Here is a 57,671-nt window from a genome sequence, read left to right as displayed (position 1 = left end):
GAGCACGAGGGCGTCCTCTACCTGGTCATGGAGCTCCTGGAGGGCCGCAACCTCAGCCAGCTCCTGGAGGACAACGAACAGCACCCGCTGCCGGTGGCCGACATCGTCGACATCGCGGAACAGGTGGCCGACGCCCTCGGCTACACCCACCGGCAGGGCATCGTGCACCGCGACCTCAAGCCCGCCAACATCATGCGGCTGACCGACGGCACGGTGAAGATCTGCGACTTCGGCATCGCCAGACTGGGCCACGACATGGGCTCCTCCCGCCTCACCGGCACGGGCATCGCGATGGGCACCCCGCACTACATGTCGCCCGAACAGATCAGCGGCGGCCACATCGACCACCGCAGCGACCTCTACTCGCTGGGCTGCGTCCTGTACGAGATCGCCACCGGGGCACCCCCGTTCGACCTGGAGGACTCCTGGTCGATCCTGGTCGGGCACCGCGACACCCAGCCCCGGCCGCCGCGCACCCACCGGGCCGAACTCCCGGACTTCTTCGACCGCGTCGTCCTGGAACTGCTGGCCAAGACCCCCGAGGAACGGCCCGTCGACGCGGGCGACCTGAAACAGCGGATCGTCATCGGCCGCACCGGCGCCCAGCCGAGACCGGAGCTGTCGGGGCGGGTGTGGCTCGCGCCGCCCGTCCCGGTGGTGCGCCCGGGGCAGCGGCTGCCGGCCTGGACCCGCGGCATGACCACCGGGCACAAGGCGGCCGGCCCCCGCCTGCCCGTGGCCCTGCCCGACCACTCCGCGGGCCTCACCGGCGAGTGGACCACCGGCACCGACCTGCGCGACCTCACCGGAGAACCGCCGCTCGCCGCGGTCGGGCGCCCGACCCCGTCGCCGGAGCTGCTCTCCGTCCTCGCCAGCCGGCACAGCGCGGGCCTCAACCTGGGGCGGCTGGGCCACTGGGAGGAGGCCGGCGAGGTGCACCGCGCGGTCGCCGCCGAACGGGAACACGCCCTGGGCCCCGATCACCCCGACACCCTCGCCAGCCGGTACGAGGTCGGCTTCACCCTCAGCCGCACCGGGCGCGTCCCGGACGCCCTGCGGGAGTTCGACCGGGTCGCCCGGGGCCGCGCACGCGTGCTGGGCCCCGACCACCCCGACACCCTCGCCGCCCGCCAGGAGACGGCGTACGTGCTGGGCCGGCTCGGCCGGCACTTCGAGGCCCACCAGGTGTACGCGGAGGTCCTCGCCTCACGGGAACGGTCGATGGGCCCCGACCACCCCGACACCCTGCGCTGCCGCCACAACCTGGCCTTCAACCTCGGCCGGCTCGGCCGCCTGGAGGACTCCTACCGCATGGCCAAGGAGGTGGCGTCGGCCCGCGCCCGGCTCCTCGGCGCCGAGCACCCCGACACCCTGGTCACGCTGTACGAGGTGGCGTACACGCTCGGCCGGCTGGGCCGCTGGCCGCAGGCCCTGCAGACCTACCGGGAAGTGGCCCGGGGCCGCGCGAGAACGCTCGGGCCCGACCACCCCGACACCCTCGCCGCCCGCTACGAGGTCGGCATCGGCCTCGGCCGCATGGGCCGCAGCGAGGAGGCGCTGGAGGTGTACCGCGCCCTGGTCGACGACCGGACCCGGGTGGGCGGCCCCACCGACCCCGAGACGCTCCGCGCCCGCCACGGCCTGGGCGTCAACCTGGGGCGGCTGGGCCGCTGGGAGGAGGCGCTCGCCGAGGCCCGGGACGTGTGCGCGATCCGCGAACGGGTGCTGGGCCCCGACCACCCCGACACCCTCGTCAGCCGCCGGGAGGTCGCCGTCGGCCTCGGCTGGCTGGGCCGCTGGGCCGACGCCCTGACCGCCTACCGCCAGGTCGCCGGGGCCCGCGCCCGGCTGCTCGGCGCCGGCCACCCCGACACCCTCGCCGCCCGCAACGACGAGGCGCACTGCCTGGAGCAGCTCGGCAGGGGAACGGAGGCCGTCGAACTGTACCGGCAGGTCGCGGCGCTGCGCCGCGGACAGCAGGTCCCCGGCACCGCGACCCCTGGCTAGGGCGTATTCGGAAAGTCCCGCCCGGCCGGGAACGCCCGGCACACACGCTCGCCGCGTTGTCGGCCGTCGGCGCAGTCCGCTGCGCTCTTCTCCCTCCGCCCTGCGATCGCAGGCACCGGACGCCCCCGGCCCCGCCCTCCGGGCGGACGACGTTCCTTCCGAAACACGCCCCGGACGTGATCGTGCCGTGCTACGAAGGGGCATGCCCGCACCCGACAGCTATGACGCAGTGATCGTGGGCGGCGGCCACAACGGACTGGTCGCCGCCGCCTACCTCGCCCGTGCCGGACAGTCGGTCCTCGTCCTGGAACGCCTGGCCACCACCGGGGGAGCAGCCGTCTCCACCCGTCCCTTCGCCGGGGTCGACGCCCGCCTGTCGCGCTACTCGTACCTCGTGTCCCTGCTGCCGCCGAAGATCGTCCGCGACCTCGGACTGGACTTCGCCGTACGCAAGCGGAACGTGTCCTCCTACACCCCCACCGTGCGCGAGGGCCGCGCCACCGGGCTCCTCGTCGGCGGGGAGAGCACCCGGGACTCCTTCGCCGCGCTCACCGGCTCGGACCGGGAGTACCGGGCGTGGCAGCGCTTCCACGGCATGACGCGGCAGGTCGCCGAACGGGTCTTCCCGACGCTCACCGAACCCCTGCCGGACCGTGCCGGGCTGCGCGGGCGGATCGGTGACGAGGAGGCCTGGCGGACGCTCTTCGAGGAACCCATCGGCATTGCCGTCGAGAAGAACTTCACCGACGACCTGGTGCGCGGAGTCGTCCTCACCGACGCCCTGATCGGCACCTTCGCCGACGCGCACGACCCGTCGCTGATCCAGAACCGCTGCTTCCTCTACCACGTCGTCGGCGGCGGCACGGGCGACTGGGACGTCCCCGTCGGCGGCATGGGCGCGCTCACCGACGCCCTGGCCCGGGCCGCCCGCGGGGCCGGGGCGGAGATCCGCGTCAGCCATGAGGCGACCCGGATCGAGACCGACGGGACCCGGGCCGAGGTCACCGTCCGCTCACCGGAGGCGGAACACGTCGTCGCCGCCCGCCGGGTGCTGGTCAACGCCTCCCCGCAGACCCTCGCCGCCCTTCTCGGCGAGGAGCCGCCCGCCCCGGCCGAAGGTGCGCAGCTGAAGGTGAACATGCTGCTCACCCGGCTGCCCCGGCTGTGTGACCGTTCCGTCGACCCGCGCCGGGCGTTCGCCGGGACGTTCCACATCGCCGAGGGGTACGGGCAGCTCGCCGCCGCCCACCGGGAGGCGGCCGCGGGGCGGCTGCCCACCACCCCGCCGTCCGAGATCTACTGCCACTCGCTGACCGACCCGTCGATCCTCGGCCCCGAGCTCGCCGCCAGTGGCCACCAGACCCTGACCCTCTTCGGCCTGCACACCCCGGCCCGGCTCTTCGCCGCCGACAACGAGGCGGCCCGCGCCGAACTGCTCACGGCCACCCTCGCCGCCCTCGACGCGCACCTGGACGAGCCGATCACCGACTGCCTGGCGTTCGACGGGAACGGCGAGCCGTGCATCGAGGCGAAGACCCCGCTCGACCTCGAACGGGAACTGCGGCTGCCGGGCGGCCACATCTTCCACCGGGACCTCTCCTTCCCGTACGCCACCGAGGAGACCGGGCGGTGGGGCGTGGAGACCGCACACGCCAACGTGCTGCTGTGCGGGGCGGGCGCCGTGCGCGGCGGCGGGGTCAGCGGGGTGCCCGGCCACAACGCCGCGATGGCGGCCCTGGGCCGGTGACGGACCGGGGGCCGGCCCGTCACCGGCCGGCCCCGGCCCCGCCCTCCGGCTACCGGCCGAACACGCCCCGCAGCGCGCCGAGTTTGCGCGGCAGGTCGTACTCCGCGCCGCCCTCGTGCCCGTTGTACGTGAACACCTCGATCTCGGCCGGTCCCGCGTAGCGGTGGTACGCGGCGAACACCGTGGACGACGGGCAGATCCGGTCCATCAGGCCGACGGAGAACCACGCCGGGGCACTCGCCCGCGCCGCGAAGTTGACCCCGTCGAAGTAGGAGAGGGTCTCCATCGCCTCGTCGATCCGGAAGCGGTGCCCGGACAGCCAGCGGGCGATCTCCGCGTACGGCCCGGCGTCGGTGATCTGCGAGGCCCGCCGGTAGTGGCAGAGGAACGGCACGTCGGCGACGGTCGCCGCGACGTCGTCCCGCAGCCCGGCGACGGCCAGCGCGAGCCCGCCGCCCTGGCTGCCCCCGAGCACCGCCACCCGGGCGGCGTCCACCGCCTCGTGGGCCTTCGCCGCGTCCACCGCCCGCACCGCGTCCGTGATCAGCCGCCGGTAGTAGTGACGGGAGGGGTCCTCGATGCCGCGGGTCAGGAAGCCGGGGGAGGAGGAGCCGTGCCCGTCGGGGCCGATGTCCGGGGTGTCCGCGGTGTTCTTGCCGCCGCCGCCCTGGCCCCGGTTGTCCATGACCAGATGGGCGTACCCCAGCGCGCTCCAGGTCAGCCAGGAGTACGGGATGCCCCGGCCGCCGTTGTAGCCGATGTACTGCACCACGGCGGGCAGCGGGCCCGAACGCGTCCGCGGCAGCATCAGCCACGCCTTCACCGGCTGTCCGCCCCAGCCCCGGAACGTCACGTCGAGCACGTCGACGGTCGCGAACCCGGCGTCGTACGGGACGAATTGCGCGTCCAGGTCGTGGCGGGCCGTCTCGGCGAGGGTCTTCTCCCAGAAGGCGTCGAAGTCGGCCGGTTCCTCCGGCTCCGGCCGGTACGCGCGCAACCGGTCGAGATCCATGTCGAACAGCAAGGGTCTAGCTCCTCTTCAGGGTGAGGTTGAGGGTCGCGCCGTGGCGTCCGGCGGTGTCGGCGGTGATCCGGACGCCGCTGCCGGTCCTGGTGACGCTCACGCCCGGGTCGGCGGAGGCGACGTCCAGGCCGCGCCGCGCCAGGTCCAGCACGACCGAGGAGCGCGACTGCGTCGGGTCGGACAGCGCCACCTTCACCGTCCTCCCCTCCGGCCGCACGAGGACCGAGGCCGGGCCGTCCGCGGACAGCTCCTGCGCGGTGCCCGCGGTCCAGAAGTTCGCCGCGACCAGCCCGTCCGCGCAGCGCCGCACCGCGTGCACGGCGGTGGTGCGGGCGACGGGCTTCACCGGGGGAGCGGCCGCCCACTGCCGGGTGCGTTCCGCGGAGGCGGCCGGGGCCTGGAGCCAGTAGTAGTCCGCCCCGTCCGGCGCCGCCCCGTGGTCCTGCCACAGCGTCAGGTACGGGCGGGTGACCGGGGTGTCCGTGCCGTACTTGAGGTTGATCTCGCGCCAGGTCGCGGTGCGCTCCTCGCGCAGACCGTTCAGCGTGGCGGGCTCGGGGAAGACGTAGCCTCCGGTTCCGGCCACGTGCAGCCACCGGACCTTGTCGAGACGGGCCGACCAGCCGGCGTCCGGGGGCACCGCCGTGCCGTTGACGAGCAGGGCCGCCCCCGGGTCGCGGAGCTTGCGGTTCTCCACGACCGTCTCGACGGTGCCCGCGTCGGCGGTGATGCCCGAACCGACGCAGGCGATCACGTCGTCCAGGCAGAACCAGCTCTTCAGGCCGCGCAGCGAACTCCCGTACGCGCGCAGCTCCATGCCGTACGCCCCGAGCGTCGTGCCCGGCAGCGAGGTCCCGCCGGCCCAGTCGGCGGCGCTGGTGGTGCGCTGTCCCGCCCCGTCCGCCTGCCGGCCCGCGACGACGGTGGTGCCGGGAAGGCGCGTCGGGTCGACGGTCGGCCAGTAGTCCTCGCTGTAGTGCCCGAGGTCGTCGGTGTACAGCAGGACCATGCCGTCGGAGAGGTGCCAGGCGTGCAGGTTCTCGTTCTGGATCGACTCGTAGTTGTAGATCCGGGACGAGTACGCGGAGATGCCCAGGGCGAAGGACGGCCGGTGGTGGGCCGCCTTGTCCATCCGGGGGTGCTGCTTGTGCGCGACCAGCGGCCCCCGCGCCGGGACGGGGGAGGCCAGCACCCGCTGGGCGGCGACCAGCGAGGCGAGGTCGGTCAAGGCCAGGAAGTCGCGGTAGGTGTCCTCGGTGATCCACTGCTTGACCAGGGCGGTGAACCGGTCGGCGGCCTCGCCGGGGAAGGTCGGTATCAGCCGGATCACCGCCTCGATGACGGTCTGCGCCGAGACGTGTCCCTGCTTGCTGGGGCGGGCGATCTCGCGCCCGCACACCGACGCCATCACGTCGCCGCGCACCAGCAGCGGGTCGAAGCCGTCGTCGACCCAGCGGCGGACGTTGTCGAGGTCCGGGTCGGTGACCCGCCACGCCGTGCCGGCCAGGAGGTTCAGCAGCCGGGACAGGTTGTTCAGCAGCTCCTTGCCGTACCCGCCGTTGTAGGGGTGCTTGTAGTGCTGGAGGAACGAACCGTCGGAGTAGAAGCCCTCGCCGGTGCCCGCCGCGGCGGCGCTCGCGTCGTTGAAGGCGAGGACGCTGTTGGCGCCCGAGCCCTCGACGTCCGAGAGCGCGTCACGGACCCGGCCCAGGTCGTCCCCGCTGTCGCGGAGCACGGCGTTGACGGCGACGACGGTGGAGATCCACACCCGGTTGGCCCCGGTCGCGATCTGCCGGTCGGCCCGCCAGAGGTTCGGGTCGGGAGTGTAGTGCCGCACGGCCGTGGTGATCCGGGCCAGCCGCTCCGCCCCGAGCACGTCGTACAGCAGCACGGTCGCGTCGTTGAGGGCGAGCGCGGAGCCGATCTCCCAGTCCCAGTCGTTGTCGAACCGGGTGTGCTCGGGGCCGTAACGGTTGGTCAGCATCCAGTCGAGGCCGGCCAGCAGCAGATCGCGCAGCGCGGTGTCGCCGTGCTGCGGGGTGCCGGGGACGGCCCAGGCGGTGGCGACCGTGGCGAGCCGCTTGAACGAGGTGGTGACGTGGTTGGAGAGCGCGGTGCTGGTCAGGTCGGGGAACAGCCCGTCGGTACGGGTCGGGTCGAGGCCCTTGGCCGCGGTGGTCGCGGCCCGGCCGACCCGGGCCACGGCCGCGGCGATCCGCGGGTCGGCCGGGTCGAGGCCGGGGCCGCCGGTGAGCAGGGTGTGCCAGCGGGTGCGCAGGGCGGCGGCGGTGTCCTCGGCCGCGTGTGCGGTGCCCGACGCGGCGGGCGTCAGCGGCAGGGCGACGGCCGCGCCGAGCGCCGCCGCCCCCGCGAGAACGGTGCGCCGGGTGGTGCCCCGGGTGCTGCCTGGGTTCATGATGCGGCCCTCACAGAAGGTGTCGGCGGTCGACGGCCGCGGCGAGCGCGGCGTGACCGGCGGGGTTGGGGTGGAGTCCGTCGCCGCTGTCGTACGCGGCCGCCATGCGCGACGGGCGGTGCGGGTCGCGCAGGGCCGCGTCGAAGTCGGCCACGGCGTCGAAGACGTGCCCGGTCCGTACGGCGGCGTTGATCCGCTGCCGGACCTCTTCCAGCTCCGGCGTCCAGCGGATCCAGCCCTCGAACGGGGTGATGGTCGCGCCGACCGCCCGCAGTCCGGCGTTGCGGGCGCGCAGCACCAGTTGCCGGTACCCGGCCAGGACGCGCGCCGGATCGGTCTGGCTCGGCGGCTGCTGGAGGTCGTTGACGCCGAGGTGGACCAGTACGGTCCGCAGCCCCGGCAGCGACAGCACGTCGCGGTCGAAGCGGGCCTGGCCGCCGGGACCGAACCGGGCGTCGTCCAGCAGCATCCGGTTGCCGCTGACGCCGAGGTTGGCGACGGCGGAGCCGGGCAGGCGCCGGGCCAGCTGGTCGGGCCAGCGCAGATCGGCGTCGTCCGGCGTGCCCACGCCCTCCGTGATGGAGTCGCCCAGCACCGCGACCACCGGCCCGTGCGCCCCCGTCACCTCGACGCCCGTCAGCAGGAAAACCGAGGCGGTGCGCTCGCCGTCGACGAAGTGCGAGGCGTGGGTGTTGCGGTGGAAGGACAGCGGCCCGGTGGGTCCGGGGAGCCGGGTCTCCACCGTCAGCCGCGCCGCCTCGGCGGCCCGCAGGCCGTCGACCGGGTCGCTGGTCAGCGAGGCGCCGGCCGCGAGCCACGCCTGGCGCCGCCCGCCGAACGTCACCGGCCGGCCGCCCGCCGTCACCGGGCCGACGAGGACCGGGACGGTGCCGAAGGCGTGCCCGTAGCGCAGCCGCACGTTCCCGCCCGCGGACAGCCGTACGTGCGCGGTGAAGGTGGCGTCGGTCAGGCCGGTGCTCGCCACCGTGTCGGTGGCGGTCGGCGCGGTCTGCGCGGTCGCCCAGGACGTCGTCCAGCGCGACCGGTTCCCGCCGCCCGGCCGCTCGGCCGCCCGGGCCCCCGGCGCCGCGGCGGCGACCGCCGCCAGGGAGGCCGCCGCCGTCAGTACCCCGCGTCTCGCGGGTCCCCGCCCGGTCACCGGGGGCACGCACCCGTCGGGTCGTACTCGCCGCCGTAGGTGCCGACCGCGTCGCCGCCGGTGTTGCCGCTCATGGTGTTGGTGCACACCGGGCCCTGCGGGGTGCGCATGAACTTGATGCCGCCGCCCGCGTTGTCGGTGATGGTGTTGCCGTAAACACTGGTGTCGATGCCGTCGGTGGCGGTGTCACCGCCGAGCCGGATGCCCGCGCCCACGTTGTCGTGAACGGTGTTGTAGCGGAAGATGTTGCCGCTGCCGCGCGCGTCCAGTCCGCCGGAGCTGGGGTCCTTCTGGCCGCTGCAGTCGTTGTACTCGACGTAGTTGTTGGTCGAGTTCTCCTTCACGTCCACGCACTCGTTGCCCTGGGTGGCGATGGTGTTGTGATGGATGCGGTTGTTCCTGCTGATGTCGGGGGCCGCGTCCGGGGCGCCGTTCGCGCCCTGTTGCTCGGGGGCCGTGCCGAGGTAGATGCCCTCGCCGTTCTTGCCGCCCCCGCCGAACTTGAAGTCGGCGACCCCGCAGTTGGTGATGGTGTTCCCGGAGATGTCCGCCCCGGTCACCAGATAGCGCACCCGCAGGCACTCGTCGGCGGCGTTCTTCAGCGTCATCCCGGTGATCCGCAGCGCACCCACCCCGTTACCGGGGGTCGTGCTCATGACATAGATGAGTTTGAGGCGGTACCCCGACACGTCGGAGGACGAGCCGTGCAGCCCGTCCACGGTGAAACCGCTGAGCGTCGTCGAGTCGTGCCGCACCTGGATGATGCGGGCGTCACCGGCCCCCTTCACCACGGCGTTCGACGGGCCGGTGAGGGTGACCCCGGAACGCTTGGTCACCACGTCCTGCCGGTACGTCCCCGCGGCGAGGTGCACCGTGGCGCCGGTCGGCGCCAGATCGACCGCCTTCTGGATCGTGGCCAGCGGGGAGCCCGCCGACGTACCGGAGTTGGCGTCGCTGCCGGACGGCGACACGTAGTACGCGGTGGCGGCCTCGGCGGCCACCGACGGCGGGGGGAAGGCGAGCGGCGCGCCGGCGGCGAGCGCGGCGACGAGGGTGGTGCGCAGGACACGGCTCATGGGGTGTGCCTCCTGGGGTCTGCGAAGGACAGGGCGAGCAGTACGGGGATGCTGGGGCCGAGGAGCAGGGGGCCCAGCGGTACGACGAGGGAGAGCAGCGCGGCGGAGACCACCGCGCCGAGCAGGGCGGTGCCCCGGGCCGGTGACCCGAAACCGAGGGCCAGCGCCCCGCGCGACCAGGTGCGGACCGTGCCGTCCGGCGAACGGCCCGCCTCCGCCGCGAGCGCCACATGATGGATGGTGAATGCGGCGGCGATGCCCACCTGCGCGGCGAGCAGCACGAACGTCCACGGCTCCGAACGGCCCAGCAGATGGACGATGTTGGCGATCAGGACGAACACGGCGGCCGTGGACACCAGCGAGTGCCGCCACAGGGCGCGCCAGTACCGGGGGAACGCGGTGAACGTGTGGACGAAGCAACGGCTGTCGCCCTCCGCCCGCCACCGCTGCAGGGCGTACCCCATCGCGGCGAGCGCGGGCAGCCAGGTCACGACACCGAGCGCCAGCACGGTGAACGCGGCCCCGGCGGCGGCCGGGTAGGCGATGAACTCCAGCCGCCGCAGCAGCGTCGGCCAGCCGGACGAGAGGGTTGCCTGCATGATCAGCCGACCTTTCCGGTGTACGGCTCCGGGACGTCGAGCAGCACCCGGCCGTCCAGCTCCAGCCTGGTGGCCGCCACCACGTACGGGGCGCGCCCGGCACCGTCGAGCAGCACCGCCGCCGCGTCGGCCGACACCGCTCCGGTACGGATGCGGCGGGCCACGGGCGAGAGGAGCACCGTCTCCTCGTCGAGGACCACGCCCTCGCCCTCCGCACATGCGGCCCGCCGCGCGTCGACCGGCCCGGCGCCCGGCACGATCACGGTGAGGAAGAGACCGCTCGACGCCCGCGCGGTCGTGGAACGCAGGGTGTGCAAGGTGCGGGTGAGGCGCAGCTCCGGCGTGCTGGACGTCGGATTGGCCTCGACCTCGGTGACCTCGGAGACGACCCGGGCGTCGAGCGGGGCGAACTGCCGCAGCAGCGCCGAGGCCGCACCGGACCGGATCAGCCGGCCGCCGTTCGGCAGCGGCTCGGTCGGCCGGTCGGTCTGGAGCAGGAACGTCCATTCCCGCTCCGTGTCCGCCTCGGCGAGGTCCAGCAGCACGAGCCGCCCCGACGGGGTGAACACCAGCGTCCGGTCCAGCCGCCGCACCCCGAGCGCCGGGTCGTACATCGCGGCGATCTCCGCCGTGGCGTGCGCCCAGCCGCAGTCCTCGGCGACCAGCACGTCGCGCTGCCGGGCCTGCCGCTCGTGGGGAATGTCCCGGTACACGTGGTACCGGTCCTCGTCCGCGTACCCCTGCCCGTCCACCAGCAGCAGATTGTGGTGCGCGGCCCGCTTGCGGTTGCTGTAGCCCTCGTCGACCGCGAGGAACCCGCCCTGCGAGACCAGCACGAACGAACCCGAATCGGGGTGGTGGTGACCCTGGTTGAGGGTGTCCCAGCCCTTCTCCGCCCGGTGCTTCGCCGAGGTCTCCCACGCCTTGTGGCCGCCGCCGGGGCTCGCCTTGAACGAGACGAGCGTGGCGTCGTCGTCCCATCCGGTACGGGCGCAGAGCAGCCCGAGGTCCGGGAAGAACGCCCGCGTCCCGGTGGGCGGCGCGGCGGCCACGGACGGGTCGTACCAGAGGTGTTCGAGGTACGCCTCCGGCAGGATGCCCGGCCGCACCCCGCTCTCCGACGCCTCCTGCCACAGCAGTTCGCCCGAGGCGAGATCGCCCATCCACTGCGCCTCGGGGATGCCGTACCGGGCCGCGAGACGGTAGTACAGGGCGGCACTGTGCCCGCTGCGCCGGTCGTGGCAGTCGCCGTGGTCGACGTTGAACGCGAAGCCGGGCGCCGTCTGGTGCAGCCGGTAGCGGAAGGTGTTGCGGAGGAACCCGCCCCGCTCCCACCAGTCGATGCCCTCCGCCTCCTGGAGGAGGTCCAGGTGGATGGCGAGGAACGGCACCCCGTAGCGCCAGTACACGACCCCCTCGGCGTGCGAACCGTCGTCCGGCATCAGGTCGAGGACCGTGCCGAGGTTCTCCTTGGCGCGCTCGGTCCACTCCTCCTTGCCCAGCACGTAACCGGCGGTCGCCAGGCCCGCGTAACAGATCCAGTTGTGGTTCTGCCAGTACGAGGACGACCACCAGCCGCCCTCGCTCGCCACCGCGAACTCGTACATCCGCCGCCCCTGGAGCAGCAGCTTGTACCGCAGCAGCGCCGCCACGTCCTCCGGCAGTTCGTCGCCGATCCACCGGTGGGCGAGCGAGAGGTGGTGCAGCAGCCAGCCGGCGTCCAGGTCGTGGTCCGGCATGTGCGCCCGGCCCCAGTGCGGCAGCCGCACCGCCGCCTCGATCCAGCGCCGGCTCTCCGCCAGATGGGCCGGATCGCCGCCGACCCGGTACGCGAGCGCCGGGTTGGAGGCGGCGGGCCCCAGCCAGGTGATGCTGGCGAGGGGATGGGTACGGGGCGGGGTCAGCCCGCGGTGGCGGACGGCCTCCTCGTACAGCCGCGCCTCCTGGGCGGGGCGGGGGCCGGGCGGCGGGGTCGCCGAGAGCAGCAAGAGTCAGTCCTCCGTCCGGAACCGCGCGGAACTTCCGTCGGTCAGTGCCACGGTCAGCACCCCGTCGCCGTCCAGCCGCACCTCGCTCACGGCGGGGCCGGCCGACGCCGCCTGGTACACCGAGGCGAACGTGACCCGGTCCGACCGCGTGGTGAAGTCGACCCGGGTGCGCACTCGTTGCGGATCGTCCGCGGGGCCCGTGCCCGGCCGGGCGACCGGGCGCACGGTCCGGCCCGGGGTGTGGGTGTGCCAGCCGTGCAGGGTCTCGTCGCCGTACCAGGTGGTGCGCACCTCGCCCGAGGGCTGGAGCTGGACGTCCAGCGCGACACCGGGGCGCAGCTGCGCGGCCAGGCTCCGCTCGGTCCCGGCGTCCACGGTCAACAGGTCGACCAGATAACTGTCGCCGAGCACGACCCGGCGCACCGCCCGCACCCCCTCGTACGCCGCCGTCACCTCGGCGGTGACGGACGAACCGTCCGAGCCCAGCAGCCGGCCGGCGCACTCGGCCTGCTCCGCACCGCCCACCCGGAACGCGGGATGGGCCCCGGTCGAGGCGTACAGGTCGCGGAACTCCAGGTGCGCGTACGGCACCTGACCCGGGTCGGGCTGCCAGGGGGTGGTGTCCCCGTACAGATACAGCGACAGCTTGTCGCGGTGCCCGTGCGAGCCCCCGTGCGGACCGAAGTCCAGCAGCGCGTGGATGCCCGCGTGGCGCAGCACCGCGTACCCGGCCGTCGGGAACACCGTGAGCGGGCCGGGTGCCGGGCGCTCGGCCAGCGGCGGCCCGGCGAACCAGCCGCCCAGCTCGCCGTCGAGCCCGTCGTCGCTCCCGCCGAGCTCGGCCCGGGCCCGCCCGGCCACCGCGTCCAGCACGGGGGAAGGCACCAACTGCTGGGCCAGGGCCACGAGTTCGAGCCACTCCAGGGCGAGCGGACCGCGCAGGTACGGGCCGTCGTGCAGCGCCGGGAGGATGCCGCCCGGCGTGGCGATCGCCACCAGCACGTCCGTCATCCCGGCCAGCACGTCCACCACGTCGGACGGCAGGGCGGCGGGGTCGGTGCCGCGCAGCGCCAGCAGCGCGGCCCGCAGCACGAACCCGTGGTAGTACGTGCTGCCCTCCCACTCCCAGCCGTCGTCGGCGACCGCGACCCGCAGATGCGCGTACAGCCCGTGCTCGCCCTCCAGCCACCGCTTCCCGCCGTCCCACTCCAGGCCGCGCGCCGCGGCCGCGGCCCGGCTCGCCGCCGCACCGGCCGCGTTGAGCCACGCGGTGTAGTTGGAGGCCAGATGGCCCTGGCCGGTGAGCAGGTCCCGGGCGCCGAGAGCGGCCTCCTCCAGCGAGTCCAGCAGCGGCAGCACCCCGGCCAGGTCGTCGGTGGAGTGCTCGGCGAGCGTGCTCACGGCGTGCCCGATGTTCACCGCCCAGATGGCGTCGGTCAGCGCCTGGTGGAACAGCCGGCCGCGCAGCATCCAGCTCTGCGCCTCGCCGTGCCGTTCGGTGGCCAGCTCCGCGTACAGCCCGGCGTACTCCACCAGCCGCGCCACCGCCTCGGCGCGCTCCCCGCGGTGCGCGAGCACCCGCAGGTGCCGCGCCCACGCCTGGTGCGACAGCACCAGCCAGGCGCCGCGCACCGCCTCGTCGTCCACCCGGCAGCCGTACGCGCAGCGCGCACCGCCCTCGGGGAACACCCCGGCCAGCAGATCACCGTGGTCGAGCTCCACGCCGTGCGCCGGGCAGACGTACGCGTGCCACCAGCCGCCCCGCTCCCGGGCGATCCGCCTCAACGCGGCCACGCCCCACCGTCGATGTCCACCGTGGTGGCGGTCAGGAAGCCGGACGAGGGCGAGGCCAGGTGCACGACCGCGGCGGCGACGTCCTCCGGTGTGCCGGCCCGGCCGACCGGGATGCCCGCTTCCATCGCCTGCTGTGCCTCGGGGGCGGTGAACGTGTCGTGGAAGGCGGTGCCCTTGATGAAGCCGGGGGCCACGGTGTTGACCGTGATGCCGGTGCCGCCGAGCTCCTTGGCCAGGCCCTTGGTGAACCCGCGGACCCCGGCCTTGGCCGCCGCGTAGGCCACCGAACCGGGGCCGCCGCCGTTGTGCGCGGCCAGCGAGGACATGGTGACGATGCGCCCGGCCGAGGATTTCCTGAGATGCGGCAGGGCGGCGCGCACGGTGCGGAAGGTGGACGTCAGATTGGTGGAGAGGACCTTGTCGAAGTGGTCGTCGGACATCTCGGCGACGGTGGCCCGGCCGATCAGGTGGCCCGCGTTGCAGACGAGGACGTCCAGGCCGCCGAGGAAGCCGGCCGCCTCCTCGACGAGCCGGTCCACCTCGGCGGTCACCGTGACATCGGCCCGGAACGCCTTCGCCCGGCGGCCCAGTGCCTCGATCGCGGAGACGGTGTTCGCGGCCTCGTCGGCGGAGGAGTGGTAGTGGACGGCGACATCGGCACCGGCCTCGGCGAGCGCGACGGCGATGGCACGGCCGATTCCGTGGCCCGCCCCCGTCACCAGTGCGCGGGAGCCGTTGAGATCAGCAGACATGGGGTGAGTACCTTTCGAGGACCGGCCGCTCGGACCGGAACCGGTCACTTGAGACCGGCGGTTGCGAAGCCCTGCACGAAGTAGCGCTGGCCGATGAGGAAGAGAATGACCATGGGCAGGGTGGCCAGCGTGGTGCCGGCCATCAGGAAGTGCCACTGGGTGCCGTTCTCCGTCTTGAAGACGGAGAGCCCCACCTGGATCACCCGCAGGCTGTCCGTACGGGTCACCAGCAGCGGCCACAGGAAGTTGTTCCACGACGACTCGAAGGTCAGCAGTGCCACGGTGGTGAGCGCGGGCTTGACCTGCGGGGTCATGATGCGGGCGTAGATCCGGAACTCGCCCAGACCGTCGAGCCTGGCCGCCTCCTCCAGCTCCACCGGCAGGTCCAGGTAGAACTGGCGGAAGAGGAAGACCGCGAACGGGGTGACGGCGCCGGGAATGATCAGCGCCCACCAGGAGTCCAGCCAGCCGCTGCCGCCCTGGCCGAAGATGTCGTTGCCGCCGGCCAGCGGCATGAAGCGGACGATGAGGAACTCGGGCAGGACCTTGGTGTAGGTCGGGATCATCAGGGCGGCGATGAACAGGTAGAAGATGACCTCGCTGCCCCGGAACCTGATCCGGGCCAGCGCGTACCCGGCCATCGACGCGAGCAGCACATTGATCACGGTGTGGCTGAACGCGATGATGAAGCTGTTGCGCGCGTACGTCGCGAACGGCGCCGCCTTCAGCGCATCGACGTAGTTCCCGAACTCCCAGTGCTCCGGCAGCAGTCCGGCGTCCTGCGAGGCGATCTCCACCGGCGTCTTGAGCGAGGTGAGCACCATCCAGACGAACGGCACCACCATGAGCAGGGAGACGACGGTGAGGGTCGCGTAGAGCGCGATCCGGCCGACGGTGAGCGGTTTGCCGTTCTTCACCGGCCGGGACTTGCCCGTGGCCCCCGGCGCGGGCAGCTCAGTTGTGGCCACGGGTGCCTCCCATGATCCGCCGGTTGACCAGGGTGAAGCCCATCAGCAGCACGAACAGCACCAGTGACTGCGCGCAGGCGTAGCCGACGCGGAACTCCCGGAAGGCGGACTTGTAGATCTCGTACGTCATCATGGTGGTGCTGTTGGCGGGACCGCCGTCGGTCAGGATGTAGATCTGGTCGAAGGACTGGAACGCGCTGATCATCGACGTGATGAGCACGAAGAACGTCGCGGGCTTCAGCAGCGGCAGTGTGATCGAGAAGAACTGCCGCACCTTCGAGGCGCCGTCCACCGAGGCCGCCTCGTACAGCTCCTTGGGCAGGGACTGCAACGCGGCCAGGTAGATGAGCATCTTCATGCCGATGCCCTGCCAGATGCCGACCAGGATCACCGACGGCATCGCCCACGAGGTCGAGGACAGCCAGGCCGGTCCGTCGATCCCGAGGAACGACAGGAGCGTGTTCAGCAGCCCGTTGCCCGGGTTGTAGATCCACAGCCAGACCAGCGCGATCGCGACGGTCGCCGTCACCTGCGGCAGGAAGACCGCGGTGCGGAAGACGCCCCGCGCCTTCAGCCCGGTGTGCAGCGCCAGGGCCATGAGCAGCCCCAGCATCATGCCGAACGGCACGGTGAAGAAGGTGTAGACGACGGTGTTGACGATGGACTTGCGGAAGACCGCGTCGCCCATCATGTCCCGGAAGTTGTCCAGCCCCACGAACTGCGGCGGCGTCAGCACGTCGTACTTGGTGAAGGCCAGGACCACTGAGGCGACGACCGGCAGGCCGATCCAGAGCGAGGCGTGCAGCAGCGCGGGCGCCACCATGAGCATGCCGGCGCGTTGCCTGCGGCGCCCCGGTCCCACCGGCGCGCGGCCGGGACGCTTCTTCGCGACCGGGCGCCCGGCGGGGGAGGGCGGCCGGGCGGGCCGGGCCTTGAGTACGGATGTTGCTCCCACGGTACGGGTCCTTACATCCGGCCGATGGCGGCCTCGGCGAGCCGGCCGAGTTCCGCGATGGCGTCCTTCGCGGACTGGTTGCCCACGATCGCGGGCTCCAGAGTGGGCTTGATCTTCTCGCGGATCTCCATCCAGGCGGGGGTGCCGCCCTCGGAGCACGCGGCACCCATGCTCCGCAGGGAGAGGTCGACGAACTTGTTCTCCTTCACGTACGAGGTGTCGCTGAGGTCCTTCAGGCCGGGCACCGAACCACGCTGTTCGGCGGCGCCGATGATCGACTCGGGCGTGGCCAGGTACTCGACGAGCGCGCGGGCCGCCGCCGGGTGCTTGGAACTGGCGGACTGGGTGACGAGGGTGCCGCCCTGGAGCATGGCGGGCTTGCGGTTGGCGAGGATGAACGCCCCGAGCTTGTCGTCCTTGAGCAGGTCCGGCGTCTGCTCCTCGGCCTGCTTCCACAGCGCGCTGGTCGTCATCATCATCGACGCCTTGCCGGTCTGCACGTTGGACGGGGCGCCGGCGTCCGTCTTCCTGGCGTAGTCGGCGGAGCCGTCCGCGATGAGGTCCTTGAAGAACTGCAGGGCCTCGACGCCCCGGGCATCGGTGAACAACACCTTCTTGCCGTCGGCACTGAACAGCTGACCGCCGTTGGCGAAGAGGAAGGTCTCCCAACACTGGCGCAGATCGATCGAGAACGGGTCGAAACCGATCCTGCCGTTCTTGGTCAGCTGCTTGGCCACGGCGCGCAGCTCGGCCCAGTTCGCCGGGGTCTTCTTGATGCCGGCCTCGGCGAAGTGGTCCTTGCGGTAGACGACGATGCGGGTGTCGAGGACGACCGGCAGCGCGTACAGCTTGCCGTCGTACCGGGACGGCTCCAGCACCCGCTCCTCGTAGTCGTGCGCGGTGGCGAGCTTCTCCGGTAGTTCGGCGATCGCCTTCTTCGCGGCGAACGGCGGGATCCAGCCCACGCCCATCATCAGCACGTCGGGCAGCAGCCCGCCCGCGAGACCGGTGGTGATCTTCTCGTTGAGCTGCGCGTACGTGGTGTAGTCCACGTTCACCTTGACGTCCGGGTACTTCTTCCGGAAGCCGCCGAGGATCTCCTTCTCCAGCAGCGTCTTGCCGTCGGCGCCCTCGTAGATCGGGGTGAGCAGCGTGATCTCGCCTTCGGCGGGGCCGTCGGCCGAGCCGGACGTCGACGTACCCGTTCCGCACGCGCCGAGGGCTGCGGCAGCGGTGCCCGCGCCGATGGCGGCAAGCAACGACCGTCTTCTGAGTTCCATGGGACACCCCTTTTGAGGCGGAGGCTGTGGATCGATCCAGCGATGACATCCCGACAGTGGCTGGGAAGTGCTGGTAAATCGATGCAGTGATGCTAGGAACGCCCTCGGAGGGACGTCAACAGCTGGTGCACATGAATTTTCGGGGGCGTTAACTGGTGAACCGGTGAACCTTGTTAAGTAAATCGATACACTGCTACGGTCAGACGGATTCCGAACCGGAGGTGGCATGAGCGGGGTAACGATCCATCAGGTCGCGGAGGCCGCCGGGGTCTCCGCGAGCACGGTCTCCAACGTCCTGAACGGGCGGACGAACCGCATGCAGGCGGCGACGCTGGCCCGCGTGGAGCAGGTGATCGAGCAGCTCGGCTACCGGCCCAACCGCGCGGCACGAATGCTGCGCACCGGACGCATCAAGGTCATCGGCCTCATCGTGCCGTCCGTCGCCAACCCCTTCTGGGGGGCGCTCGCCCGGGAGCTGGAGGCCATCGCGCTCGCCGAGGGGTACCACGTGCTGCTCTGCAACAGCGAGCGCGACCCGGCCCGCGAGCTCAAGTACGGCGAGGAACTGCTCGCGGACGGGGTCAGCGGAGTGGTGCTCTGCTCCTCGCTGCCCTCGCTCGAACACGTGACGCCGCTGCTCAGCCGCGGTCTGAAGATGGTCGCCTTCGACCGCGCCGCACAGGCGGGCGACCCGCCGTCCCTGGCCTCGATCAGCGTCGACAACGCGATGGGCGCCGAGCTCGCCACCCGCCATCTGATCGAACTCGGCCACCGGAGACTGGCGTTCGTCTCCGGTTCGGTCCACAGCGTCAACCGCCGCGAGCGACTGCGCGGCTTCCGGACGGCCCTGGAGTCGGCCGGCCTCGACCCGGCCGACGCGATCGTCTGGCCCGGCGCCGACACCGCCGAGTTCGGCGACAAGGACGCGGCCGAACTGGGCCGGAACGCGGCCCGGGAACTCCTCTGCGGCCCCCGCCCGCCCACCGCGTTCGTCGCCATCAACGACATGTGCGCGATCGGCATCTGCCGGGGGGCCAAGGACGCCGGGCGCAGCGCGGGCCAGGACGTGTCCGTGGTCGGCTTCGACGACATCCTCCTCGCCGACCTCTTCGAACCCCCGCTCACCACGGTCCGCCAGCCGCTGCCGGAGATGGCCGCGGAGACGTTCCAGCAACTGCGGGCCCGGATCGACGCGGCCCCCGCGGCGGGCCGCTCCCTGCTCATCCGGCCGAGGCTGGTCGTGCGGGAGTCGACGGCGCCGGCGCCGGTACGGAGCGGCATGCCGGCCACGGTGCCCGCGGCGAAGCGGTCGACGGAGGGGCAGCCGGCCTGAGCCGCGCCCCGGACGCGGCGTCCGGGGCGCGGCTCAGGCCACCGGCGAGCGGGACCGGCCGGCCTCCGGGTGCATCGGCCTCCCGACCCGTGGGTGGGGCGCCATGGCGGTCACTGCATCGAAGGATTTACTCCCGGCTCGCCCCCGCGCAGGACGTGAAGGGGGAGCGGCGGGCGGCACAGTGGAGCGCGATCCAGGTTCCCCTGACGGCACTGCCTCGGAAGGCACTTCCATGCACTTCTCCGCCGACCGGCCCCGCCCCGCGCTGCGGGCCGTGACGACCGGTATCTGCTGCGCCGCGGTGACGGCGTCCGTGATGGCCCCGGTCGACGCGGGCGCCGTCCCGCGCTCCGCGGCCCAAACCCCCGCACCCCGGATCGAAGCACCGCTCGGCACGGTGTTCCTGCCCAACCTCGACGACGACTCGCGCCGCTGCACACTGCGCCCCGGCGACCTCGACCGGCTGGACGTGGCCCTGGACGAACGCCTCGCGGCCTGCCACGACGCCGCGGACGAAATGGTGAACGGTCCCGAGGACGCCAAGGACCTCACCCCGCTCCTGGTGCCGCCCACGGCGGTCGGTGAGGACGCCGTCGGCAGGCTCGCGGTGCCCGCCGCGCAACGGCCGTACGTCCGGATCTTCGTACGGGAGGGCGACCGGTACACCCCGCTCGGCGCCGACGGGGCACTGAGCGCGCGCGACCTGCGCCGCGGCGTGCGGCTCGCCGTCGAGGGGCGGGACATCGTCCGCGACCGGACCCGGTGGGACGGCCGGGTCCTCGTGACCCTCACCGTCACCGACCGCGGACGCACTGGCAGCACACGGCTCGGGATGAGCGTCGCCCCCGTCCTCCTCCAGCACGACCTCCAGCGCGCCCGCCACGTCTTCGCCGCGGCCCCCGGAAAAGGGCCGGGACAGCCCGTGGAGGTTCCGACCGCCACCCGGGTGCCCGGCGGGTGGAAGGAGTTCGCCGGGTCACTGCGCGCCGCGACCCGCGCCGTGGGGCTCCCCGACCGCGAACTGAACTTCCAGCCGGGCGGCCCCCAGTGGTGGAAGGACATCTGGCGGCAGGACATCGCCGAACCGGCCTATGCGACCAGGCCGGGCCCCGGCGGGCCGCAGACGATGCGGATCCTGCTGCGCTCCCCGAACTACTGGAAGTCCCCCGACGGCACGGGCGCGAGCCTGCGGCGGGCCGGGCGGCTCCTCTTCAAGGACCTGCGCGGACCGGGCGTGGGCGTCGTCCAGCAGTACACCACCGACCGCCCGGACAACGTCGACGAACTCCTCAACTTCACCGGCAACATCGAGTCGCTGCCCCCGTACCGGGGCTACCCGAAGGGCCGCGTGGTGTACGGGAGTTCGGCGGACCGCCGCCCCGATCCGTCGTTCGTGCGGATGCTGCGCGACCAGCGGGAGCAGCCGCCCGTGGTGATCGACACCTCGTGGCTGCTGGTCGGCCACGCCGACGAGACCGTGCACGTCGTGCGCGCCGACAACGCGCGCGGCTGGACCCTCGCCGTCTCCGACCCCCGGCTCGCGATCGGGCTGCTGAAGAAGGTCCAAGAGGCGGGGGAGGGCGGGCAGCGGCTGTTCGCCGACACCGACGCGGAGGACAAGCCCACCGTCGACGAGTTCCTGCGTTACGACGCGGCCAGGGGCGACAACGAGGACGCCGCGCGCCGCATCGACGAACAGGTGCGGGTGCTGCTGCGGGCGACCGGACTGAAGCCCACCGAGCTGGTGCGGCTGCCGGTGCTCTACTTCCGGGTGACCGACACCCCGGGGGCGGAGGGCCGCCACATCGCCTTCTCTCCGGCCCTGGCCAACGGCCTGTCGCTGACGGCCGAGGACTTCGCGGCCCCCGCGCCGCACGGCCCCCGGCTCGCCGGGCGCGACCTGTTCCGGGCGGAGGCCGAGCGGCGGCTGACGGCGAACGGCGTACGGGTGCACTGGGTGGAGAACTTCTCCTGGTCCCACCTCGGCGGCGGCGAGGTGCACTGCGCGACGAACGCGCTGCGCGACATCGGCCGGTAGCACGACCGGGTGCGGGTGCGGGTGCGGGTGCCGTATGCCGGGCATGCCGCCCCGCCCCGGCACCCGGTGCGCTCGGGCTGCGGCACGATCCGCGACGTGCGCCCGAGAGGCGGCCCACCGGCGGGGCGGCCGGACGACGAACGGTTCGGCTTCACCGTGTCGGAGGCCGAGGTCACGTACCGGGGACTGTGCCCGGAGTGCAGCCGGACCCAGGCGTCCTTGGGAAGCCCCGCCCGGTCGGGGGGTCAGACGCGGTTGACGCGGTACACGTCCCGCACGCAGAGGTTGAGGAGAGTGGCCACCACGATGGCACCGGCACAGACCAGGAGCACGGTCCGGTCGGCCCAGGCGTGCGCGGCGAGGGCGGTGACGAGGTAGCCGAGGGGGATGGCGATCCGCTCCCCGACCCCGTTGAACGAGCTCATCCGGCCCAGCTCCTCCTGCGGCACGTGCTGTTGGAGCGCGGTGGTCCAGGCCACCACGGCGACGTCCACCCCGATGCCCGCGAGCACGGCGGCGAGCAGCACCCAGGGCAGGGACAGGCCGAGGCCCAGTGCCGCCGGTGGCAGGCAGAGTGCGGCGCCGGTGACGACGGCCGCGGCCAGCAGCCGGTACGGCTTCCACCGCAGACACACCGCCGTTCCCGCCAGCAGCCCGAACGCGAACGCGCCCTGCACGAGCCCCCAGGACCGGGCCCCCGCATAGTGCTCGGCCGCGACCACGGGACCGAGCAGCTGGAAACCGGCCAGCCACGCGGCGACCACCACCGTTCCGGCCGCGGTGTACGTCCACAGCCAGGTGCGGCGCCGGAAGCCGGACCAGCCGACGCGCAGATCGGCCAGGACCCCGCTCGTCGTGACCGGTGCGCTCAGCCGCAGGCCGAGCAGCAGCAGCGCCGCGACCAGGAAACTGAGCGCGTCCCACGACAGCGCCCACGCCGGCCCGCCGACCGCCACGACCACTCCGCCGACGACGGGCCCGAGCACCTTGACGGCGTTGCTCGGCAGCCGGAGCAGCGCGTTGGCCCGCTGCAGGTGTTCCGCCGCGACGAGCTGCGCCACGACGCCCGTCGCGGCCGGGGCGGTGAAGGCCGTGGCGATTCCGGAGGCGAAGCCGCACACGGCGATCGAAGCGGTCGTCGCGTGCCCGGTGGCCACGAGCGCCGCGAGCACCCCCTGCGCGACCGCGGCCAGGAGATTGCCCAGGAACAGGATCCGGCTGCGCGACAGCCGGTCGGCGAGGACGCCGCCCGCGACGGTGAGGACGATCGTCGGCACCGCGTTCGTCGCCAGCACGACACCGAGCGAGCCGGTCCCGCCGCCCTGTCCGATCACCGCGTAGGCGAGCGCGACCGGTGCCATCGCGGAGCCGGTCGCCGAGACGAGATTGGCGAGTACGAACCGGCGGAAGGCCGGAACCCGCAAGGGTGTCGGAGGGGGCGCGGGCGCTTCGGCGATGGCCTTCATGGTCCTTCCGTGACCGGTGTGTTCCTTCCGCGACGGGCGTGCCCGTCAGGTCGTCCGGGACCCTACCCCCGGTCCGGGCGGTGCGGATCCCTCACAGGCGCCGTTCGGCCAGATCCAGCCAGTGCTCCACCTCGTCCGGGGCGAAGTGCCGGACGGCCCAGTCGGCCATGCGCAGGCTCATATGGGCCCAGCAGGGGCGCAGGACGTCCTCGGGCAGGGCGTCCAGAACGGCGTCGAGGCGTCGGACGACTCCGGGCTGCTGTTTCCTCGCGTGCAGTCCGAAGCGCAGGGTGATCAGGTCGAAGCGGCGATCGCCCCGGCCGGCGCCGTCCCAGTCGATGACTCCGGTGACGGCACCGTCCACGGCGAGCAGATTGCCGTGGTGGAAGTCCTGGTGCACCACGTCGTCCCCCGCCAGGAGGGGAGGGTGCGCCGCGCCCACCGACCTGATCCGCCGTTCCAGGGCGGCGCCGCGACGGCCGTGCCGGCGCAGCGGTTCGTGCAGGCAGTAGCCGGGGCCGTCGTCGAGCAGGTACAGGTTCACCGGCGGGACGTTCCGGTGCCCGGCGAGCAGCCCCGACTGCGCCTCGTTGAGGGCCAGGGCCCGGTCCAGGCCGCGGTGGTCCAGCAGGTCAGGCGGCGTGCCCGGCAGGAGCTGCTGGACCAGTACCACCGCGTCGTCCACCTGGAGCGCCAGTTCCGTCGCCGGGCAGGGGTACCCCCGGTCGCGCAGCACCTCGCACACCGTCAGGGGGCCCGCCCGCAGCGCGTCGAGCCGGGTGCCCGGCCGCCACTTCAGCACGGACCGGTGGCCGTCGGGCCAGCGGACGTACGCGGCGCCCACCTGGCCTCCCGGACAGGGGCCCTCGACCACCAGCCGTACTCCCGTCCGGGCGTGCACGGCGGCCACCAGCCGGTCGGGATCGAGGCGTTCGGCACGCGTCCAGTTCTGCGGTGATGAGGTCATCGGAGCATTCTCCGATGCCGATGCCGATGCCGATGCCGGCCGCCCTGTCCGCCGGGCCGGGGGAGGAGGCGGCCCTTCCCCCGCCCGGCAGGTCCGGCGCGGGTGCGGGAGGGGCGCCGGGCCGGACGGCACCGGTGGCCCTCCCGCACCGGGTCAGTCGGCCGACGCCGTCCAGCCCCGCGCCTCCACCCGGGCCGCGTCGCCCGGGCGGCTGTCGTCGAAGACCGTCCGGACGCCGTCCTCGACGCGGACGGCGTCCACGTACGCCCCGCGGCCGACGTACAGCTGATCCGTCGCGTACCGCCAGCGCAGGCGGACCTCCTTGCCGCGCCACGGGGCGAGGTCCGCCTCCAGGCGGTGCCACACCCGGCCGGACCAGCCGGAGACGGAGCCGGTGGGGTGGGCCTCCGGTTCCGGGCGGGGCCGCTGCGCCATCGGCACGGTGGCGAACGGCACCGGCTGCCAGGTCGCCCCGGCGTCCGCCGACGCCTCCAGGAAGACGAAGTCCGACCCGGGCTCGGTGTCCCACCACAGCGCCGAGTCCAGCCGGGCCCTGCCCGAGGAGAGCCGCAACGGGGGCAGGGTGAGCGTTGCCTCGGTGGCACCGGCCTGGCCCGAGAACCACGCCGTGCGCCCCCGGACCGGGCGGACCGCCACCGCGCGCGCCATCCGGTTGGCGGTGGCCACGCGCGGCGCGCTGCCCGAACGCCAACTGCGCACGGGATGCACCGAGTTGCCGAGGACGATCAGGAACGAGTCGGTCGTCGGGTCCAGGACGAGGCTGGTGCCGGTGAAACCGGTGTGGCCGGCCGTGCGGGGCGTGGCCATCGCACCCATGTACCAGTGCTGGTAGAGCTCGAAACCGAGCCCGTGCGCGTCACCGGGGAACGCGGTGTTGAAGTCGGTGAACAGCAGCTCGACCGAGGCGGGGGAGAGGATGCGGGCCCGGCCGTACACCCCGCCGTTGAGCAGCGTGCGGGCGAGGATCGCGAGGTCCCAGGCGCAGGAGAAGACCCCGGCGTGCCCCGCCACCCCGCCCAGACTGTACGCGTTCTCGTCGTGCACCTCGCCCCAGACCAGCCCGCGCTCCAGCCCGGACCAGGGGAGCCGGGCGTCCTCGGTCGCGGCGATCTTCGGCTTCCAGGAGGCCGGCGGGTTGTACCGGGTGCGGTGCATCCCGAGCGGAGCGGTGATCTGCTCGCGGAGCAGGGAGTCCTGGGTGCGGCCGGTGATCTTCTCCAGGACCAGTTGTAGCGAGATCAGGTTGAGGTCGGAGTAGAGGTACACCGTGCCCGGCGGATTGGCGGGCACCTCGTCCCACAGGAGCCGCAGCTTCCCTTCCTGGGTCGGCTCCTTGTACAGCGGGATCCAGGAGCGGAAACCGGAGGTGTGGGTGAGCAGTTGACGGATCGTGATGTCCTGCTTGCCGCCACCGGCGAAGTCGGGGAGGTACGAGGCGACCTTCGCCTCCAGCGCCAGCGTCCCGCGCTCGATCTGCTGCACCGCCAGGATCGAGGTGAACAGCTTGGACACCGAGGCCAGGTCGAAGACGGTGTCCTCGGCCATGGGGATCTGCCGGTCGGGCGGGAACTCCACGCCGGTGTCGGTCTTCTCGTCGTACGCCGAGTAGCGCACGGCCTTGCCGATGGGCCGGTGCAGGGCCACCGTGCCGCCCCGGCCGGCGAGCAGCACCGCCCCCGCGTACCAGGGATGCTGCGGGGAGGCGTCGAGGAACTTCTCCGCGTCGGCGACCAGTTGGTCCAGGGGTTCTCGCAACAGCCCGGCGCGTTCGGCCGTTCCGCGCCGCAGGGTGGGGCGGCCGTTCCCCGGTGCCCCGCTCGTCCCGGTTCCCGTGTTCATGTCCGACGCCTTCGCCCCCGACTCCATGGCCGACGCCCGTTCCGCGAACGGAATCGGCGCCAGGGCGAGCGCTCCGCCCAGGGCCAGCATCCCACCGCCCAGCCTCCGTCGGCTGATTCCCCGGCCGGCCACGTCCTCGGTCATCCGGAACCCCTTCCTACCGCCTGAAAGTAACTTTCGAACTCTCTTCCGGAAGTGAAACTTCCTGCCGACGCAGAGAGTACTGCCGCCCCGGCCGCCACGGAGGTCCCCTGCGCCACAAAGAATCTGACGTTGCATCAGAAACTCTCTTCCCTCGGCCGACGGACTGCGGCATCCTGCGCCCCATGGAGACGGAGCTGAGCAGGAAACTGGGAGTCGAGCACGCCATCTTCGGCTTCACGCCGTTCCCCGCCGTGGCCGCGGCCATCACCCGGGCCGGAGGACTGGGCGTGCTCGGCGCGGTCCGTTACACCGCCCCCGACGACCTCGCACGCGACCTCGACTGGATGCAGGAGCACACCGACGGCAAGCCGTACGGCCTCGACGTCGTCATGCCCGCCAAGAAGGTGGAAGGGGTCACCGAGACCGACGTCGAGGCGATGATCCCGGCCGGGCACCGGAAGTTCGTCCGGGACACCCTGGCCGAGCACGGCGTCCCGGAACTCGACGAGGGCGAGGCGTCCGGCTGGCGCATCACCGGCTGGATGGAGGAGGTCGCCCGCAACCAGCTCGACGTCGCCTTCGACCACCCCATCAAGCTCCTCGCCAACGCCCTCGGCTCCCCGCCCGCCGACGTCGTCCGGCGCGCCCACGACCAAGGCGTGCTCGTCGCCGCCCTCGCCGGAAGCGCCGAGCACGCCCGCCGCCACGCCGCCGCGGGCATCGACATCGTCGTCGCCCAGGGGTACGAGGCGGGCGGCCACACCGGCGAGATCGCCTCCATGGTCCTGGTGCCCGACGTGGTCGACGCCGTCGGACCGCTGCCCGTGCTCGCCGCCGGCGGCATCGGCAGCGGCGAGCAGATCGCCGCCGGGCTCGCCCTCGGCGCCCAGGGCGTCTGGCTCGGCTCCCTCTGGCTGACCACCGAGGAGGCCGACCTCCACTCCCGCGCGCTGACCCGCAAACTCCTCGCCGCCGGCTCCGGCGACACCGTCCGCTCCCGCGCCCTCACCGGCAAACCCGCCCGCCAGCTCCGTACCGGGTGGACCGACGCCTGGGACGACCCGGCCGGCCCCGACCCGCTCCCCATGCCGCTCCAGGGGCTGCTGGTCGCCGAGGCCGTCTCCCGCATCCAGAAGTACGAGACCGGCGCCCTGCTCGGCACCCCCGTCGGACAGATCGTCGGCCGGATGAACAGCGAACGCAGCGTGCGGGCCGTCTTCGACGACCTGACCCGCGGTTTCGAACGCGCCGTGGACCGGATCAACCGCATCGCCGGACGGAGCACCTCATGACCCCGCCGCCCAACGGCTTCTGGGCCCAGGCCACCGCCGACCCCGACCGCACGGTCCTGATCGCCCCCGACGGCGAGAACTGGACGGCCGGCCGGCTGCACACCGAGGCCAACCGCATGGTCCACGGACTGCGCGCGGCCGGACTGGAGCGCGGCGACGCCTTCGCGGTCGTCCTGCCCAACGGCGCCGAGTTCTTCATCGCCTACCTCGCCGCCGTGCAGGCCGGGTTCTACCTCGTCCCCGTCAACCACCACTTCGTCGGCCCCGAGATCGCCTGGATCCTCTCCGACTCCGGCGCCAAGGTGCTCATCGCCCACGAACGGTTCGCCCCGGCCGTGACCGCGGCCGCCGCCGAGGCCGGCCCGCCCGCCACCCACCGCTACGCCGTCGGCACCATCGAGGGCTTCCGCCCCTGCTCCGACCTGCTCGAAGGCCGCCCCGGGACGCCGCCGGAGGAACGCACCCTCGGCTGGGTCATGAACTACACCTCCGGCACCACCGGCCGCCCGCGCGGCATCCGCCGCCCGCTGTCCGGCAGGCTCCCCGAGGAGAGCCACCTCGGAGGATTCCTCGGCATCTTCGGCATCCGGCCGTTCGACGGCAACACGCACCTGGTCTGCTCGCCGCTCTACCACACGGCCGTCCTCCAGTTCGCGGGTGCCTCCCTGCACATCGGCCACCCGCTGGTCTTGATGGACCGGTGGACCCCCGAGGAGATGCTGCGCCTCATCGACACCCACCGCTGCACCCACACCCACATGGTCCCCACTCAGTTCCACCGCCTCCTCGCCCTCCCCGACGAGGTCCGGCGCCGCTACGACGTCACCTCCATGCGCCACGCCGTCCACGGCGCCGCGCCCTGCCCCGGCCACGTCAAACGGGCCATGATCGACTGGTGGGGGCGGTGCGTCGAGGAGTACTACGCGGCCAGCGAGGGCGGCGGAGCCTTCGCCACCGCCGAGGACTGGCTGAAGAAACCGGGCACCGTCGGCAGGGCCTGGCCGATCAGCGAACTCGCCGTCCTCGACGACGACGGCAACCGGCTGCCGCCGGGCGAGCTCGGCACCGTCTACATGAAGATGAACACCGGCGGCTTCAGCTACCACAAGGACGAGGGCAAGACGCGGAAGAACCGGGTCGGCGACTTCTTCACCGTCGGCGACCTCGGCGTCCTCGACGAGGACGGCTACCTCTTCCTCCGCGACCGCAAGATCGACATGATCATCTCCGGCGGGGTCAACATCTACCCCGCCGAGATCGAGGGCGTCCTCCTCGGCCACCCCGCCGTCGCCGACGCCGCCGTCTTCGGCATCCCGCACCCCGACCGGGGCGAGGAGGTCAAGGCGGTCGTCGAACCCGCCGCCGGACACGAGGCCGGCGAGGAACTCGCCGCCGCGATCCTGCGCCACTGCGAGGACCGGCTCGCCGGGTACAAACGCCCCAGGAGCATCGACTTCACCGAAGAGATGCCCCGCGACCCGAACGGCAAGCTGTACAAGCGCAGGCTGCGCGACCCGTACTGGGAGGGGCACCCCGGCGCGTCGTGACCCGCCGTCCGGCCCTCGCCCGGCGCGCGCTCCGGGCCGGGTTCTGGCAGCGTGTGGCCCATGAACACGCGCACGACGGTCCGGTCCCTGGCGACCCGGTGGACAGTGGTCGTGCCGCTCGTCGCCGCACTCGCGCTGGTGCTCAGCTGGGGACGGGAGCTGCCGCCGCTCGCCGTCGGCCTGGTCGTCCTCTGCCTCGCGGGCGCCGTCCTCGCCGCCGTGCACCACGCCGAGGTGATCGCCCACCGGGTCGGCGAACCGTTCGGCTCACTGGTGCTGGCCGTCGCCGTGACCGTGATCGAAGTGGCCCTGATCGTCACCCTGATGGTGGGCGGCGGCCCCAAGGCGGCCGCGCTGGCGCGCGACACCGTGTTCGCCGCCGTGATGATCACCTGCAACGGCATCGTCGGACTGTCCCTGCTCGTGGGGGCCGTCCGCACCCGCGTCGCCGTCTTCAACGCCGAGGGCTCGGGCGGCGCCCTCGCGACCGTCGCCACGCTCGCCACCCTCAGCCTGGTCCTGCCGACCTTCACCATCGGCAAACCGGGCCCCGAGTTCTCCACCGCCCAACTGGCCTTCGCCGCCGTCGCCTCGCTCTTCCTGTACGGGCTGTTCGTCGCCGTGCAGACGGTGCGCCACCGCGAGTACTTCCTCCCGCTCACCCAGGAGGGCACGCCCCAACAGGCCGAACAGCACGCACCACTGCCGGGCCGGGGCGCCACGGCCCTGAGCCTGACGATGCTGCTGGTCGCGCTCGTCGCCGTGGTCGGGGACGCCAAGTCCGTCTCGCCGGCCATCGAGGCCGGGGTGGCGGCGGCCGGGATGCCCCAGGCCGTGGTCGGCGTCGTCATCGCCCTGCTGGTGCTGCTGCCGGAGACCCTGGCGGCGGTCCGGGCGGCCCGCCGCGAACGCGTCCAGACCAGCCTCAACCTCGCCCTCGGCTCGGCGATGGCCAGCATCGGCCTGACCATCCCGGCCATCGCCCTCGCCTCGATCTGGCTCGACGGCCCGCTCCACCTCGGCCTGGGCGCCATCCACATGGTGCTGCTCGCGCTCACCATGCTCGTCGGCGCGCTGACCGTCGTACCCGGACGGGCCACCCTCCTCCAGGGCGGCGTCCACCTGTCGATCTTCGTCGCGTTCGTCTTCCTCGCGATCAGCCCCTGACCGCCCCGCGGGCGGCCGGGGGCCGATCGCACCGCGAGGGACTACCGGCGCTCGTGGACCCGCACCACCCGCAGCGCGGGCGAACGCATGATGTCCTTCTCGCAGAACCGCGACGTCACCCAGCGCTCCCCCGAGTACAGCTCGGTCTGGTCGCTGTAGTGCGCCGAGCCCGGGTCGGAGGACTGGGAGTACGTGAGCAGGGTGCGCGCCACCGGACACCGGCTCCCGTCCCAGCCGACCGCCTGGATGTAGCTGGAGCCGGCCGACACCTCCCGGTAGGAGCCGGACGCCGCGTCCCACTCCGGCTCGATCTTGTTCCAGACGCCGAGCGACTCGGTGCCGCCGCCGACCGGGATGCGCCGGCCGTTGCGCTCGACCCACTGGTGCCGGCCCAGCGGCGCGTCCAGCGCGGTACCGGCCGCCCGGAGCTCGGCCACCGCGTCGGCGAGCGCCCGGGTCACGCCGGGCGCCGAGGTGTTCAGCGTGTTCGGGGTGGCGACCGGGTCGGCGGGGGAGAAGGGCACCTTCCACAGCTCGGCCGCCGGTACCGTGGCCGCCACCCTGCGCCACAACCGGTCGAAGAGCAGCGCGCCCCGGCTGGTGGTGTCCGTCCTCCGGTCCCAGCGCCGCAGCACCCCGCACGCCGCCGACACGTCGACCGCCTCGCCGCCGCTGCCGGTCGCCCGGCCGCCGGGCAGCGCGGCACAGGCGTCCGCCAGGTCCGCCGCGGCCCGGTCACCGGCCGGCACCCGGTTGGCGAACTGCTGCCGCTGGAGATCGGCCACGGTCAGCCGGCCCCGCGCCGCCATCGCCGACACGTCCTCGACCGCGCCCCGGGTCCGCATCGAACGGGGCGTGGCGATCGTGCCGAAGATCCGCTCGTAGCCGGTCAGCGGCGTGTCCGCGTTCGTCAGCCAGGCGCTGTCGTTGGAGTTCTCCACGTACGGGGCGTCCTCCAGGGTGGGCATCCGGTCCGGCCCGAAGATCCCCGGCTGCACGGCGTCCGGGTCCGAGCCCGGCGCGCAGTCGCTGCGCGAACCGTCCAGCACCGCGAGCCCGGACGCCGGATACGTGGCCCTGCCCAGCGGGGTGGAACACCGTTGCGCGAGCTCGTCCGTGATCCGCGGCAGCACCTGCGACTGCGAGAAGAAGGAGTGCCCGGCGGAGTCGGCCGCGACGGTGTTCACCCACGGCAGCCCCTGGACGCGGCGCAGCGCGGCCCGGACGTCCGCCGTGCTGCGCGCCCTGCTGAAGCTCAGGCCCGCGTCCGAGAGCCGCAGGTTCGCGGCGTTCGGGTCGTTGAGCGCGTACGCGGTCGTCGCCGTCCACGGCAGCTCGGCACCGAACGAGGTGACGACCGGCCCGTACCGGGTCCACCACTGGGTGCGGGTCACCGTGCCGCCGCCCCGCACCGCCACCGACACCGTGCGCTTCGTCATCCGCTCGGGCCGGCCGTCCACCAGGTACACGGTCGGATCGGCCGGATCGAGGGCGAGCTGGTGGAGGTTGAGCGGCACCCCGGTGGCGACGGTGTGGCTCCACGCGATGTGCGCGTTGTGCCCGATCGACACGATCGGCGCGCCCAGCAGCGAACCGCCCGCCACGTTCAGCTCGCCGGGAATCGTCTGCTGCGACTGCCAGAACCGCCGACCGCCCTGCCAGGGGTAGTGCGGATTGCCCAGCAGCAGACCCCGTCCGTTGGCCGTCGTGCCGCCGCTGAACGCGACCGCGTTGGAGCCCATGTCCGCGTTCTGCGTCGACAGCAGCCGCCGGGCCGCCTCCGCCGCGTCGCCGGGCGAGGGGGCACCGGACGACCGGGCGCCGCCCGCGGGCGGCTCGGCGGCCGTGATCCCGTCGACGACACGCCCCTGACCGCCGAGCACCGAGAGCGCGTAGCCGCGCATCACGACGTCCATGGTCGTCACCGGGCGCACCCAGTCGGCGCCCCGGCAGGCCGGGTCGTCGATCCGGTTCTGCGCCAGCCAGGCGTTGTAACCGGCCGCCCAGCCGCGTTCCAGTTCCCTGACCTCCCGGCTCTGCCCCGCCGGAGCGGGCGTCCTCAGCAGCTTCTCCACGGTGCGGCTCGTGCGCACTCCGCGGAAGTAGAGGTCGCTGGAGAGGTTCTTCGCCGCGGAGGACAGCGAACCGTCCGGAGCCGCGTCCGGACCGAAGTACCGCGACCGCTCGCCCCGCAGGGTCACGAAGCCGTCGGCGAGCGTGCACACCTGGTCGGCGGCCTGGGCCCAGCCGGTGCCGAAGCCCAGGTTCGCGTAGTCCTTCGCCACGATGTGCGGGATGCCGTACTCGGTGTAGCGGATCGTGGCGGACAGCCCACCGCCCGACGGGTGGTGGGAACGGTGCGGGCCGTCGGCCGCCGCCGGGGGCAGCGAGGCCGAAACGGTGAACAGTGCGAGGCCGGATATCGCGAGGAGTCTCAGACGGTTGCGGAGCGGCAACGGTCCTCCCAACTGTGCTGGTGCGAAAGGCGGTTGCCCGAGGTTTCGAGTCGCCACGCGTCACTCAGCCAGCACCCCCGCACCCCTGTCAACATCCTCACCGGTATCCGAACCCTTGACCGCCGGGTTCCGGCCGCCCAGGATCACGCCATGACAGGTGTACGGAGCAGCACAGTCGACGGAGTCGTGGCCCGCAGTGCCCGGCGCACCCCCGAGCGCACCGCCGTGCGGTACGCGGACAGGTCGTGGAGCTACGCGGAGCTCGACACGGCCGTCAGCACCGCGGCGGCCGTCCTCACCGGCGAGCACGGACTGCGCCCCGGCGACCGGGTCGCCTGCTATGCGCACAACTCCGACGCCTACCTGATCGGCTACCTCGCCTGCGCCCGCGCGGGCCTGGTCCACGTACCGGTCAACCAGAACCTCACCGGCGACGACCTCTCGTACATCCTCGACCAGTCGGGCAGCGCCCTCGTCCTCACCGACCCCGACCTCGCCGAACGGGTCCCCGCCGCGTTCCCCGTGCGCCCGCTGCGCGACGCGCCGGACTCCCTCCTCGACGCCACCGCCACCCCGCGCCCCTTCGTCCCCGAACGCGAACCGGCCGCGGGAGACCTCGTCCAGCTGCTCTACACCTCGGGCACCACCGCCCTGCCCAAGGGCGCGATGATGACGCACGGCGCCCTCGTGCACGAGTACGTCAGCGCGATCACGGCGCTCGACCTGCGCGCCACCGACCGGCCCGTCCACTCCCTGCCGCTCTACCACTCCGCGCAGATGCACGTGTTCCTGCTGCCCTACCTCGCGGTCGGCGCGCAGAACACCATCCTGGACGCGCCCGACGTGGACCGGATCTTCGACCTCGTCGAGACGGGACGGGCCGACAGCGTCTTCGCCCCGCCCACCGTCTGGATCGGCGTCTCCCAGCACCCCGGCTTCGCCACCCGCGACCTCGGCGGCCTGCGCAAGGCGTACTACGGCGCGTCGGTCATGCCCGTGCCCGTCCTGGAACGGCTCCGCGAACGACTGCCCGGACTCGCCTTCTACAACTGCTTCGGACAGAGCGAGATCGGCCCGCTCGCCACCGTCCTCGGACCGGACGAGCACGAGGGCCGGATGGACTCCTGCGGCAGGCCCGTCCTCTTCGTCGAGGCCAAGGTCGTCGACGAGAACGGCAAGGAGGTCCCCGACGGCACGGCCGGCGAGGTGGTCTACCGCTCGCCCCAGCTGTGCGAGGGCTACTGGGACAAGCCCGAGGAGAGCGCGGCGGCCTTCCGCGACGGCTGGTTCCACTCCGGCGACCTCGCGGTGCGCGACGCGCAGGGCTACTTCACCGTCGTCGACCGGGTGAAGGACGTCATCAACTCCGGCGGCGTCCTCGTCGCCTCCCGGCAGGTCGAGGACGCCCTCTACACCCACCCCGCCGTCGCCGAGGCCGCCGTCGTCGGACTGCCCGACGAACGCTGGATCGAGGCCGTCACCGCCGTCGTCGTGCTGCGCGGGGACGCCACGGCGGACGAGCTCATCGCACACGCCCGGGAGCGGATCGCCCACTTCAAGGCCCCCAAGAAGGTCCTCTTCGTGGACCGGCTGCCACGCAACGCCAGCGGGAAGATCCTCAAGCGGGAACTGCGGGACCGGTTCGCCGGGAACGGCCGGCCCACACCCTGAGTACCCGTCGGGCGGCCACGGAGGCCGCCCGACGGGCCCCGCGGGACGCTACCGCGGCTTGCGCTCGTCCACGATCCGCCGGAACTTGCCGACCGACCGCTCCAGCGTCTCCGGATCGACGATCTCGACCCCGACCGACACCCCGATGCCGTCCTTCACGGCCGCCGTGATCGACTCCGCGGCGGCCGTCCGCTGCTCCGGGGTGGCCCCCGCCCGCGCCTCCGCACGCACCGTCAGCACGTCGAGACGGCCCCGGCGGGTCAGCCTCAGCTGGAAGTGCGGAGCCACCCCCGGGGTGCGCAGCACGATCTCCTCGATCTGTGTCGGGAAGAGGTTCACACCGCGCAGGATCACCAGATCGTCGCTGCGCCCGGTCACCTTCTCCATCCGGCGGAACACCCGGGCCGTGCCCGGCAGCAGCCGGGTCAGGTCCCGCGTCCGGTAGCGGATCACCGGCAGGGCCTCCTTGGTGAGCGAGGTGAGGACCAGCTCGCCCTCCTCGCCCTCGGGCAGCACCTCGCCGCTCAGCGGATCGACCACCTCCGGATAGAAGTGGTCCTCCCAGACGTGCAGTCCGTCCTTCGTTTCGACGCACTCCTGCGCGACCCCGGGCCCCATCACCTCCGAGAGCCCGTAGATGTCCACCGCGTCGATGGCGAACCGCTCCTCGATCTCGCGCCGCATCTCCTGCGTCCACGGCTCGGCCCCGAAGATCCCGGTCCGCAGCGAGGTCGAACGCGGATCGACGCCCTGCCGCTCGAACTCGTCGAGGAGCGTCAGCATGTACGACGGGGTCACCATGATGATCTCGGGGCGGAAGTCCTGGATCAGCTGGACCTGCCGGGCCGTCATGCCCCCGGAGGCGGGAATCACCGTGCAGCCGAGCCGCTCCGCCCCGTAGTGCGCCCCGAGCCCGCCGGTGAACAGCCCGTATCCGTACGCCACATGGACCTTCTGCCCGGGGCGCCCGCCCGCCGCCCGGATCGAGCGCGCGACCACATCGGCCCAGGTGTCCAGATCCCGTTGGGTGTAGCCGACGACGGTCGGGCGGCCCGTGGTCCCGCTGGACGCGTGGATGCGCCGCACCCGCTCCTCGGGGACGGCGAACATGCCGAAGGGGTAGTTGTCCCGCAGATCGGCCTTGGTCGTGAAGGGGAAGCGCGCGAGGTCGGCGAGCGAGCGGCAGTCGTCCGGCCGCAGCCCGGCCGAGTCGAACGCGGCCCGGTAGTGGCTCACGTTCTCGTACGCGTGGCGCAGCGTGGCCCGCAGCCGTTCCAGCTGGAGTGCCTCCAGCTCGTCCCGGCCCAGTCGTTCCGCCTCGTCCAGCAGAGCCGTCATCCGGATCTCCCTCTTCCGAGCAGGCGACCGATCATTCGGTCGATCTTTCGACAGCAGTAATTCAGGCCATCCCACCCCATGGCAAGAGGGGCGACGCGGCTGATCCGCGTCGCCCCTCCGTGCTGTCGCTCCCTGCCCGCCGCCCCCGGCGGCGCCGGAGGTCAGGACCGGTGCAGCAGGGTGGTCAGGACCTCGTGCAAAGTGGCCTCGGCGTCATCGGCCGGACCCGTCGAACGCCAGGCGACGAAGCCGTCGGGGCGCACCAGCACGGCGCCCTGGGCCGTGGTCCCGTGCGCCGCGGCCCAGTCGGCCCCGTCCTCCGGCTCCAGCTCGGCGCCCGGCCCGAGGCCGTACACCTGGAGCCGCACCGAGAGCCGCCTCGCGACCCGGGCCGCCGCCCGGCGCCACACCGTGTCCGTACCGTCGGTGAGCAGCACCAGCGTACGCTCGTACAGATCCAGCGTGGACTTGCGATCACCGCCCTGACGTACCCACAGATGCGGGGCGCGACTGCCGGGCCGGCCGTCCAGCTGCATGCCCTGCGGCACCACCGGATCCTGCGGGTCGACGCCGAGCACGGCGCCGCGGACGTAGCGGTAGCCCAGCGCCACGGCGAGCATCCCGCCCTGCTTCCCGCCGCCCACGCCCGGCGCCGCGGAGTACCCCGGGTGGCTGTGCTCGCTGGAGCGCGCCGAGGCCCGCGAGCTCGTCGCCCGCGCCACCGGGAGCCGCTCCGCCCCGTAGGTGTCCAGCAGCCCCGGACCTGCCTCGCCCCTCAGCACGGCGGCCAGCTTCCAGGCCAGGTTGTGCGCGTCCTGGATGCCGGTGTTGGAACCGAACGCCCCGGTGGGGGACATCTCGTGGGCGGAGTCCCCGGCGAGGAAGACCCGGCCGGACGAGTACCGTTCGGCGACCCGCTCCGCGGCGTGCCACGGCGCCTTTCCGGTGATCTCGATGTCGATGCCCGGCGCACCGACCGCCGTACGGATGTGCTCGGCGCACCGCTCGTCGGTGAAGTCCTCCAGCGTTTCCCCGAGTTGGGGCTGCCACGGCGCGTGGAACACCCAGTCCTTCTTGTTGTCGACCGGCAACAGGGCACCGTCCGCGGCGGGGTTGGTCAAGTAGCAGACGATGAAACGCCGGTCGCCCAGCACATCGGCGAGCTGCCGGGAACGGAAGGTGATGCTCACGTTGTGGAAGAGGTCGCCGGGCCCCGTGCGGTCGATGCGCAGCTGCTCACGGATCGGGCTGCGCGGTCCGTCGGCCGCGATGAGGTAGTCCGCCCGGACACTGATGTGCTCCCCGGTCTCCCGGTTCTTGAGCGCCGCGTCCACCCCCGACGAATCCTGGTCGAAGCTCTGCATCTCGGTGGAGAACCGCAGGTCGCCGCCCTGCTTGCGGGCCAGCTCCACCAGCACCGGCTCCAGGTCGTTCTGGCTGCACAGGCACCAGCCGGTCGGGCTGAAGCGGGCGATCCCGCCCCCCGGGTCGATCTCCCGGAACAGCCACTCCTGGTCGTCCCCGGTCAGCGAACCGGCCTGCAGGATGCCGTGGTTGTCGGCGAGGACCGAGGCCGCCCGCCGGATGCCCGCCTCGGCCCCCGCCGTGCGGAACACCTCCATCGTGCGCACGTTGTTGCCGCGACCACGCGGGTGGGTCGAGGTGGAGCGATGCTTCTCGACCAGCAGGTGCTCGATGCCGAGCCGGCCGAGGAAGAGGGAGGCGGACAGCCCCACCAGGGAGCCGCCCACGATGAGGACCGGCACACGGATGTCGACGTTCTCGTTCATCAGCTGCTCCAGCTCGGACGACGTTCGGATGCAATGTTCCATGCCCTGGCGGGAGCGGTTCGGACGCCCGCTCACCTGAACGGTTCATAAATCTCGCGCCACCCGGACCAGCGTTTAACGATCGGTCACGGAGACGACACCCGCGGCCCTCGGACGGACCGTCCGCACCCGCCGGGAGAGCCACCGCTCCGAAACCCGCTCGCCAACCCACGGTCCGCGGCACGCCACCAGGCCGGCCCCGGAACCGTCCCGAAGGAGACCGAAAGATGACCACCACCCTCTCGGAGCGGATCTCCCAGTCCGCCTTCGACGGCTCCCGGCTGCGTGTCGTACTGCTGCTGGACCTGTACGACGGGGCCCAGCAGCAGTTCCTGGAAGCGTACGAGCACCTGCGCAACCAGGTGGCGTCCGTACCCGGGCACATCAGCGACCAGCTGTGCCAGTCCATCGAGAACCCCTCGCAATGGCTGATCACCAGCGAGTGGGACAGCGCGCCGCCGTTCCTCGCCTGGGTGAACAGCGAGGAGCACGTCGCGACCGTGCAGCCGCTGCACAACTGCGTCCGCGACACCCGTTCGCTGCGCTTCAGCGTCCTGCGGGAGACCGGAAGGGCCTTCGAGCTGGCACCCGAGTCGGCCAAGGCCGGACTCCAGGCCTCCCCGCGCCTGGGCGACGGAGTGGTGCGCCACGCGCTCACCTTCACCGTCCGGCCGGGCACCGAGGAAACCGTGGCGAAGATCCTGGCCGACTACGACTCCCCGAACGCACGGGTCGACGAGGACACCAGACTGCGCCGCACCTCGCTGTTCATGCACGGAAACCGGGTCGTGCGGGCCATCGAGGTCGAGGGCGACCTGCTCGCCGCCCTGCGCCACGTCTCCCGCCAGCCCGAGGTCCGGGCCGTCGAGGAGGCCATCAACCCGTACCTGGAGCAGGACCGGGACCTCACCGACCCGGACTCCGCCCGGATGTTCTTCACCCGGGCGGCGCTCCCGACCGTCCACCACGTGACCGCCGGCCGCCACAAGGCCGAGGACGTCCGCAGGCACGCCCTCTTCTACCAGGCCAAGGAGGGCTGCGGCATGGCACTGGCCCGGCTCCTCGCCGAGCACGACGAGGAGGCTGCCGACGACCCCGCGAGCATCATCGACAGCAGCACCATCTTCCAGCGCGACGACGTCGTCGTGCGCCTCCTCGAAGCGGTGGAACCGATCGACGCGCAGGCCGCCCAGGCGGTCGGCATCGACGGCCCCGGCAAGGTGGCCAGGCTCGGACGTCTCCTCGACGACCGCACGAACACCGTTCCCGCGAACGAGCAGGGAATCTCGGACTTCCTCGCGCGGTCCGAGATGACCCTGATCACGGACCGGCGGGCCATGGAGTCCTGACCGCGCAGCCGCCCCCTGGGGGGTTCTCGCTCAACCCGTCGAAACAACGCGCAATGCGCCAGGAGGAAACAGTCATGACCATGCACCGGCCACGCATCGTGGACCTCAGCGAGACGCAGCCCAACCGCAGGCGAGGAGGCGACCTTCGCGCCATGCTCACGCCGACCGCGGTGGGAGCCACCAGCGGCTTCATGGGACTCGCCATCGTTCAGCCCGGCGACCGCATCGGCGAGCACTACCACCCGTACTCCGAGGAGTTCGTGTACGTCGTGGACGGTCTGCTGGAAGTGGACCTGGACGGTGAGCCGCACCGGATGAAGTCCGACCAGGGGCTGCTGATCCCGCCCCATGTACGCCACCGATTCCGCAACGTGGGCGATGTCGAGGCCCGCATGGTCTTCCACCTGGGTCCGCTCGCCCCGCGCCCGGAACTCGGACACGTCGACACCGAGGAAACGGAAGCCGCCGAGCACGTCACCCCGCCGGAACGAACCGAGGCGGCCTCGTGACCCGCCGCGTGGCGGTCACCGGCATCGGCGTCGTCGCCCCCGGCGGCATCGGCACGCCGGCCTTCTGGGACCTCCTCGCGAACGGGCGCACCGCGACCAGGGGCATCACGCTCTTCGACCCGGCAGGCTTCCGTTCCCGCATCGCCGCCGAGTGCGACTTCGACCCGGCGGCGCACGGGCTGGACGCGGACACGATCGCCCGCTCGGACCGCTACATCCAGTTCGCGATGGTGGCCGCCAGGGAGGCCCTCGACGACGCGGGCCTGGACCCGGAGAAGGTCGACCCCTGGCGCATGGGGGTGTCGCTGGGCACCGCGGTCGGCGGCACCACCCGGCTGGAGCACGACTACGTCGCCGTCAGCGGGAGCGGCGCCCGCTGGGACGTCGACCACCGCCCGGCGGGCCCGCACCTGGAGCGGGCCTTCTCGCCCAGCTCCCTCGCCTCGGCGGTGGCCGAACAGGTCGGCGCGCACGGCCCGGTGCAGACCGTCTCCACCGGCTGCACCTCGGGCCTCGACGCGATCGGCTACGCCTTCCACTCCATCGAGGAGGGCCGCGTCGACGTGTGCGTGGCCGGGGCGTCGGACTCACCGATCACCCCGATCACCGTGGCGTGCTTCGACGCGATCAAGGCCACGTCGGCGAACAACGACGACCCGGAGCACGCCTCCCGGCCGTTCGACGCCCGCCGCGACGGCTTCGTCATGGGCGAGGGCGGCGCCGTCCTCGTCCTGGAGGAGCTGGAGCACGCACGGGCCCGCGGCGCCACCGTCTACTGCGAGATCTCGGGCTACGCCACCTTCGGCAACGCCTACCACATGACCGGTCTGACGCCCGAGGGACTGGAGATGGCCGAGGCGATCAACCGGGCACTGGCCCACGCCCGGATGGACGGCTCGCAGATCGACTACGTCAACGCGCACGGCTCGGGCACCAAGCAGAACGACCGGCACGAGACGGCGGCCGTGAAGCGGGCGCTCGGCGCCCACGCCCACGAGATCCCGATGAGCTCGATCAAGTCGATGGTCGGCCACTCGCTGGGGGCCATCGGGGCGATAGAGATCGCGGCCTGCGTGCTCGCCCTGGTCCACCAGACGGTGCCGCCGACCGCGAACTACGAGACCCCCGACCCCGAGTGCGACCTCGACTACGTGCCGCGCACCGCACGCCCCCTGAAGCTGCGCAGCGTGCTCTCGGTGGGCAGCGGGTTCGGCGGTTTCCAGTCCGCGGTGGCTCTGACCCGGACAGGTGGGAGGACACCATGAGGACCCGAAAAGCCCGGCGCACCGTCGTCACCGGCATCGGTGTCGTCGCCCCCAACGGCATCAACACCGAAGCCTTCTGGAAACGGACGCACGAGGGAATGAGCGTCCTGGACCGGGTCACCCGCGAGGGGTGCGAGCACCTGCCGCTCAAGGTCGCGGGGGAGGTGCGCGGTTTCGAGCCGGCCGAACTGATCGAGGAACGCTACCTCGTCCAGACCGACCGGTTCACGCACTTCGCGATGGCCGCCGCGGACATCGCGCTGGACGACGCCCGGCTGGGCCGCGCCGACTACGAGAACTCACCGTTCGACGTCGGCGTGGTCACCGCGGCCGGCTCCGGCGGCGGCGAGTTCGGCCAGCGCGAACTCCAGCGGCTGTGGGGACAGGGCTCCACCTACGTGGGCCCCTACCAGTCCATCGCCTGGTTCTACGCGGCCAGCACCGGCCAGATCTCGATCCGCGGCGGCTTCAAGGGCCCCTGCGCGGTCGTGGCCAGTGACGAGGCGGGCGGCCTGGACGCGCTGGCGCACGCCGCCCGTTCGATCCGCGGGGGCACCGAGGCGGTGGTGGTCGGCGCGGCCGAGGCCCCGCTGGCGCCCTACTCGGTCGTCTGCCAGCTCGGGTACGCGGACCTGAGCACCGTCGACGACCCGCTCCGCGCCTACCGGCCGTTCACCTCGGGCGCCTGCGGCTTCGTGCCCGCCGAGGGCGGGGCGATGCTGGTGGTCGAGGAGGAACGGTCGGCCCGCCGGCGCGGCGCCAAGGTGCGGGCCGAACTCGCCGGACACGCCGCCACGTTCACCGGGGCGGCCAGGTGGGAGGCGTCCCGGGAGGGCCTCGCCCAGGCGATCATCGGAGCACTGCGGGAGGCCGACTGCGCCCCCGACGAGATCGACGTCGTCTTCGCGGACGCCCTCGGCGTGCCCGCCGCCGACCGGGCCGAGGCGCTCGCGATCGCGGACGCACTCGGCGCGCACGGCACCCGGGTACCGGTGACGGCGCCCAAGACCGGCACCGGCCGCGCGTACTGCGGCGCACCGGTGCTGGACGTGGCCGCCGCCGTGCTCTCCATGGAGAACGCGCTCATACCGCCCACCCCGAACGTCTTCGAGGTGTGCCACGACCTCGACGTGGTCACCGGCTGCGCCCGCCCCGCCGAGCTGCGGACGGCGCTGGTGCTCAGCCGCGGGCTGATGGGCTCGAACGCGGCGATGGTGCTGCGGGGCTCCACCGACACCCCAACGTGAGAAGGAGAAATCCTCATGACCGACCGACTGACCTACACGGAACTCGCCGCCCTGATGAAGAAGGGGGCCGGTCTCACCGTCGACCCGCGTGACATGGAGAAGCGCCCCGGCTCGGCCTTCGACGAGTTCGGCCTGGACTCGCTGGGCCTCCTCGGCATCGTGGGCGTGCTGGAGAACCGGCACGGCCGTGCGCTGCCGGCCGACGCGGACCGCTGCAAGACCCCGCAGGAATTCCTCGCCCTCGTCAACAACAGCCTCATGACAGGAGCCTGACGTGTCAGGACACACCGAGAACGAGATCACCATCGCCGCCCCCCTGGACCTGGTCTGGGACGTGACGAACGACCTGGAGAACTGGCCGCGCCTCTTCAGCGAGTACGCCTCGGTCGAGATCATCGAACGGGCCGGGAACAGCACCACCTTCCGGCTGACGATGCACCCCGACGAGAACGACAAGGTGTGGAGCTGGGTCTCCGAGCGGACCGTGGACCGCGCCGCTCGTACGGTCCGCGCCCGTCGTGTCGAACCCGGCCCGTTCCAGCACATGGACATCCGGTGGGAGTACTCGGAGGTCCCCGGCGGGACGAAGATGCGCTGGACCCAGGACTTCGCGATGCGGCCCGACGCACCCGTCGACGACGCGTGGATGACCGACAACATCAACCGCAACTCCAAGATCCAGATGGAACTCATCCGGGACAAGATCGAGCAGCGTGACCGGGAGCGCCGTACGGCTCCGGCCGGCGCCCGCTGACCCGCCGTCCGCCCACGGCCCGGCACCCGGCCGCCCGGCCGGGTGCCGGGCCGGGAACCAGAAAGGCATCCCCCGATGCACCACGCCCTGATCGTCGCCCGGATGAAACCGGGGTCGGCGCCGGACATCGCCGAGTTGTTCGCCGCCTCCGACAGCACCGAACTGCCGCACCTCGTCGGCGTCACCAGGCGCAAGCTCTTCCAGTTCGGCGACGTGTACCTGCACCTGATCGAGTCGGAGCGCCCGCCGGGCCCCGAGATCGCGAAGGTGACCGGCCACCCGCAGTTCAAGGACATCAGCGAGAAGCTCACCGCCTACGTCAGCGCCTACGACCCGCAGACCTGGCGCAGTCCCAAGGACGCCATGGCCCACGAGTTCTACCGGTGGGAACGCGACGCCACCGGCTGAGACGGACGACCGCCCCGGGCCCGGCCGAGAGGCCGGACCCGGGGCGGTGGCATGCCGTGCCCGGGAAGGGGCGGTCAGTCGGGGACCACGCACTCGAACGCGTGCAGGTAGGCGTTGACCGGAACGACGTCGCCGATCAGCAGCCCGGCGTCCGAGATCCGGGTGACCAGGCTCTCCCTGGTGTGCTTCGCGCCGCCGACGTTGAGGAGCAGCAGCAGGTCCATCGCGGTGGTGAAACGCATCGAGGGGGTGTCGTCGACGAGGTTCTCGATGACGACGACCCTGGCCCCCGGGCGGGCCGCGGCGACGACGTTGCGCAGGGTCCTGCGGGTGCTGTCGTCGTCCCACTCCAGGATGTTCTTGATGATGTAGAGGCCGGCCTCGACGGGGATGGCCTCGCGGCAGTCCCCGGCCACGATCCGGGTCCGGCCGGCCAGCGCGCCCTCGTCCCGCAGCCGGGCGTCGGCCCGCGCCACCACGCCCGGCAGGTCCATCAGGGTGCCGTGGAGCGCGGGGTGCTTCTCCAGCAGGCTCGCCAGCACGTGCCCCTGACCGCCGCCGATGTCGGCGACCGAGGACACCCCGGTGAGGTCGAGGAGTTCGGCCACGTCCAGTGCGGACTGCACGCTGGAGGTGGTCATCGCCCGGTTGAAGATCTGCGCGGACTCGTGGGCGTCCTGGTGCAGGTAGTCGAAGAACCCCTTGCCGTGCACGTCCTGGAAGACGCTCCTGCCGGTGCGCACCGCGTCGTCGAGGCGCGGCCACACGTCCCAGGTCCAGGGCTCGGTGCACCACAGCGAGATGTCGCGCAGGCTGTGGGGGTCGTCCTCGCGCAGCAGGCGGGACATCTCGGTGTGGGCGAACCGCCCGTCGGCGGTCTCGGCGAAGATCCCGTAGCAGCACAGGGCGCGCAGCAGCCGCCGCAGCGGCACCTCCTCGGTGCCCACCCGCTCCGCGAGCTCCTGTGCGGTGGCGGGCGTCTCGTCCAGCGCGTCGGCGACGCGCAGCCGGGCGGCGGCGCGCACGGCGGCGGCCCTGGCGGCACCGAAGACGAGTTCCCGCAGCTGCATGGCCGGCTGCGGGGGAGTGGCGGGATGGGGGAGCGCGGCAGGGGCGGAGGCGGGCGTGGGACTGATAGTGGTCATACTGTTTCGCTTCTCCTCGTGCGGGGGTGCGTCGGTCAGCACATCCCGGCCGGTGTGGACTTCGCGCAGACGTTGTCGGTGAAGGTGTTGTTCTTGCCGGCGGTGTCCCCGTTGGCGAGGTCGGCCGGCTTGTTGTCGAGCACGACGTTGCCGCTGATGGTGTGGCCGGTGTTCTGCGTGCCCACGAAGCTCTTGAACAGCACGATGCCGCCGGACATGGGAGTGTCGCCCGCGTTGTCGCGGATCGTGTTCGAGCGCACCCGGGTGTCCGCGGCGCCGGTGAGCACGATGCCGGAGCCCTGGAGGGCCGACAGCCGTTCGGTCGCGGGGCAGGACTTGTTGTTGCCGGTGATCTTGTTGGACTCGATCGTCATGGCGCCGGCCTGCGGCTTTCCTTCGTCGCCCACGACGAACACACCGCTGCAGTTGCCGGTGACGGTGTTGTCGCGGACCGTCAGGTTCCGTACCCGCCGGGCGGTGAAGCCGATCCGGTTGTCCGCCAGCGTGTTGTGCCGGAGCTCGGTGCCCCGGGTGTCGGTGGCGCCGCCCTCCTCGTCGACGGTGTTCGCGACGAAGATGCCCGCGTCACCGTTGGCGCGGGCGATGTTGCGCGTGAACACACCGCGGGTGGAATGTTCCTGGGCGATGCCCCAGACACCGTTGCGTTCGGAGGTCACCCCCCGGACGGTCAGCCGGTCGGTCCAGGAGGCCCAGACGCCGTTCTTCTTGAAACCGGAGACGGTCAGCCCGTCGATGCTCACCCCCTCCACGGTCCGGTCCGCGCTGCCCAGTACGCAGATGCCGTTGCCGGCCCGCGTACAGGCGTCGGCGGCCCGCGTGCCCGGTTCCGCCGGCCGGAGCACGGTTTGGCTGCCGGAACCGCGCAGGGTCAGGTCGGGCGTGGTGACCAGGACGCTCTCGCGGTACGTGCCGGGCAGGACGACGACGGTGTCGCCCGACCGGGCGGCGTCCACCGCCTTCTGGATCGACTCGCCGGGGTGGACCACGTGCGAGCTCCGGGGGGAGGCGGCCGGCTTGGCGGCCCCGAGCCCCGCGGCCGAGACGGCCGCCCCGATCCCCGCAGCGGAGAGGACCACGACCGGCACAAGGATCTTGATGTTTCGTTTCCTCATGAGCCGAAGCTATGGGCGATCCTCCCCCCTTGCCACATAGGGTGAGCGGATGGGTGCGGGGCGTGCCCGAATGGGTTACGCGGGCTCCGCCGCACGGTCCCGGGGCGGGGCCGCCGAGGTTCGTCCGGGTGCCGCTGCCGGGGCCGGAGAGGCCGGAGCCGGGGAGGGGCCGGGGCGGGACTGGCGGGACCGGGGACGAAGCGGGCCGCCGGGGCCGGGCCGGTGGTCCGTCCGGGCCGGGGACTCAGTCGCCGGGCTCGCGCGGGGGCGCGACGACCGAGCGGGCCCACCGGTAGTCGGCCTTGCCGCTCGGCGAGCGCCGGATCCGCCCGGTGATCACCAGCCGGCGCGGGATCTTGTAGCCCGCCAGCCGCGTCCTGCAATGCGCCTGGATGTCGTCGAGCGAGGGCTCGGGCGCCCCTTCGCGCAGCTGCACCACCGCCGCGACGCGGTTGCCCCAGCGTGCGTCGGGCGCCCCGGCGACCAGCGCGTCGTACACGTCCGGATGGGCCTTGAGCGCCTGCTCCACCTCCTCGGGGTACACCTTCTCGCCCCCGGTGTTGATGCACTGCGAGCCCCGGCCGAGGACCGTGACGATGCCGTCGGCGTCGACCGTCGCCATGTCGCCGAGCAGCACCCACCGCTCCTCGCCCCGGCGGAAGAACGTCTGCGCGGTCTTGGCCGGGTCGTTGTAGTAGCCGAGGGGCACGTGCCCGCGCTGGGCGATCCGGCCCGGCTCACCCGGGGCCACCGGCTCATGGGTGGCCGGATCCACCACCTCCGTACGGGAGTTGACCCGGAGCCGGAAGCCCTTCTCCGGGCCCGAGTCGGCCGTCGCCGTGCCGTTGAACCCGGACTCCGAGGAGCCGAAGTTGTTCAGTAACATCACCGTCGGCACGAGCTCCTGGAACTCCGCGCGCACCGAGTCCGACATGATCGCCCCCGAACTGGAGACGGAGAACATCGACGAACAGTCGGTGCCCTTCAGCGGGCCCTTCAACGCGTCGATCAGCGGCCGCAGCATCGCGTCGCCCACCAGCGACATGCTGGTGACCCTCTCCTTCTCGACGGTGCGGAGCACCGCCTCCGGATCGAACCTGCGGTGGAGCACGACCCGCTGCCCGAAGTTGAAGCCGATGAACGCGGTGAGGGTCGAGGTGCCGTGCATCAGCGGGGGAGCGGGGAAGAAGGTGATCCCGTCCCCGCCCGCCGCCACCCGCTCGGCCAGCTCCTGCGGGGTCCTCACCGGCTCGCCGGTCGGCGCGCCCCCGCCGAGCCCGGAGAAGAACAGGTCCTCCTGGCGCCACATCACCCCCTTGGGCATCCCGGTGGTGCCGCCGGTGTAGATGATGAACTGGTCGTCGGCCGAGCGCGGCGCGAAACCGCGCTCCGGGCTGCCGGCCGCTTCCGCCTCGGTGAACGCGACCGCCTCCGGCCCCCGGACGCCCGCCGCCGGGGTCCCCACCCGGACGAGGTGGCGCAGCCGCGGGGCCTTCGGCGCGGCCGCCGCGACCCGCTCGTCGAACTCGGCGTCGAAGACCAGGGCGGCCAGGTCGGCGTCCCGGTAGAGGTAGACCAACTCCTCTTCCACGTATCGGTAGTTCACATTGACCGGTACGATCCGCGCCTTGAGGCAGGCCAGCACGGTCTGCAGGTACTCCACCCCGTTGTACAGGTGCAGTCCCAGGTGTTCACCGGGGGCGATGCCCGCATCGATCAGGTGGTGGGCGAGGCGATTGGCGGCCGCGTCCAGCTCCGCGTACGTGAGCCGGCGCTCCGCACCGGTGCCGGGGTGGTCGAGGTAGACGAGCGCCTCGCGTTCCGGGACCACGTCGACGACCGATTCGAACAGGTCGGCAAGGTTGTACTCCACCGTTCCTCCTGACCCCGGAAGCTGACTGGCTCGGCGGTCATTAGAGCGCCGGGAGCCACAAGTGGGAAGGGGCCCGGACGAAGAAAACTGACTGACTGTCAGAAAACTATTGAACTGGGCCCCCACCTACTGCAACCTGTTCCAGTGCCGCGACCGGCAGTACCGACCCGGCGGCCCCGGGTCCCGAGACGGGAGGCAGGCAATGGGTGGTACGGAACACCTCACCGTGCGCCGCGAGGGCGCCACACTGGTGCTCACCCTGAACAGGCCGGAGGCGAAGAACGCCCTCTCGCTGCCGATGCTGGTCGGGCTGTACGACGGCTGGCTGGCGGCCGACGAGGACGACACGGTCCGCTCGGTCGTCCTCACCGGGGCGGGCGGCTGCTTCTGCGCCGGCATGGACCTCAAGGCCCTGGCCGGCAAGGGCATGGAGGGGGAGCGGTACCGCCACCGGATGGCCGCCGACCCCGATCTGCACTGGAAGGCGATGCTGCGCCACCACCGCCCCCGCAAACCGGTCGTCGCCGCGGTCGAGGGCCACTGCGTGGCGGGCGGGACCGAGATCCTCCAGGGCACCGACATCCGGATCGCCGGAGCGGGCGCCACCTTCGGCCTCTTCGAGGTCCGGCGCGGCCTCTTCCCCATCGGCGGGTCCACGGTGCGGCTGCCCCGCCAGATCCCCCGCACCCACGCCCTCGAAATGCTTCTCACCGGACGCCCCTACAGCGCCGCCGAGGCCGCCGCCATCGGGCTGATCGGCCGGGTCGTCCCCGACGGCACCGCACTGGAGGAGGCCCTCGCCGTCGCCGAACGGATCAACGCCTGCGGACCGCTCGCCGTCGAGGCCGTCAAGGCGTCCGTGTACGAGAACGCCGAACTGACCGAGACCGAGGGCCTCGCCGCCGAACTGGAACGCGGCCAACCGGTCTTCGCCACCGCCGACGCCCGCGAAGGCGCCCGCGCCTTCGCCGAGAAACGCCCGCCCGTCTACCGCCGCGCCTGAGCGCCCGCCGGGTGGCCTCCGACCGGACGCACCCGACGGGCCCCGAGTCCAGGAGGCAACCGTGCCCGACATCCTCAGCGCACCACTCGTGGTCGAATTCCCCTTCACCCGCTCCCTCGGCCCGGTCCAGAGCGCCTTCCTCACCGGACTGCGCGAACGCACCGTGCTCGGCGTCCGCACCGACGACGGAAGGATCCTGGTCCCGCCCGTCGAGTACGACCCCGTCACCGCCGAGGAGATCCGGGAACTCGTCGAGGTCGCCCCCACCGGCACCGTCACCACCTGGGCCTGGAACCCCGCACCGCGCAGCGGCCAGCCCCTCGGCACCCCCTTCGCCTGGGTCCTCGTCCGGCTCGACGGGGCCGACACCGCCCTCCTGCACGCCCTGGCCGCGCCCGGCCCGCACGCCGTGCGCACCGGCATGCGGGTACGGATCCGCTGGGCCGCCGAACGGACCGGCGCGATCACGGACATCGCCTGCTTCGAACCGTACGCGGGCGGCGCCGGCGAACCGCCCGCCCCGCACGACGGTGCGTTCCCCGACCCCGTCACCGGCATCGTCACCCCCGCCCGGCTCGACTACCGGTACACCCCCGGCCGGGCCCAGAGCGCCTACCTCGAGGCCCTGTCCGAACGGCGCATCGTCGGCGAACGCTGCCCGTCCTGCGCCAAGGTGTACGTGCCGCCCCGCGGCGCCTGCCCCACCTGCGGCGTCGCCACCGCGGAACAGGTCGAGGTCGGCCCGCGCGGCACCGTGACCACGTACTGCGTCGTCAACATCAAGGCCGCTCACCCGGCCGCTCCCGACCTCGAGGTCCCCTACGTCTACGCGCACATCGCACTCGACGGCGCGGACCTCGCCCTGCACGCCCGGATCGGCGGCATCCCGTACGACGAGGTGCGCATGGGGCTGCGCGTCGAACCCGTCTGGACCGAGGGCGCACGCCACCCCGACCACTACCGGCCCACCGGCGAGCCCGACGCCGACTACGACGCGTACAAGGAGCTGCTCTAGATGCGAGACGTGGCGATCGTCGCCTTCGCGCAGACGGACCACCTGCGGCGCACCGACGAACTCTCCGAGGTCGAGATGCTGATGCCGGTGCTCCACCGGGTCCTCGACGCGACCGGCCTGCGGGCGGGCGACATCGGCTTCACCTGCTCCGGCTCCAGCGACTACCTGGCCGGCCGCGCCTTCTCCTTCACCATGGCGCTCGACGGCGTCGGCGCCCATCCACCGATCTCCGAGTCCCACGTGGAGATGGACGGCGCCTGGGCCCTGTACGAGGCCTGGGTGAAGATCCTGACGGGCCAGGCCGACACCGCCCTCGTCTACTCCTACGGCAAGTCCTCGCCCGGGGAGCTCCGCGACGTCCTCACCCGCCAGCTCGACCCCTACTACCTCGGCCCGCTCTGGCCGGACTCCGTCGCCCTCGCCGCGCTCCAGGCCCGGGCGCTGATCGACGCGGGCGACACGGACGAGGCGGCCCTCGCCGCGATCGCCGCCCGCAACCGCGCCGCCGCCGCGGACAACCCGCACGCCCAGCTCGCCGGCCCGGTCCCGGCCGGGGACTACCTCGTGCGCCCGCTGCGCACCGGCGACTGCGCACCGATCGGCGACGGGGCGGCCGCCGTGGTCCTCGCCGCCGGGGACACCGCCCGGCGACTGTGCCCCCGCCCCGCCTGGATCCGCGGCATCGACCACCGCATCGAGGCACACGGCCTCGGCGTCCGCGAACTGACCGGATCGCCGTCCACCCGGCTCGCCGCCACCCGGGCCGGATTCTTCGAACGGCCCGTGGACACCGCCGAGTTGCATGCCCCGTTCACCTCGCAGGAGGTGGTGCTGCGCAAGGCGCTCGAACTCGACGACGACGTCGCCGTCAACCCGTCCGGCGGCGCGCTCGCCGCCAACCCGGTCATGGCCGCCGGACTGATCCGGCTCGGCGAGGCCGCCGCCCGCATCCACCGCGGCGAGTCCGACCGGGCCCTGGCCCATGCCACCTCCGGGCCCTGCCTGCAACAGAACCTGGTCGCCGTCCTCGAAGGGGAGAGTGCTCATGTCCGCTGAGCCCGTGGCCGTCGTCGGCATCGGCCAGACCGCACACGTCTCCGCCCGCCGGGACGTCTCCATCGCCGGACTGGTCCGCGAGGCCGCCGTCCGCGCCCTGGACGACGCCGGGCTGACCTGGGCGGACATCGACGCCGTCGTCATCGGCAAGGCCCCCGATTTCTTCGAGGGCCTGATGATGCCGGAGCTCTACCTCGCCGACGCCCTCGGCGCCGTCGGCAAACCCGTGCTCCGGGTGCACACCGCGGGCTCCGTCGGCGGTTCCACCGCACTCGTCGCCGCCAACCTGGTCTCCGCGCGGGTGCACCGCACCGTCCTGGCACTCGCCTTCGAGAAACAGTCCGAGTCCAACGCCATGTGGGGCCTCTCCCTGCCGGTCCCGTTCCAGCAACCGCTGCTGGCCGGTGCGGGCGGCTTCTTCGCCCCGCACGTACGGGCCTACATGCGGCGCACCGGGGCCCCCGACGAGATCGGCTCCCTCGTCGCGTACAAGGACCGGCGCAACGCGCTCAGGAACCCCTACGCCCACGTCCGCGACCCCGGCATCACCCTGGAGAAGGTGCGGGCCGCGCCGATGCTCTGGGACCCGATCCGCTACTCGGAGACCTGCCCCTCCTCCGACGGGGCCTGCGCGATGGTCCTCACCGACCGGGTCGGGGCGGACCGCTCGCCGCACCCGCCCGCGTGGGTGCACGGCGGTGCGATGCGCAGCGAGCCGACGCTCTTCGCGGGCAAGGACTTCGTGTCCCCCGGGGCGGGCCGGGACTGCGCGGCCGACGTGTACCGGCAGGCGGGGATCAGCAACCCCCGGCGGGAGATCGACGCCGCCGAGCTGTACGTGCCGTTCTCCTGGTACGAGCCGATGTGGCTGGAGAACCTCGGCTTCGCCGACGAGGGCGAGGGCTGGAAACTCACCGAGTCCGGCGTCACCGAGATCGACGGCGACCTGCCCGTGAACCCCTCGGGCGGAGTGCTCTCCACCAACCCCATCGGGGCCTCCGGCATGATCCGCTTCGCCGAGGCCGCCCTCCAGGTACGGGGCCGGGCGGGCGAGCACCAGGTGGCGGGGGCCCGGAAGGCGCTCGGCCACGCGTACGGCGGCGGGGCCCAGTTCTTCGCCATGTGGCTGGTCGGATCCGAACCCCCCACCGGCTGACCCCGGCCCCTGCGCCCCGGGGGTCGTCCCGGCGGGGCCGGACCACGACCGCACCGCGCGCCGGATCACCCTCCGTGCCCCCTCCGTGTCCCCCTTCGTGCCCCCGGCCACCGGACGTGGCCGGTCCCCTCGCCGCCACCCCCGGCCGGGACCGGCCGCAGGACCCGCCGGGGACCGGCAGGCGGGCCCGTCGGCGCCCCGGCCTGCGCGGACCCGACTCCGCAACGTGAGCCCGGACACGTACCATGTCTGCATGTCCTTCCTCCGCCGCCGTAGCGCCGCCACACCCGCGGGCCCCGACTTCGACGTCCTGGCCATGGACCCGGGGGACTGGCCCGGAAATCTCGGCGCCGGCCTGCTGCCCGCCCCCGACGGGAGCTGTCAGGGCGTCTTCCTGCGCTACGACCTGTTCGGCGGCCGCGGCCCCGCGATGATCATCGGCAACCTCCCGGAGGGATCGCCCGCGCGCGAGACCGAGGAGGGGCAGGTTCCGTTCGAAGTCGCCCAGCTGCTGCTCGCGCTGGAGAACGACGAGCCGGTCGAGGTCACCGGCACCGAGGACGTGCCCGTCATGCAGGGCGACAACCTGCTGATCGTCCGCCGGATCAAGCTCTCCGAAAGCCGCATCTCCTGCGTCCAGTTCGACCGCAGCGACGGTGTGCTCGTCACCATCGCCAGCTGGGACCGGCCGATCACCGACGACCTGTACACCCTCCTGAAGCCGCTGCCCGCCGAGCTGTTCCAGCAGGGCTGAAACGTCTCGCCGGTGACCGCCCGCGCCCCGCGGGCGGTCACCGGCATGCGGACCCCCGCCCCGTCCGGCCGTTACCCGCCGCTCGCCGCGGTCCGCGCGAACAGTGCGGTCCCCCGCGCCGCCGAGACCCCGGTCCCGGTGGGACCGCCGATGTGCCACGGGGTGCCGCTGCCCCGCCGGAGGTCCTGCTCGCGGTAGCACCGGCAGCCGCGGTGCCGGATCAGGATGCCCGCGAGCCGCTGCTCCAGCTCCCGCACGTACCCGGCCGGCACCTCCCGCGCCCCCGCGTCCAGCCCGAAGCCGTCGCAGAGCACCGGCAGTTCCCGTTCGGCGAGGTGCCGGAACTGCCGTAGCCGCGACTCCATCGGATCGTGCACGATCGCCACCCGGTCGGGTGATCCACCCCGAAGAAGTTCTGCACGACCAGGACGCCGTCGTGCACCTCGCCCTCGTACTCGATGGAAAGCACACTCCTGGGTGATGCCCGGGATGTGCCCGATGCCGTGTTCCCGCTCCACAGGAGCCGGGCAACGGGCCGTCGCCGAACGCCGGTTGAATCTTTCCGCGCGCAGGTCAAAGGGCCTTTCAGTGGTCTGGTCCACTGGCTCGACCCGCGGCCTCTGCCGATCCCTTGACGCGCTGTCATGTCAGGTCGGAGAGTGTGCGCGCACAGCGGAACAGCGGGATGGATCACGCCCGGCTCAGCACACCCGGCTCGACACGCACGGCTCCGAAGAAGGGTTGTCATGACGTCCAAGCAGAGGACCGGACTCGCACTCGCGCTCACCGGCGTCGGCGCACTGAGCATGGCACTGCTCAGTCCCGTGGCCCCGGCCGGAGCGGACGAGGTGCGGCCGGAATGCCCGCGCGGCCTCGCGTGCGACTGGGTGCCGGCGGCCTACCAGCAGACGGGCGACCCCGCCGACAAGGAGACGTACGGGAACTACGACACCGCGGACCGGCCGCACACCAACAAGATCCGGTTCATCGTCCTGCACGACACCGAGGAGGACTTCGACACCACCCTGAAGATCTTCCAGAACCCGCTGAAGCAGGCGTCCGCCCACTACGTGGTGCGCTCGGCCGATGGCCACGTCACCCAGATGGTCAAGAACAAGGACGTGGCCTGGCAGGCGGGCAACTGGTACGTCAACAGCCACTCCATCGGCATCGAGCAGGAGGGCGTCGCCGTCGACGGCGCCAAGTGGTACACCCCCGAGATGTACCGCTCCACCGCCAAACTGGTGCGCTACCTCGCCGCCAAGTACGACATCCCGCTCGACCGCCAGCACATCATCGGCCACGACGGAGTGCCGCCCACCACCGCGGCCGGAACCAGGAACATGCACTGGGACCCGGGCCCGTACTGGGACTGGAACCGCTTCATGAAGCTGCTGGGCGAGCCCACGGTGCCGACCGCGCCCCGTGACAGCGAACTCGTCACCATCAGCCCGGACTTCAAGAAGAACCGGCAGGCCTTCCGCGACTGCGAGAAGGGCGTGGACCTGCCGGCCCAGGGCTCCAGCGCCGTCCCGTTGCACACCGCACCCTCCGCCGACGCGCCCCTCTTCTCCGACCCCGGCCTGCACCCCGACGGCTCGCCCGGCACGAACTGCGCCGCCGACTGGGGCAGCAAGATCAGCGCCACCCAGCAGGCGGTCGTCGCGGACCACGCCCCCGGCTGGACGGCGATCTGGTGGTACGGCAAGAAGGCCTGGTTCCGCACCCCGGCCCGCACCCGGAACACCACACCGACCTCCGGCCACGTGGTCAGGCCGAAGGCCGGCCGCACGGACGTCCCGGTGTACGGGGTGGCGTACCCGGAGAAGGACGAGTACCCCGCGGACTTCGGGGACAAGCGGGTGGGCTCGCCGCTCCCGTACACGATCGGGGCGGGCCAGTCGTACCCCGGCGGCGGCGAGGCCCCCACGGGCTACTTCCACGCGCCGACGATCGACTCCTCGGCCCCCTTCGACCACACGTACTTCCGTGGCGGGGAGAAGTACGTGACGGTGCAGATCGGTCACCGGGTCGCCTTCGTGAAGGCGTCCGACGTGGACATCGTCCGCACGCGCTGAACCACGACGACGCGCGCGGGCCCGGTGTGTCGGCACCGGGCCCGCGCGCGTCCTCCGGACAGGTCAGCGAGTGCCGACCGCGGCTCGTACGGCCCTGCGGGCCAGGGCGCAGTCGTCGTGCAGCCGGCGCAGCAGCAGCCGCTGCTCCTCGCTCGACGACAGGGCTCCGGGCCGGTCCTGGCCGGCCCCGGCGGGCATCGGGTCACGCATGGCCCGCTGGACGGCCGTCTCGTACGTGCGGATCTCCCGGGTCAGCACCAGCATGAGGTTCACCAGGAACGCGTCACGCGCCGCGGGCCCCTTGGCCTGGGCGAGCTGGCTGATCTGACGCCGCGCCGCGGGCGCGTCCCCCAGGACCGTCCAGAGCGTCGCCAGGTCGTAGCCCGGCAGATACCAGCCCGCGTGCTCCCAGTCCACCAGCACCGGACCCGTGGGCGACAGCAGGATGTTGGAGAGCAGCGCGTCGCCGTGGCAGAACTGCCCCATGCCCTGACGGCCGCCCGCGTGCGCCAGGCCGTGCAGCAGCTTCTGCAGGTCCCCAAGGTCCCGGTCGGTGAACAGCCCCAGCTCGTGGTAGCGGGAGATCCGGGAGGCGTAGTCCAGCGGGGCGTCGAAGAGCCCGGGGGCCGGCCGCCACTCGTTGACCCGGCTGATCGCACCGAGCACGGCCCGCACATCGGCACGGGGCGGGGCCTCCGAGGGGTGTCTGGTCAGCGCCGCCACCCGTCCTGGCATCCGCTCGATCACCAGCGTGCAGTTCTCCGGATCGGCCGCGATGAGACGCGGCACCCGCACCGGGGGACGGTGCCGGACGAACGCACGGTATGCAGCTATTTCGTGCCGGAACCGTTCCGACCACGCGGGCGAGTGGTCCAGTAAACACTTGGCCACCGCGGTCGTCCGTCCGGTGGAACCGACGAGCAGGACCGAACGGCCGCTGCGGCGCAGCACCTGGACGGGATTGAACTCGGGACAGATCCGCTGCACCGAGGCGATCACCATCCTCAGCTGCGCGCCCTGCGCACCGGACAGGTCCAGCCGTCCGCTGAGCGCCGGACCGCCGGGAGCCGCCGTCCGGCGCGGGCGGACCGTGCCGGGCACCGACCGGGCGGCGGGCGGAGTGAGGTACGGTCCGCCGCCCGCCCCCAGGGGACGGAGCGGCCGGGGCGGGGCGGTCACGGAGGACGATGCTGTGTACATGATCGAGACAGATCCCTTCGCGCGCCGACAAGTTGCGTACGCCGCCCCGGCCCGGCGACCGTTCGGCACCCTGGGGAGTACCTAGGGCTGCCGGGCGGGGTGGCGCTTTCCTACCCGACACCGAACTCCGGGTGGCAGACCATGTGGCGTGCCCTGGCGAACCATGGCGAATAGTCGCAAGGCATCTGACAGGGGGTTACTGTCAACACAGCCGAGAACCTGGGGGCTTGACGTGACCGGAGAACCCAACACCCGCCTGTCCGACCTGTTCGGCCTCGCCGGCTGGTCCAAGGGCGAACTCGCGAGAATGGTGAACAGGCAGGCGGCGGCCATGGGCCATCCGCAACTGGCCACCGACACCTCGCGGGTGCGGCGTTGGATCGACATGGGGGAGTCACCCCGCGATCCCGTGCCCGAGGTGCTGGCTGCCCTGTTCACCGAGCGGCTCGGTCGTGTCGTGACCATCGAGGACCTCGGGTTCGGCCGACGCGGGCGTGCAGGGAAACGGCGGGGCGTCGGGACGCAGCACAATCCCGACGGGCTGCCGTGGGCGCCCGAGCGGACGGCGGCGGTCCTCACCGAATTCACGGGAATGGACCTCATGCTCAACCGACGCGGCTTGGTGAGCGCGGGCGCCGCGCTCGCCGCAGGATCGACCATCACCGGCCCCATGTACGACTGGCTGCACACGGATCCCGTGCTGGCGGCCGACGTCCCACGGATCAACGACCCCTTGCACGCGGAGCCGGCCGGTTTCGACCGGTACGAGGCCGCCCCCATCGGGTCGGAGGAGATCGAAGCGCTCGAACGGTCCGTCGAGGTGTTCCGCGCCTGGGACGCGTCCAGGGGCGGCGGACTCCAGCGCAAGGCCGTGGTGGGCCAACTCAACGAGGTGGGCGGCATGCTCGCCTACCGCCACCCCGAACACCTGCAGCGCCGTCTGTGGGGCGTGGCGGCCAACCTGGCGGTGCTCGCGGGGTGGATGTCGCACGACATCGGACTCGAACCGACCGCCCAGAAGTACTTCGTCATCGCGGCCCACGCGGCGCGCGAGGGAGGGGACCGGCCGCGGGCGGGCGAGGCGCTCTCCAGGGCGGCCCGGCAGATGGTCCACCTCGGCCGTCCCGACGACGCCCTGGACTTGATGAAGCTCGCCAAGTCCGGTTCGGGGGACGAGGTGCTGCCCCGCACCCGGGCGATGCTGTACACCATCGAGGCGTGGGCGCAGGCCTCCATGGGCCGGGGCCAGGCGATGCGGCGCACGCTCGGCAAGGCCGAGGAGCTCTTCGTCTCGGACAAGAGCGATGTGCCGCCGCCCAGTTGGATGCAGATGTTCGACGAGGCGGACCTGCACGGCATGCAGGCCCTGGCGTTCCGCACCCTCGCCGAGCACGACCCCTCGGTGGCGATCGTCGCCCAGCGCCACGCCAAGCAGGCGCTGGAACTCCGGGTCAACGGCCGCCAGCGGTCCAAGATCTTCGACTACATCTCGCTCGCCTCGGCGTGCTTCATCGCCGACGATCCCGAGCAGGCGGACCGCTACGCGCGACTCGCCCTGGTGACGATGGGGGAGACCTCCTCGCACCGCACCTGGGACCGGCTGCGCGAAATGTACCGGCTCACCGGCCAGTTCGCGGGCTACGCGAAGATCGCGGACCTGCGCGAGGAGATCAAGCTCTCCATGCCGCAGTCTCTCATCAAGCAGCCCAGGCGTGCCACGGAGATCTGACCGGGGGCGCCACGACGCCGCGCGCCGACCGTCGATCGTCCGGGCGTCACGGTCCGGCTGACCTCGTGCCGGCCGACCGCAGCGGTCCGGTCCGTCACCGTCCGGCCACCGGCCGTTCGGGCACTGCTCCGTGGGTGGACGGCTCCGTGCTGCCGTGTCCCGCGCCGTGCCCGGGGGCGGCGGGTGTCCATGCCTTCCGTACGGGTGCCGTCGTGCCGTTCTACGCCTCGAGGCGGGCGACGAGCACGCACGCGTCGTCCAGGCGCTCGGTGCCACCGACCTCCGTGAGGACGGTCCGCAGGCACTCCTGTGCCGAACCGGCCTGCGCGAAGCGCGGTGCCAGAGCGAGCAGCGCGTCCGGGTCCGCACCCCGGCCGTCGTGACCGGTCAGCCCCTCGGTGTGCAGCACCAGCACATCGCCCGGCAGCAGGTGGACCTCGTCCTGCTCGTACGTGACCCCGGAGGTCGCGCCGAGGAGGACCCCGTCCGGTGGGGGCAGCGGGCGCCCCTTCCCGGCACGGAACAACAACGGTGCGGGGTGTCCGGCCTGGGCCCAGGCCAGGGCGCCGGTCGTCGGATCGAAACGGCAGCACACCGCGCTGCCCAGAGCGGGTTGGACGGAGGTTTCCAGTAACTGGTTGAGATGTCCCATGAGGGCGCCCGGCTCGATCCCGGCCACGGCCATTCCGCGCAGTGCGCCCAGCAGCATCGCCATGGCCGAGGTGGCCGGGATGCCGTGGCCGGTCAGGTCGCCGACCGTGAGCACGGTCCTGCCGTCCGGCAGGTCCAGCGCGTCGTACCAGTCGCCGCCGATGAGCGAGCTCGTCTCCGAGGGGAGGTAGTGGGCCGCGACGTCCAGTGCGCCGGCTCCCCGCGAGGGGGACCGTGACGAACCCCGCCACGGGGGGAGCACGGTCTGCTGGAGCTCGACGGCCATCCGGTGCTCGGTCCGTGCCCTGTCCTGGCGGCGGCGGAGCGTGTCGTGGCTCCGCCGCACCGCCTGCTGGCTCCGCCACAGCTCGCTGACGTCACGCAGCACCGCCCACATGGAGGCGGTGCAGCCGTCCGTGTCGAGGACGGGCTCGCCCATCATGTGGAGCGTGCGGATCCGGCGGTCGGGCCGT

44 protein-coding genes and 2 pseudogenes (2 of these 46 cut by a window edge) are annotated in these 57,671 nt (G+C 72.5%); 23 read left to right on the top strand and 23 right to left on the bottom strand.

Annotated elements, in window-relative coordinates; all coding sequences use genetic code 11:
- Together OCT49_RS01830 and OCT49_RS01825 are read left to right on the top strand one after the other, a co-directional pair.
- Positions 1-2,007, top strand: partial view of a serine/threonine-protein kinase gene (locus OCT49_RS01830; protein ID WP_283850132.1) — the 3' portion only. 249 nt of this gene lie to the left of the window's left edge; only the last 2,007 of its 2,256 coding nucleotides appear in the window; its start codon lies off the left edge, out of view; the stop codon is at positions 2,005-2,007.
- Between the two features lie 202 nt (positions 2,008-2,209).
- The gene (locus OCT49_RS01825; protein WP_283850131.1) at positions 2,210-3,754 is read left to right on the top strand and encodes a phytoene desaturase family protein; all 1,545 of its coding nucleotides are present in this window, start codon (positions 2,210-2,212) and stop codon (positions 3,752-3,754) included.
- 49 nt (positions 3,755-3,803) lie between these two features.
- Here the strand turns inward: OCT49_RS01825 and OCT49_RS01820 are convergent, their stop codons facing one another.
- From OCT49_RS01820 to OCT49_RS01770, 11 genes are read right to left on the bottom strand one after another with little or no spacing between them, the layout of a single operon-like run.
- A complete protein-coding gene (locus OCT49_RS01820) occupies positions 3,804-4,778 on the bottom strand; it encodes an acetylxylan esterase (RefSeq protein WP_283850130.1) in 975 nt (324 codons plus the stop codon).
- Between the two features lie 4 nt (positions 4,779-4,782).
- Positions 4,783-7,194, bottom strand: coding sequence for a polysaccharide lyase 8 family protein (locus OCT49_RS01815; protein WP_283850129.1), 2,412 nt, complete (start codon positions 7,192-7,194; stop codon positions 4,783-4,785).
- 10 nt (positions 7,195-7,204) lie between these two features.
- Positions 7,205-8,353 carry an SGNH/GDSL hydrolase family protein gene (locus tag OCT49_RS01810; RefSeq protein WP_283850128.1) on the bottom strand — a complete coding sequence of 383 codons (1,149 nt, stop codon included), beginning with the start codon at positions 8,351-8,353 and terminating at the stop codon, positions 7,205-7,207.
- On the bottom strand, positions 8,350-9,429 hold the full coding sequence (locus OCT49_RS01805) for a DUF1565 domain-containing protein (RefSeq protein WP_283850127.1): 1,080 nt from the start codon (positions 9,427-9,429) through the stop codon (positions 8,350-8,352). The genes OCT49_RS01810 and OCT49_RS01805 overlap by 4 nt, the downstream gene beginning before the upstream one ends.
- On the bottom strand, positions 9,426-10,028 hold the full coding sequence (locus OCT49_RS01800) for a DUF624 domain-containing protein (protein ID WP_283850126.1): 603 nt from the start codon (positions 10,026-10,028) through the stop codon (positions 9,426-9,428). Before OCT49_RS01800 ends, OCT49_RS01805 begins: the two co-directional genes overlap by 4 nt.
- A 2-nt stretch (positions 10,029-10,030) precedes the next feature.
- Positions 10,031-12,016: a hypothetical protein gene (locus tag OCT49_RS01795; protein ID WP_283850125.1), complete on the bottom strand. Its 1,986-nt coding sequence runs from the start codon at positions 12,014-12,016 to the stop codon at positions 10,031-10,033.
- Between the two features lie 3 nt (positions 12,017-12,019).
- Positions 12,020-13,810 carry a heparinase II/III domain-containing protein gene (locus OCT49_RS01790; protein WP_283850124.1) on the bottom strand — a complete coding sequence of 597 codons (1,791 nt, stop codon included), beginning with the start codon at positions 13,808-13,810 and terminating at the stop codon, positions 12,020-12,022.
- Positions 13,798-14,562: an SDR family NAD(P)-dependent oxidoreductase gene (locus tag OCT49_RS01785; RefSeq protein WP_283850123.1), complete on the bottom strand. Its 765-nt coding sequence runs from the start codon at positions 14,560-14,562 to the stop codon at positions 13,798-13,800. The genes OCT49_RS01790 and OCT49_RS01785 overlap by 13 nt, the downstream gene beginning before the upstream one ends.
- Positions 14,563-14,606: 44 nt before the next feature.
- Positions 14,607-15,530, bottom strand: coding sequence for a carbohydrate ABC transporter permease (locus tag OCT49_RS01780; protein ID WP_283850122.1), 924 nt, complete (start codon positions 15,528-15,530; stop codon positions 14,607-14,609).
- On the bottom strand, positions 15,517-16,485 hold the full coding sequence (locus OCT49_RS01775) for a carbohydrate ABC transporter permease (protein ID WP_283850121.1): 969 nt from the start codon (positions 16,483-16,485) through the stop codon (positions 15,517-15,519). The genes OCT49_RS01780 and OCT49_RS01775 overlap by 14 nt, the downstream gene beginning before the upstream one ends.
- An 11-nt stretch (positions 16,486-16,496) precedes the next feature.
- Positions 16,497-17,765 carry an ABC transporter substrate-binding protein gene (locus OCT49_RS01770; RefSeq protein WP_283850120.1) on the bottom strand — a complete coding sequence of 423 codons (1,269 nt, stop codon included), beginning with the start codon at positions 17,763-17,765 and terminating at the stop codon, positions 16,497-16,499.
- A 226-nt stretch (positions 17,766-17,991) separates the two neighbouring features.
- Between OCT49_RS01770 and OCT49_RS01765 the strand changes: the two genes are divergently transcribed.
- From OCT49_RS01765 to OCT49_RS40005, 3 genes and pseudogenes are all read left to right on the top strand, one after another.
- Positions 17,992-19,098: a LacI family DNA-binding transcriptional regulator gene (locus tag OCT49_RS01765; RefSeq protein WP_283850119.1), complete on the top strand. Its 1,107-nt coding sequence runs from the start codon at positions 17,992-17,994 to the stop codon at positions 19,096-19,098.
- 232 nt (positions 19,099-19,330) lie between these two features.
- Entirely contained in the window at positions 19,331-21,136 is a 1,806-nt protein-coding gene (locus OCT49_RS01760; protein WP_283850118.1) for a protein-arginine deiminase family protein, read from the top strand.
- A gap of 51 nt (positions 21,137-21,187) precedes the next feature.
- Positions 21,188-21,340: pseudogene (locus tag OCT49_RS40005) on the top strand (transcriptional repressor); the annotation flags it as partial.
- A gap of 41 nt (positions 21,341-21,381) precedes the next feature.
- Here OCT49_RS40005 and OCT49_RS01755 read toward each other — a convergent pair.
- The 3 genes from OCT49_RS01755 to OCT49_RS01745 form a co-directional block, all read right to left on the bottom strand.
- Positions 21,382-22,602, bottom strand: a complete 1,221-nt coding sequence (locus OCT49_RS01755) for an MFS transporter (RefSeq protein ID WP_283850117.1) — start codon at positions 22,600-22,602, stop codon at positions 21,382-21,384.
- 91 nt (positions 22,603-22,693) lie between these two features.
- The gene (locus tag OCT49_RS01750) at positions 22,694-23,569 is read right to left on the bottom strand and encodes a phosphotransferase (RefSeq protein ID WP_283850116.1); all 876 of its coding nucleotides are present in this window, start codon (positions 23,567-23,569) and stop codon (positions 22,694-22,696) included.
- A gap of 153 nt (positions 23,570-23,722) precedes the next feature.
- Positions 23,723-25,573: a serine hydrolase domain-containing protein gene (locus OCT49_RS01745; protein WP_283850115.1), complete on the bottom strand. Its 1,851-nt coding sequence runs from the start codon at positions 25,571-25,573 to the stop codon at positions 23,723-23,725.
- A 182-nt stretch (positions 25,574-25,755) separates the two neighbouring features.
- Between OCT49_RS01745 and OCT49_RS01740 the strand changes: the two genes are divergently transcribed.
- The 3 genes from OCT49_RS01740 to OCT49_RS01730 are packed head-to-tail and all read left to right on the top strand — an operon-like array spanning position 25,756 to position 29,579.
- Complete coding sequence (locus OCT49_RS01740) at positions 25,756-26,865, top strand: NAD(P)H-dependent flavin oxidoreductase (RefSeq protein ID WP_283850114.1); 1,110 nt, start codon at positions 25,756-25,758, stop codon at positions 26,863-26,865.
- Positions 26,862-28,412: an acyl-CoA synthetase gene (locus OCT49_RS01735; RefSeq protein ID WP_283850113.1), complete on the top strand. Its 1,551-nt coding sequence runs from the start codon at positions 26,862-26,864 to the stop codon at positions 28,410-28,412. Before OCT49_RS01740 ends, OCT49_RS01735 begins: the two co-directional genes overlap by 4 nt.
- Positions 28,413-28,472: 60 nt before the next feature.
- Positions 28,473-29,579, top strand: a complete 1,107-nt coding sequence (locus tag OCT49_RS01730; protein WP_283850112.1) for a calcium:cation antiporter — start codon at positions 28,473-28,475, stop codon at positions 29,577-29,579.
- A 41-nt stretch (positions 29,580-29,620) separates the two neighbouring features.
- Here OCT49_RS01730 and OCT49_RS01725 read toward each other — a convergent pair whose 3' ends face one another.
- Positions 29,621-32,035, bottom strand: coding sequence for a penicillin acylase family protein (locus OCT49_RS01725; RefSeq protein ID WP_283850111.1), 2,415 nt, complete (start codon positions 32,033-32,035; stop codon positions 29,621-29,623).
- A 150-nt stretch (positions 32,036-32,185) separates the two neighbouring features.
- On the opposite strand from OCT49_RS01725, the gene OCT49_RS01720 reads away from it, so the two are divergent.
- On the top strand, positions 32,186-33,706 hold the full coding sequence (locus OCT49_RS01720; RefSeq protein ID WP_283850110.1) for an acyl-CoA synthetase: 1,521 nt from the start codon (positions 32,186-32,188) through the stop codon (positions 33,704-33,706).
- Between the two features lie 48 nt (positions 33,707-33,754).
- On the opposite strand, the gene paaK is transcribed toward OCT49_RS01720, so the two are convergent.
- Together paaK and OCT49_RS01710 are read right to left on the bottom strand one after the other, a co-directional pair.
- The gene (gene paaK, locus OCT49_RS01715) at positions 33,755-35,044 is read right to left on the bottom strand and encodes a phenylacetate--CoA ligase PaaK (RefSeq protein ID WP_283850109.1); all 1,290 of its coding nucleotides are present in this window, start codon (positions 35,042-35,044) and stop codon (positions 33,755-33,757) included.
- 161 nt (positions 35,045-35,205) lie between these two features.
- Entirely contained in the window at positions 35,206-36,834 is a 1,629-nt protein-coding gene (locus OCT49_RS01710; protein WP_283850108.1) for an FAD-dependent oxidoreductase, read from the bottom strand.
- Positions 36,835-37,100: 266 nt separating this feature from the next.
- Between OCT49_RS01710 and OCT49_RS01705 the strand changes: the two genes are divergently transcribed.
- The 7 genes from OCT49_RS01705 to OCT49_RS01675 all read left to right on the top strand — a co-directional run bounded on the left by OCT49_RS01705 (position 37,101) and on the right by OCT49_RS01675 (position 42,405).
- Entirely contained in the window at positions 37,101-38,222 is a 1,122-nt protein-coding gene (locus OCT49_RS01705; protein ID WP_283850107.1) for a TcmI family type II polyketide cyclase, read from the top strand.
- Between the two features lie 74 nt (positions 38,223-38,296).
- The gene (locus OCT49_RS01700) at positions 38,297-38,731 is read left to right on the top strand and encodes a cupin domain-containing protein (protein WP_283850106.1); all 435 of its coding nucleotides are present in this window, start codon (positions 38,297-38,299) and stop codon (positions 38,729-38,731) included.
- Positions 38,728-39,996 carry a beta-ketoacyl-[acyl-carrier-protein] synthase family protein gene (locus OCT49_RS01695; RefSeq protein WP_283850105.1) on the top strand — a complete coding sequence of 423 codons (1,269 nt, stop codon included), beginning with the start codon at positions 38,728-38,730 and terminating at the stop codon, positions 39,994-39,996. Before OCT49_RS01700 ends, OCT49_RS01695 begins: the two co-directional genes overlap by 4 nt.
- Complete coding sequence (locus OCT49_RS01690) at positions 39,993-41,243, top strand: ketosynthase chain-length factor (RefSeq protein WP_283850104.1); 1,251 nt, start codon at positions 39,993-39,995, stop codon at positions 41,241-41,243. Before OCT49_RS01695 ends, OCT49_RS01690 begins: the two co-directional genes overlap by 4 nt.
- Before the next feature lie 15 nt (positions 41,244-41,258).
- Positions 41,259-41,516 carry an acyl carrier protein gene (locus OCT49_RS01685; protein ID WP_283850103.1) on the top strand — a complete coding sequence of 86 codons (258 nt, stop codon included), beginning with the start codon at positions 41,259-41,261 and terminating at the stop codon, positions 41,514-41,516.
- 1 nt (position 41,517) lies between these two features.
- Positions 41,518-41,997, top strand: a complete 480-nt coding sequence (locus tag OCT49_RS01680; RefSeq protein ID WP_283850102.1) for an SRPBCC family protein — start codon at positions 41,518-41,520, stop codon at positions 41,995-41,997.
- Between the two features lie 75 nt (positions 41,998-42,072).
- Complete coding sequence (locus OCT49_RS01675) at positions 42,073-42,405, top strand: TcmI family type II polyketide cyclase (protein ID WP_283850101.1); 333 nt, start codon at positions 42,073-42,075, stop codon at positions 42,403-42,405.
- Positions 42,406-42,479: 74 nt separating this feature from the next.
- Here OCT49_RS01675 and OCT49_RS01670 read toward each other — a convergent pair whose 3' ends face one another.
- The 3 genes from OCT49_RS01670 to OCT49_RS01660 form a co-directional block, all read right to left on the bottom strand.
- Positions 42,480-43,550 (bottom strand): methyltransferase, encoded by a 1,071-nt coding sequence (locus OCT49_RS01670; protein ID WP_283850100.1) that lies wholly within the window; start codon positions 43,548-43,550, stop codon positions 42,480-42,482.
- Between the two features lie 35 nt (positions 43,551-43,585).
- Positions 43,586-44,683 (bottom strand): right-handed parallel beta-helix repeat-containing protein, encoded by a 1,098-nt coding sequence (locus OCT49_RS01665; RefSeq protein WP_283850099.1) that lies wholly within the window; start codon positions 44,681-44,683, stop codon positions 43,586-43,588.
- 244 nt (positions 44,684-44,927) lie between these two features.
- Entirely contained in the window at positions 44,928-46,556 is a 1,629-nt protein-coding gene (locus tag OCT49_RS01660) for an acyl-CoA synthetase (protein ID WP_283850098.1), read from the bottom strand.
- 202 nt (positions 46,557-46,758) lie between these two features.
- Between OCT49_RS01660 and OCT49_RS01655 the strand changes: the two genes are divergently transcribed.
- From OCT49_RS01655 to OCT49_RS01635, 5 genes are all read left to right on the top strand, one after another.
- A complete protein-coding gene (locus tag OCT49_RS01655; RefSeq protein ID WP_283850097.1) occupies positions 46,759-47,559 on the top strand; it encodes a crotonase/enoyl-CoA hydratase family protein in 801 nt (266 codons plus the stop codon).
- Between the two features lie 61 nt (positions 47,560-47,620).
- Positions 47,621-48,574, top strand: coding sequence for a Zn-ribbon domain-containing OB-fold protein (locus OCT49_RS01650; RefSeq protein WP_283850096.1), 954 nt, complete (start codon positions 47,621-47,623; stop codon positions 48,572-48,574).
- Entirely contained in the window at positions 48,575-49,630 is a 1,056-nt protein-coding gene (locus OCT49_RS01645) for a thiolase family protein (protein ID WP_283850095.1), read from the top strand.
- Positions 49,620-50,786: a thiolase family protein gene (locus OCT49_RS01640; protein ID WP_283850094.1), complete on the top strand. Its 1,167-nt coding sequence runs from the start codon at positions 49,620-49,622 to the stop codon at positions 50,784-50,786. The genes OCT49_RS01645 and OCT49_RS01640 overlap by 11 nt, the downstream gene beginning before the upstream one ends.
- A gap of 253 nt (positions 50,787-51,039) precedes the next feature.
- The gene (locus OCT49_RS01635) at positions 51,040-51,540 is read left to right on the top strand and encodes a hypothetical protein (protein WP_148835987.1); all 501 of its coding nucleotides are present in this window, start codon (positions 51,040-51,042) and stop codon (positions 51,538-51,540) included.
- A 71-nt stretch (positions 51,541-51,611) separates the two neighbouring features.
- On the opposite strand, the pseudogene OCT49_RS01630 reads toward OCT49_RS01635, so the two are convergent.
- Positions 51,612-52,000: pseudogene (locus tag OCT49_RS01630) on the bottom strand (germacradienol/geosmin synthase); the annotation flags it as partial.
- Between the two features lie 286 nt (positions 52,001-52,286).
- Between OCT49_RS01630 and OCT49_RS01625 the strand changes: the two are divergent.
- Positions 52,287-53,618 (top strand): N-acetylmuramoyl-L-alanine amidase, encoded by a 1,332-nt coding sequence (locus OCT49_RS01625; protein ID WP_283850093.1) that lies wholly within the window; start codon positions 52,287-52,289, stop codon positions 53,616-53,618.
- A 63-nt stretch (positions 53,619-53,681) separates the two neighbouring features.
- Here the strand turns inward: OCT49_RS01625 and OCT49_RS01620 are convergent, their stop codons facing one another.
- Positions 53,682-54,818 (bottom strand): aminoglycoside phosphotransferase family protein, encoded by a 1,137-nt coding sequence (locus OCT49_RS01620; RefSeq protein WP_283850092.1) that lies wholly within the window; start codon positions 54,816-54,818, stop codon positions 53,682-53,684.
- A 232-nt stretch (positions 54,819-55,050) separates the two neighbouring features.
- On the opposite strand from OCT49_RS01620, the gene OCT49_RS01615 reads away from it, so the two are divergent.
- A complete protein-coding gene (locus tag OCT49_RS01615) occupies positions 55,051-56,547 on the top strand; it encodes a DNA-binding protein NsdB (protein ID WP_283850091.1) in 1,497 nt (498 codons plus the stop codon).
- A gap of 220 nt (positions 56,548-56,767) precedes the next feature.
- On the opposite strand, the gene OCT49_RS01610 is transcribed toward OCT49_RS01615, so the two are convergent.
- Positions 56,768-57,671: the 3' portion of a PP2C family protein-serine/threonine phosphatase gene (locus OCT49_RS01610; protein ID WP_283850090.1), read on the bottom strand. 542 nt of this gene lie beyond the right edge of the window; only the last 904 of its 1,446 coding nucleotides appear in the window; the start codon falls outside the window, past its right edge; the stop codon is at positions 56,768-56,770.

Source organism: Streptomyces sp. ML-6, assembly GCF_030116705.1.
GTDB lineage: Bacteria > Actinomycetota > Actinomycetes > Streptomycetales > Streptomycetaceae > Streptomyces.
This window is presented reverse-complemented; position numbering and strand designations above follow the sequence as displayed.

What these genes read in the sequence shown, in the direction of transcription:
- OCT49_RS01825 (WP_283850131.1), top strand. Translation starts at nt 2,210, where the DNA reads ATGCCCGCACCCGACAGCTATGACGCAGTGATCGTGGGCGGCGGCCAC.
- OCT49_RS01815 (WP_283850129.1), bottom strand. Translation starts at nt 7,194, where the DNA reads ATGAACCCAGGCAGCACCCGGGGCACCACCCGGCGCACCGTTCTCGCG.
- OCT49_RS01805 (WP_283850127.1), bottom strand. Translation starts at nt 9,429, where the DNA reads ATGAGCCGTGTCCTGCGCACCACCCTCGTCGCCGCGCTCGCCGCCGGC.
- OCT49_RS01800 (WP_283850126.1), bottom strand. Translation starts at nt 10,028, where the DNA reads ATGCAGGCAACCCTCTCGTCCGGCTGGCCGACGCTGCTGCGGCGGCTG.
- OCT49_RS01785 (WP_283850123.1), bottom strand. Translation starts at nt 14,562, where the DNA reads ATGTCTGCTGATCTCAACGGCTCCCGCGCACTGGTGACGGGGGCGGGC.
- OCT49_RS01770 (WP_283850120.1), bottom strand. Translation starts at nt 17,765, where the DNA reads ATGGAACTCAGAAGACGGTCGTTGCTTGCCGCCATCGGCGCGGGCACC.
- OCT49_RS01765 (WP_283850119.1), top strand. Translation starts at nt 17,992, where the DNA reads ATGAGCGGGGTAACGATCCATCAGGTCGCGGAGGCCGCCGGGGTCTCC.
- OCT49_RS01760 (WP_283850118.1), top strand. Translation starts at nt 19,331, where the DNA reads ATGCACTTCTCCGCCGACCGGCCCCGCCCCGCGCTGCGGGCCGTGACG.
- OCT49_RS01755 (WP_283850117.1), bottom strand. Translation starts at nt 22,602, where the DNA reads ATGAAGGCCATCGCCGAAGCGCCCGCGCCCCCTCCGACACCCTTGCGG.
- OCT49_RS01750 (WP_283850116.1), bottom strand. Translation starts at nt 23,569, where the DNA reads ATGACCTCATCACCGCAGAACTGGACGCGTGCCGAACGCCTCGATCCC.
- OCT49_RS01745 (WP_283850115.1), bottom strand. Translation starts at nt 25,573, where the DNA reads ATGACCGAGGACGTGGCCGGCCGGGGAATCAGCCGACGGAGGCTGGGC.
- OCT49_RS01740 (WP_283850114.1), top strand. Translation starts at nt 25,756, where the DNA reads ATGGAGACGGAGCTGAGCAGGAAACTGGGAGTCGAGCACGCCATCTTC.
- OCT49_RS01735 (WP_283850113.1), top strand. Translation starts at nt 26,862, where the DNA reads ATGACCCCGCCGCCCAACGGCTTCTGGGCCCAGGCCACCGCCGACCCC.
- OCT49_RS01730 (WP_283850112.1), top strand. Translation starts at nt 28,473, where the DNA reads ATGAACACGCGCACGACGGTCCGGTCCCTGGCGACCCGGTGGACAGTG.
- OCT49_RS01720 (WP_283850110.1), top strand. Translation starts at nt 32,186, where the DNA reads ATGACAGGTGTACGGAGCAGCACAGTCGACGGAGTCGTGGCCCGCAGT.
- paaK (WP_283850109.1), bottom strand. Translation starts at nt 35,044, where the DNA reads ATGACGGCTCTGCTGGACGAGGCGGAACGACTGGGCCGGGACGAGCTG.
- OCT49_RS01710 (WP_283850108.1), bottom strand. Translation starts at nt 36,834, where the DNA reads ATGAACGAGAACGTCGACATCCGTGTGCCGGTCCTCATCGTGGGCGGC.
- OCT49_RS01705 (WP_283850107.1), top strand. Translation starts at nt 37,101, where the DNA reads ATGACCACCACCCTCTCGGAGCGGATCTCCCAGTCCGCCTTCGACGGC.
- OCT49_RS01700 (WP_283850106.1), top strand. Translation starts at nt 38,297, where the DNA reads ATGACCATGCACCGGCCACGCATCGTGGACCTCAGCGAGACGCAGCCC.
- OCT49_RS01690 (WP_283850104.1), top strand. Translation starts at nt 39,993, where the DNA reads ATGAGGACCCGAAAAGCCCGGCGCACCGTCGTCACCGGCATCGGTGTC.
- OCT49_RS01685 (WP_283850103.1), top strand. Translation starts at nt 41,259, where the DNA reads ATGACCGACCGACTGACCTACACGGAACTCGCCGCCCTGATGAAGAAG.
- OCT49_RS01675 (WP_283850101.1), top strand. Translation starts at nt 42,073, where the DNA reads ATGCACCACGCCCTGATCGTCGCCCGGATGAAACCGGGGTCGGCGCCG.
- OCT49_RS01670 (WP_283850100.1), bottom strand. Translation starts at nt 43,550, where the DNA reads ATGACCACTATCAGTCCCACGCCCGCCTCCGCCCCTGCCGCGCTCCCC.
- OCT49_RS01665 (WP_283850099.1), bottom strand. Translation starts at nt 44,683, where the DNA reads ATGAGGAAACGAAACATCAAGATCCTTGTGCCGGTCGTGGTCCTCTCC.
- OCT49_RS01655 (WP_283850097.1), top strand. Translation starts at nt 46,759, where the DNA reads ATGGGTGGTACGGAACACCTCACCGTGCGCCGCGAGGGCGCCACACTG.
- OCT49_RS01645 (WP_283850095.1), top strand. Translation starts at nt 48,575, where the DNA reads ATGCGAGACGTGGCGATCGTCGCCTTCGCGCAGACGGACCACCTGCGG.
- OCT49_RS01640 (WP_283850094.1), top strand. Translation starts at nt 49,620, where the DNA reads ATGTCCGCTGAGCCCGTGGCCGTCGTCGGCATCGGCCAGACCGCACAC.
- OCT49_RS01635 (WP_148835987.1), top strand. Translation starts at nt 51,040, where the DNA reads ATGTCCTTCCTCCGCCGCCGTAGCGCCGCCACACCCGCGGGCCCCGAC.
- OCT49_RS01625 (WP_283850093.1), top strand. Translation starts at nt 52,287, where the DNA reads ATGACGTCCAAGCAGAGGACCGGACTCGCACTCGCGCTCACCGGCGTC.
- OCT49_RS01620 (WP_283850092.1), bottom strand. Translation starts at nt 54,818, where the DNA reads ATGTACACAGCATCGTCCTCCGTGACCGCCCCGCCCCGGCCGCTCCGT.